The sequence below is a fragment of the Marinobacter sp. PE14 genome (assembly GCF_053566155.1).
In genome coordinates this window covers 55,998-111,232 of record NZ_JBQXNY010000008.1, presented here as the reverse complement: position 1 = coordinate 111,232, position 55,235 = coordinate 55,998, and the positions used below count along the sequence as shown (strand labels likewise).

Sequence of the window (55,235 nt, the reverse complement as noted above, 5' to 3'; positions counted from 1 at the left end):
ATGGGGGTTGCCATAAAGCGGTCTACCAGCAGGGCGCCCATGTCTTTGTCCAGTTCATACTTCACCGGGGAGCTGTTGGCCGGGATTTCGATAGCAACGTAGATGTCTTCAGGCGGGTTCTTGCCTGCGGGGATGTTGTCGAATTGCATGTGCGATCCTTCCTGGTACGTTAAAGGTACGTTTAACTGCGGTTAAAAAGTGGGCGCAATTATACGGGAGTATCCTGCAGTTCGAAACTAAACCTTGGTCGTTACATTGGGTGCAGCGGCTACAGTTTTATCTGCTTGGCAATGAGCTCCTTCATGATCTCGGTGGTGCCGCCGCCGATGGAGAGAATCTTGGCGTCACGATAGAGGCGCTCGACGACGGTTTCCCGCATGTACCCCATGCCACCGAACAGCTGCACCGCTTCCCGGGTGACTTTTTCGCAGACATCCACCGAGAAATTCTTGGCCATGGCCACTTCCTTGATGGGGTTCTTGCCGGCCTGCATCAGGGCGGCGCATCGGTAGGTGTATTCCCGGGCTACGTCGATCTGGGTCGCCATATCTACAAGCTTGTGGCGGGTCACCTGGAAGCCCGCAATGTTGCGTCCGAACGCCTTGCGTTGTTGGGTGTATTCCAGCGCCGCTTCGTAGGCCAGTTGAGCGGTCATATAAGCCATGATAGCCAGGCTAAGGCGCTCAAACAGGAAGTTGCTCATGATGGCGATGAAACCGGCGTTTTCGGCGCCGATCAGGCGGTCGGCCGGAACGCGGCAGTCCTCGAAAAACAGTTCTGCGGTATCGCTGGCCCACCAGCCCATTTTTCGCAGTTTCCTGCCGGTGGAGAACCCGGGCATATCGCGGTCGATCAACAACAGACTGATGCCGCCGTGGCCGTCGCCACCGGTGCGCACCGCGACGGTGTAGTGGTCGGCCCGCATACCGCTGGTGATGAAGGTTTTGCTGCCGTTGACGATGTAATGGTCGCCGTCCCGGACTGCCCGGGTTTTGAGGTTGGCGACATCGGAACCTCCGCCGGGTTCGGTCACTGCCAGGGCGGCAATTTTTTCGCCTAGCAGCACCGGCGGCACGATTTGTTCGCGGATGTCCTTTTTTGCCCATCTGGCGACTGGCGGCAGCCCGATATCCAGAGACCCGAGGCCAGCGACGAGGCCGCCTGATGTGGAGCGCATAAGCTCTTCAGAAACGGCTACTTTCAGGAAAATGTCGCCTTCTCCGATGCCCCCCAGTGCTTCCGGAAAACCAATGCCCAACAAACCAGCATCCCCGGCTTTTTTGTAGAGATCCCGGGGAAATTCACCCGCTTCTTCCCAGTCGTCGATGTGCGGTAATACGTGGGTTTCGATGAACTTGCGGGCGGTCGCACGGACCTGGTGATGGGTTTCGTTGAAGTATTCGGACACGGTCTGGCTCCCCCTGATCGGAATCAATGGGAAGCAGTGTCGCCTAAATATTATTACCAAGCAAGCGCTTGGTTGTTCGTCCTTCCAGGCAATAAAAAAGCTGGCCCGAAAGGCCAGCTTCGACATCGAGGAGCGACAGGAACCGGTCAGGCGCCTTTGCCGGAGATGCTTTTCACGCCGTCTTTGGTGCCCAGCAGCAGGAGATCAGCGCGGCGGCGGGCGAACAGGCCGTTGGTGACCACACCGACGATGTTGTTGAGCTTCTCTTCCACCCGGATCGGTTGGGAAATATCCATGTTGTGGACGTCGATGATAATGTTGCCGTTGTCGGTCACGACGCCTTCCCGGTAGACCGGGTCACCGCCCAGTTTCACGATTTCCCGGCCAACATGGCTCCGGGCCATGGGAATGACTTCCACCGGAAGCGGGAATTTGCCCAGTATGCCGACCATCTTGGAGTCATCGGCAATGCAGATGAAGGTCTTGGCAACCGCGGCCACGATTTTTTCCCGGGTCAGCGCGGCGCCGCCGCCTTTGATCAGTTCCAGGCGGTCGTTGGTTTCGTCAGCGCCATCCACGTAGAACTCCAGTTCTCCGGCGCTGTTGAGGTCGTAAACCGGGATGCCGTGGCTTTTCAGACGCTCGGCAGTGGCCTCCGAGCTGGCAACGGCGCCGTCGAACTCGGTCTTGAGTTCCGCGAGCATGTCGATGAAGAAATTGGCCGTGCTACCTGTGCCCACACCGATCACGCTCTCGCTATCAAGGCGAGGAGCAATGTAATCAATGGCGGCTTTGGCGACGGCTTTTTTCAGTTCGTCCTGGTTCATCATTGGCTCCGGCTGCAAATCAGGTTGGCTTTGCCATCATTATAGCGCTTAAGAGACCTCTGCTTATAGACGGCTGCCGTGCAAACTTTCTACACTGTGGGTTTTTCTCAGCCAGTCATCACTCACACATCGACCAAAAGCCGGAACTGCTATGCCGCAACGCTACATCAAGAAGATTCTCGATGCGCGCGTCTATGACGTGGCCATCGAAACACCCCTGACTGAAGCCCGCAGTCTGTCCAAGCGCTTTGGCAACAATATTCTGCTCAAGCGTGAAGATCTTCAGCCGGTGTTCTCCTTCAAGATTCGTGGTGCCTATAACCGGATTGCGCAGCTTTCCGAGGAGCAGAAGGCCAAGGGGGTCATCTGTGCCTCCGCCGGTAATCATGCCCAGGGTGTTGCGCTGGCTGCCAAGAACCTGGGGATCAAGGCGGTGATTGTGATGCCGCAAACGACACCCGAGATCAAGGTGCGTTCGGTGCGGGACCACGGCGCGAAGGTGGTTCTTAAAGGCGATGCCTTCGACGAGGCGGCCGCCCACGCTCAGGAGTTGATCGCAAAGCACGGCTACACCTACATTCCGCCGTACGATGATCCCGATGTGATCGCCGGCCAGGGCACGGTGGCCATGGAAATCATGTGGCAGTTCAGCAAGCCGATCCACGCCATCTTCATCTGTGTTGGTGGCGGCGGGCTGATTGCCGGCATGGCCGCCTACATCAAGTATCTGCGCCCCGAAATCAAGGTGATTGGCGTCGAACCGGAGGACTCCAACTGCCTCCAGGCTGCCATGAAGGCGGGCAAGCGTGTGGTGCTGGATGAAGTGGGCATCTTTGCTGACGGGGTGGCAGTCAAGCAGATTGGTAAGTACCCCTGGGAGATCTGCAAAGATCACGTGGACGAGGTGATCACCGTATCCACCGACGAAATCTGCGCGGCCATCAAGGATGTGTTCGAGGATACCCGCTCCATTGCCGAGCCGGCCGGTGCCCTGGGTGTGGCGGGCATCAAGAAATACATCGAGCGTGAGAAAGTCGAGGGCGAGAACCTGATTGCCACCCTGAGCGGTGCCAACATGAACTTCGACCGCCTGCGCTACATCTCCGAACGCACGGAAGTGGGCGAGAAACGCGAGGCGATCCTGGCAGTGACCATTCCGGAGAAACCGGGCGCCTTCAAGACCTTCATCAACGCCCTGCACAAGCGCAGCATCACCGAGTTCAATTACCGCTACGCCGATGCCACCAATGCCACTATTTTCGTTGGCATACAGATTGCCGCGGGTGGTCACGGCCGCGAGGATCTGGTTCAGGATCTTCGGGAGAGTGGATACTCGGTGGTCGATTTAACAGACAGCGATCTGGCCAAGCAGCACATTCGTCACATGGTGGGCGGTCACGCGCCGACCATCACCAACGAGAAGGTGTTCCAGTTCGAGTTCCCGGAGCGCCCGGGGGCGTTGCTGAAGTTCCTGATGTCTCTTGGTACCCGCTGGAATATCTCCATGTTCCACTACCGCAACCACGGTGCAGCATACAGCCGTGTGTTGCTGGGCGCCCAGGTGGACGACGACGAGGTGCAGGATTTCGAGAAAATGCTGGATAAGGTTGGTTTCCGCTATGAAAACATGACGGATAATGAGGCTTATCAGCTGTTTCTTGGGCAGGGTAACGCCCGGTCCTCCTAGTAGCTCGTGAATTCAGTGCGGGAACCGGTTGGGGACACCCTTTCAGAAACATGCTCCTGGCGGCACATCTCTGTGTCGCCTGGGCTCCGCCATCCATGGCTCCGCACAGTTTCAGAAAGGGTGTCCCCAACCGTTTCGTAAGCTCTGAGAAAGCTTACGGAAGTTTAATCTGTGAAAAATTGTAAAACCGAAGATAGGTGTTAGTCTTTCTTCTGATTCTTGAAGTCAAGAATAGCTTACTGATTTCCCGACATTTTCAAAACTGCATTTTGAGGAACTGAAACCATGGGCGGCAAGCCTGACATCATCAAAGCCATTGTGCTGATTTTTGCCATCGGCCTTGTGATCACTGGTTTCACATCCATCCACGCTTCTGAAGACAGAGACGCGCGAGCGTCCAACCTTGTTGGTTCTGTCCAGGTGATGAGTCAGCCACTGAAACGGTAACGCTGCTTGTCGGTCACCACGCTGTGCAGGGGCACGTCCCAGGGCTCTACCGGCAGTTTTTTCACCTTCTGAAAGTCGTGGGCCAGGCCAATCATTTTCGGCGCCAGTCTTGGCCGTATCCGGCTGAAGGCAAACGTTCTGTCGTAGAAGCCTCCCCCCATCCCCAGTCTTCCCCCCTGTTCGTCAAAACCCACTAACGGAAAAAGTACCGCATCCAGTGCCCAGGCCGGGCGTCGCAGGCCTTTGCTGAAGGCGGGCTCGGGAATACCGAAACGGTTGGCGGTGAGTTCCACGCCGTCGAGATACGGGCTGAAAACCAGCCTGCCTTGATGAATCGGGTGCAGTACCGGCAGGTAAAAGTGGATGCCCTTGCGCCGAGCGATGTCCAGGTAAACATGGGGATCAATTTCGCCGTCGTTGGGCAGATAGATTGCGATGTGCCGGGCCCGGTGCAGGTCTGGATTCTTCAGCAGATTGAGGGCCAGGTGCTCGGCGGCCTGCTGCTGTTTTTCAACGCTCAGGTCGCGACGGTACTGCCGTAGGCGTTTGCGAAGTTCACTGCGTGACAGGGTGTCAGGATGGGACTGGAACGGTTGAGGCTCGATAAACTGGCTCAAAATAAAGCTTCCCGGGCTGCCGTTATCGGATGTTGCCCTTGAACCCAAAGTTCAAGGTCGGTGGCCGCTGTGACATATTAGGCTTTCCCCTGTCGGGGACGTGCTCACAATGCCCTGAAGTAGCCACCTGGGTAATGCGCATCGGCTCGAGGACGTATCCGACTATCCCGAACAGCCCAGGAAGTTGTTCTCATTATACGGGCAGTGTCGGGGCCGATTGCAAGACTTGTCTGAGATTCTCTGGGGATTTAACGACCCGAGCCATCACCCAGCGCGCCGTCCAGTTTGTTGTCCATGGCTCGCAGCAAGGTGCTGGTGGCATCAGACATGGTGTCGCGCTCGAGCAGTTCGTGAGTAATGTTCAGAGCTGCCATTACAGCAATGCGCTCGGTACCAAAAACCTTGCCGCCAGCGCGGATTTCCCGCATTTTGCTGTCCAGATGCCGGGCGGCACGCAGCAGTGCCTCCTGTTCTTCCTCGGGGCAGGCGACCAGATATTCCTTGTCGAGGATTTTCACCTCAACCGTGGTGGATTGCTGTGCCATCAGTGATGCTCCAGGGCCCTAAGGCGGCTGATCATGGCTTCGATCTTGTGCTTCGCGTGATCGTTTTTCTGCACCAGCTGGGCCCGTTCCCGGTTCCAGTCGTCCTGCAGCTCCCGCAATGTGGCGTTGTCTCGCTCAAGTTTCTGACAGCGTTCAATCAGCCTGTCCAGCTTGTCCGCTAATGCCTGTACTTCGGACTGTTCCATGACGTGCCCAGCAGTGGTTTTATGATATTAAGCTCAACTATAAGTGTGGACGCTAAGTCGGTCAATTTACAGGCTTGTCATTGCGTTCCCTGCGTGATGCCCATCACTGATCCGCGGCCTCGCCAAAGCCCAGCCGGCGGCTCTGGCGCCATGTGTTGAAGGCCGGGATCAGCGCCACGGTGAAGGCGGCAACCGGAACCAGGGCCAGTAACGTCCATTCCTCGGGCGTCAATGGGCGAAGTTCGATCTGCAGGCCATAGTTGGCCAGTAACCATGGGCTTGCCAGTGCAAGGCTCGCCATGCCAAGTGCCAGGGCCAGCACGCAGGCTGCCAGGGCAAGAGCCACGCACTCCAGGATGTAGAGTGAGGCTATCAATGCCGGAGAGGCACCAGTTGCCCGCAGTACGGCGATTTCGTGGGCCCTCTGGGCCTGTAATGTGAGAAGAACGGCAATTAGTCCGATCAGGCTGGTTACCACGACAAAACCGGTTATGCCCAGCAGCGCTCGCTCAAACTGGCCCATCAGTCGCCAGAGTTCACTGAGGGCGACTCCCGGGAGTATGGCCGAGAGCGGCTCGTCGGCAAACTGGTTGATTTCCCGCTGTATGCGGAAGGTCAGGATCTGCCGGTCAATGCCAACGAATGCGGCGGTAATGGCATCGGGTGTGAAATCTCGGCCCTTTGCCTGCTCCGGTGTGATTGTCCGTCCGGGGATGGCGACCCCGGATTCCCAGCCCACGTGCATGGCCTCCATGCCATCAAGGCCAATATACACGGCCTGGTCCACCGGCGTTCCGGTGGGCTCCAGTATGCCGGTGACGGTAAACGGCGTGTCTTCGTGGTTGGAGAAGCTGGTGCGTCCACCGCCATGGGATAGCACAATCTTCTCGCCCACCTGATGCGCCAGCGACCGGGCAACGCCGGCGCCCAACACCACATCAAAGACCTCTTCAAACCACTGGCCGTCAGCCAGTTCGAGGGGCAGGTCGCGGCCGTAACGGAAGTGCTTGAAAAAGTTCTCATCTGTGGCGACCACACGATTACCCCGGTAGCTGTCTCCGAGCGAAATCGGAATCAGCCAGGCCAGGCGGTTATCGTCTTTCAGGCTCTGGTAGGTCGACCAGCGAATGTTGTTGGTGGCATCGCCAATATGAAACACGGTGTACAACAGCAGGTTCAGCTGGCCACTGCGGGCTCCAATGATCAGGTCGGTACCGCTGATGGTACTGGTGAAAGACTGTTTGACCTCCGTGCGCAGGTACTGGATGCCCAGCAACAGGGAAACGCTGAGCGTCAGGGTCAGACACACCAGGGCCAGTACTTTTTTCCGGTGCCAGAGGCTGGCCAGGGCGAGTGTCAGGGCAAGGCGTGCTTTCATGTCCGGTCACCCTGCAGTTCCAGCTGATTATCGAAATGGCGGGCCAGGGACTGGTCGTGACTGACGAACAGCACCGAGGTGTTGTGCCGGTGCGCAAGATTCAGAAGCAGTTCCAGGAACCGGTCCCGGTTGTCGGCATCCAGGGCTGACGTAGGTTCGTCCGCGAGAATCAGGCCGGGCGCGCCAATCAGCGCCCGGGCGGCTGCGATACGTTGCTGCTGGCCAATACTCAGCCTGGTGACTTTCCTCTGCCAGTGATCCTCGGGGATCGACAGGGCGGCAAGCAATCTCTCCGCCTCGGCTGCGACGGTCGGTTCGGTGCGCTCTTTGCGCAGTTCAGAAAGTCCGCAGGGCAGGGTGACGTTGGCTCGTGTGCTCAGGTAGGGCACCAGATTGAATTGCTGGAAGATAACGCCCATGTGGTCAGCCCGGAACTGGTCCCGTGCGCCGGCACCCAGCCGGTGGATATCGGTTCCGAGCACCCGAACAGTGCCAGAGGCCGGGCGAAGCATGCCTGCCAACAAGCTGAGCAGCGTGCTTTTGCCGCTGCCGCTTGGGCCGTGCAGGAAAAGGTGCTCGCCGCGTTTCAGTATGATATCCGGAAAGCTGAGGCGGGGCTGTACAGGGTCCCAGGAAAAGCCGAGCCCGCTGACTTCCATCGCAGTTTCTGTGTTTCGGGAACTGTTGCTGGCTGAGTCTGTCTTGCTGGTCATGTTGGCTGCCGTTGGCCCGGTGTATGATGGCGGTTTCCGAATAGTATTTTCAGGAGTCTTTGGTCCAATGATGTCTGCCCCGACACGTTCGCGCTTTGCGCTGCTTTTTTTCATCGCGCTTACCCTGGTGTGTGTACTTCCATCAACAGGCCGGACTGAAACCCGGGAGATCGACTGGCTTGAACTGATGCCCGCCGAGGATCTGGCGCTGCTGGAGAATATGCCAGAGATTGAGCACGAGGGCGATGGCCCGCCGCTGCTGCCGGATGAGATCATGACCGGTCGGGTTGTGCCGGAAATGGGCAATGTTGAAGGGCGCATTCCCGGCTTCGTGGTGCCCCTCAAGACAACCGAGGACATGCGTATCCTGGAGTTCTTCCTGGTGCCCTACTACGGTGCTTGTATTCATGTGCCGCCGCCGCCCCCCAATCAGATCATTCACGTCAAGTACAAGGAAGGTTTCACGCTTGAGGCCCTGTACGATCCAGTGTGGATCGAAGGCAAGCTGGTAATTGACCGCACCGAAAACGACATCGGCACGTCTTCCTATTCTATGGTCGCAACCGGGGTTGAGCCCTACGAGGACTGAATGCTGTCATCGGGCGCGGAGTTCAAATGTGCTTTCTCCGTGGCCCAGCCGGGCTGAGCCCTGACCTTCTGGCCACGCCCACTGAACGCCGAGATGCTCTATCCCGGAAAAACGGGTTGTAATGGGTGTTGCAAGCGCCTGGGATGAGCTCAGGCCTGGACAGCCCAGGGTCTGGATGACTTCGAAATCCGAGTGGGATGATTCGTCCGGATGATCATGGTCATGCCCATGACTGTGTCCGTAATCATCACCACCTGCCTGATGATGCACTACCGCATTCATGACGGTGCAGCCCCCCTCGCTGGTGTCCGCAAGGGGTGTCTGTCCAAGCCAGTTGGTTACCTCGTTAACCAGAGCTTTCTGGTCGTCCGAACGGGCACGATGTTCGAACCCCAGCAGGTTGTAGGCCGGCGATGTGAACAGGAGATCAATCTGCTCTCCCTCGATGGCCAGTTGTAGTTCGGCATGACCGTGCTGATGAGCACCCGGATTGTCGTTGGCAAACATAGGGCCAGCGCTGGCAATAGCGGCACCAGCCAGGAAGAAGCAGGTTGTGGCTCGTAAGGACATGGCTTTATCTCTCGGTAGAAATGATACGTTATAACATATTGTTCGCTCGCCGGATAAAAATCAACAGGCAGTGCCTTGGCACCGCCTGAATGCTAGGATAGACCTCTAATCCATTAACACAGGATCCGCCTGTTTCATGTCAGAAACCGACACTTCCGGTGCTGCCCGCGCCGCAGAATTCGAGCGCTGGGCCAACGTTTTTACAGCTCACAAGGCATTCAGCCACCCATCCGAATTGCACGGCGCGCTCTGTGGTCGCCTGGCGGCCGGATCGCGTATTGAAGAGCCGGAATGGCTGGCAATGGTGTGTGAACACATGGGGCTGGCCGAGAACGCGGCCGAGGAGTCCGATGATCTCGCTCCGTTCATGAACAAAGCCTATGAACAGACCCTGGAGCTCTTGAAATCAGCAGACATGAGTTTCCATCCTTTACTGCCTGATGACGACTATGCCATTGAGCAGCGGCTGGAAGCTCTGGTTTCCTGGGTGCGGGGATTTCTCGAGGGTATGGCACTGTCGGCTGGCGAGTCGCTCGGCCAGGCGCCCGATGAGATCCGGGAGCTGATCGAGGATATGGTGGCCATCAGCCAGCTGTCCGAAGAGGAAGAAGCGGACGACGAGAGCGAGCAGCAGTTGCTGGAAATTACCGAATACATCCGGCTGGGGGCGCTCGCCGTGTTCACTGAATTCAACGCCCCTGAACCACCGAAGTCTGATTCGCCGACCCTGCACTGAGCCGGGTCCTGATTGCAGGAGAGACTATGAACTCCATGATTCCCGTAAAGGAGTTTGCCGAGCGCCGTCGCAAGCTGATGGAACGTATGGCGCCAGACAGTATTGCGATCATCCCGGCCGCTCCGGAGCGTGTCCGTAATCGCGATGTGCTGCATCCGTTCCGCCAGGACAGTGATTTTCATTACCTGTCCGGTTTTGGTGAGCCGGAGGCCGTACTGGCGCTGATTCCGGGCCGTGAACACGGGGAATCGGTACTGTTCTGCAAGGAGCGCAATCCGCAGAAGGAGCTCTGGGACGGTTTCCTGGTTGGCCCGGAAGGCGCCATCGAACGCTACGGCCTGGACGATGCGTTTCCGATTGCAGACATCGACGACATCCTGCCGGGCATGATCGAGGGTCGAAGCCGGGTCTATTATCCTCTCGGCAAGGACGATCATTTCGATGCTCGGGTCATGGACTGGGTGAAGATGATTCGCAGCAAGGTTCGCAGCGGCGCCCATCCGCCGGGCGAATTCGTGGCCCTGGAGCATCTGCTTCATGACCTGCGGCTGTACAAGAGCGCAAATGAGATCAAGATCATGGCCAAGGCCGGCCAGATCAGCGCCGAGGCACACTGTCGGGCCATGAAGCGGGCCCGCAAGGGCGGCTTCGAGTACAACCTTGAGGCCGAACTGATCCACACCTTCATGGATCATGGCGCCCGGTCAACGGCTTATCCTTCGATTGTGGGCGGGGGCGCCAATGGCTGCATCCTGCATTACATCGAGAACAGTGCACCGCTGAAAGACGGGGATCTGGTTCTGATCGATGCCGGCTGTGAATACCAGTGCTACGCCTCTGACATTACCCGCACCTTCCCGGTCAGCGGAAAGTTCAGCAACGAGCAGCGGGCCCTGTATGAGGTGGTGCTGGCGGCGCAGTACCAGGCCATTGAGGCTGTGTCGCCGGAAAATCACTGGAACCGACCCCATGAGGCGGCGCTGGAAGTGCTGACCCAGGGCCTGATTGATCTGGGGCTGTTGTCCGGCACCCTGGAAGACGCCATCGCCAACGAAGCCTACAAACCCTTTTTCATGCACCGCACCGGGCACTGGCTGGGGCTGGATGTGCACGATGTGGGCGATTACAAGGTCGGTGACGCCTGGCGCCAGCTGGAACCCGGCATGGCCCTGACCGTCGAGCCAGGCCTGTACATTGCGCCGGATAACACCGACGTGGATGAGAAATGGCGTGGCATCGGCATACGCATCGAAGACGATGTGGTGGTGACCAAAGACGGCTGCCGGGTCCTGACCGAAGCGGTCCCGAAAACCATTGCCGAAATCGAAGCCCTGATGGCGGACTGACACCCTGTGACCAAGACAGATACTGATCTGATCATTGCCGGTGGTGGCCTTGCCGGAGCAACCCTGGCCCTGGCGTTGGCACGGATGGTGCCGTCGCTCCGTGTGACGGTGGTTGAGGCGTTTCCACTCTCTCCCGATGCCCTGCCGGACAGCTATCAGCCCAGCTACGACGCACGCTCCACTGCGCTGGCCTGGGGCTCCAGGCTGATCTTTGAAGAGCTGGGGCTCTGGCACCGGCTCGCCGAGCATGCCACTCCCATTGAACATATCCATGTTTCTGATCGGGGGCATTTCGGCGCTACCCGGCTGCATGCCGCCGAGCATGGTCAGGAGGCGCTTGGTTACGTAGCGGACAATCGCTGGATGGGTTTGTGCTTGATGCGTGAGCTTCTGGATACCAATGTCCAGTGGCGGGCGCCGGCAGAAGTGACAGATATGACGCCTATCCCCGGCGGCGTCCGGGTCCGGCTGTCGGAGGATGGCGAGGATGCCCCGGAGCTGACGGCTCGCTGTCTGGTGGTCGCAGATGGCGGTCGCTCAGGATTGCGCGAGAAACTTGGCTTCAGGGCCGATCGTCACAGCTATGGCCAGAACGCCCTGATCGCCAATGTCTCCACCAGTGACAGCCACGGGTTCACCGCCTTTGAGCGGTTCACCGATGCCGGTCCCATGGCTCTCTTGCCCCATGGTTCTCCCACGCGTGCCGGGCACCAGTCGGCACTGGTCTGGACGTTATCCGATGAGGTCTTGCAGCAGGTTCTGGAGCTGCCCGACGACGAGAAATGCCGTTGGCTTCAGGACCGGTTTGGCTGGCGTCTGGGCAGGTTTACCCGCATCGGTGCCTGTCACGATTACCCGCTGACCCTGACGACGGTAGACGAGCCGGTGCGCCCCGGGGTTGCCCTGGTGGGCAATGCGGCTCATGCCCTGCATCCGGTCGCCGGGCAGGGCTTCAATCTCGCGCTGAGAGGGCTCATGACGCTGGTCGAACAGTTCCGTCTGGCTGAAGAGCAGGGCAGGTCGATTGGCGATCTCGAGGTCCTGAAGCGCTACCAGGCACTGCATCGGGAGGACTGGCAGCAGACGGTGCGCTTCTCCGATTCGCTTGTGCGTTTGTTCGGGAATTCCATGCTGCCGGTTGCGGCGGCCCGCGATGCCGGCCTGGTAGGTCTTGATCTGTTGCCGGGGGCAAAACGCTGGTTTGCCCGCAAGGCCATGGGCCTGGGTGGTCGCCGGGCCGTGATTGACCGGCCCGGAAACCTGAACCGGGAGGCACCAGGTCATGAGTGAAGCGCAAACGTTCGATATTCTTGTGGCCGGCGGTGGCATGATCGGCTCCGCCCTGGCTCTCGGGCTGTCACGACAGGGTTGGCATGTGGGGCTGGTGGAAGGCTCCGGTCATGAGTCTCTGGTTGAGGCGCCGGACTCGGCCACCACCGTTGCCGATTTCGAACCACGGGTCAGTGCCATTTCGGTGGCGAGCCAGCAATTGCTGGAGCAACTCGGAGTCTGGTCCGAGGTGACCGCCGGTCGTCACTGTCCTTACCAGACCATGACGGTCTGGGATGGCGACGGCACGGGGCGAATACAGTTTGAGGCAGCCGAGCTGCAGGCGAGAGCCCTCGGAACGATTGTCGAGAACCGCAGCATCGTGCGGGCACTGTTCAGGTCCCTGGAACAAAGTCCGGTCGAACTGATTGATGGCGCAAGGATTACTGGCTGTAAACGGTTGTCTGGAACTTACACGGTTGAGCTGGAGGACGGTCGATCCTTGTCGGCGGGGCTACTGGTGGGTTGTGACGGTGCCAATTCCCGTCTGCGCCATTGGGTCGGCCTGCCAACCCGTGAGTGGGACTACGACCAGCAGGCAATCGTGTGCACGGTGAAAACCACCCAGAGCCACCGTTTCACCGCGTGGCAGCGATTTTCGACGACCGGGCCGCTGGCGTTTTTGCCCTTGCTGCCAGAGTCCGGAGATGAGCATTTCTGTTCCATTGTCTGGTCCCAGGATACCGGGGAAGCGCGGCGTCTGATGGCTTTGGACGACACTGACTTTGCCGCTGAACTTGAGCGTGCTATTGAGCGCGAGCTGGGATCGGTAGAGTCCATTTCCGGCCGCTTCGCCTTCCCGCTTCGACAGCGCCACGCGAAGGACTACATTGCCCCCGGTTTTGCCCTCGTCGGCGATGCGGCCCATACCATCCATCCGCTGGCGGGACAGGGTGCCAACCTTGGCTACGGTGATGTACGGGCTCTGCTCGATGAACTTTCGCGAGCGAAAAAGGCGGGCCTGAATCCAGCCAGTGAGCTGGTGCTGGCGCGCTACCAGCGCCGCCGGAAAGGCGAGAATCTCGCCATGATGGCCGCCATGGAGGGCTTCAAACAGTTGTTCGGCCGTGATGAGCTGCCGGTCCGCTGGCTGCGAAATACCGGCCTGCGCTGGCTCAACCAGATGGGGCCGGTGAAAAATCGTATCGCTGCCGAGGCCATGGGTCTTAACGGCTGAATAAAAAAAGGAATTGTCCAATGGCAGGAAGCAGCCTTCTGGTTCTGATCGATGACATCGCCACCGTGCTGGACGATGTTGCCCTGATGACAAAAGCCGCCACCAAGAAAACTGCGGGTGTTCTGGGGGATGATCTGGCGCTCAACGCTCAGCAGGTGACCGGTGTAAAGCCTGCCCGGGAACTGCCAGTGGTCCTCGCGGTTGCCCGCGGCTCCATGATCAACAAGGCCATCCTGGTGCCGGCGGCCCTTGCGATCAGTTTTTTCATGCCTTGGCTGGTCACTCCGTTGCTGATGCTCGGCGGTGCCTTCCTGTGTTTCGAGGGTTTCGAGAAACTGGTGCACAAGGTTTTGCATCGGGAGGAAGATCAGAAGCGCAAAGGGGAACTGCATGAGGCCCTCAAGAATCCGAAGGCCGATTTGCGAGCGATCGAGAAGGACAAGATCAAGGGCGCCATCCGCACCGATTTCATTTTGTCTGCCGAGATTATTGCCATCACTCTGGGAACGGTGACGACCCAGACCATCGGCATGCAGTTCATGGTGTTGGCGGTGGTTGCCATCCTGATCACGGTGTGTGTCTACGGCCTGGTGGCGGGGATCGTGAAACTGGACGATGGCGGCCTTTACCTCAGTCAGCAAGACAGCCCGGTGCTCCAGAAACTAGGCTCAGGCATTCTCTGGCTGGCTCCCTATCTGATGAAAACGCTCTCCATTCTTGGCACCCTGGCGATGTTTCTGGTGGGCGGTGGCATTCTTACTCACGGATTGACTCCGGTATACGACGCCATTCATCACTTTGCCGAGGGGTTCAGTGGTGTGGCCGGTTTGCTCGTACCAACGGTGGCCAATGGGCTGTTCGGTGTACTGGCAGGCGCGCTACTGGTGGCCATTATCACGCCACTGACGCGATGGTGGCAGGCAAGGAACGCCTGAGAAGACCGAGGTTCTAGAGACAGGCGTCGAACAGCCGGCTCACCAGCACCGGTACCGCGGTTTCGACCCGCAGAATACGGGGGCCGAGATGCACGCTCTGGCAACCGGCTTCTTCCAGTTTTCCCACTTCGTAAGCCGTGAAGCCACCTTCCGGGCCAATGCAGAGCACCGTCGGCCGGTTCAGGTGTACCGGGCAGGGGGTGCTGGTGCCGGGATGCGCTACCAGGGCTCGCTTATCTGCCAACAGGGTCGGCAACTCGTCTTCCACAAAGGGTTTGAACAGTTTGCGGATCTGCACTCGTGGCATCAGGGTGTCTTTTGCCTGTTCCAGCCCGAGCGTAAGGTTCTCCCGAAGCTGTTCGTCTGAGAGCCACGGTGTCTGCCAAAAGCTTTTCTCCACCTTGTAGCTATTAATCAGCCAGAGGTCCTTCACGCCGAGTGCAGCGCAGGTTTGCAGGATGCGACGGAACATCTTGGGTCGAGGCATGGCGAGTATCAGAGTGAGCGGCAAAGGCGGCGGCGGAGCCTGATCCAGCGTCACCCGCAGTTCCGCCTCGTTATCGGTAAGTCGGATAACTTCTCCGGTTCCCAACTGGCCATCCGCGCGGCCCACCGGCACGGTATCGCCAGCAACGACTTTGATCACGGACTGCAGGTGTGCCAGGCGCCGACCGCGCAGAACGGCGCGGTCAGTCGCCACGAAATCCTCGTCAAACAGTAACGCCAGATTCATTCGCCGGCGGGCTCATCGCTTTCCGGGTCTGCGACTTCCCGTTTTGCCAGCCGCCCGAACAGGATGCCGACCTCGAACAGGATCCACATGGGAACCGCGAGAAGGGTTTGGGAAATAATATCAGGCGGGGTCAGCATCATGCCGATGATAAAACAGCCCACGACCACATAGGGGCGTTTGGCCGCCAGATCCGCCGGTGTAGTGGCGCCGGTAAGGATCAACAGCACGGTGGCGATCGGAATCTCAAAGGCCACGCCGAAGGCGAAGAACATCTTGAGTACGAAATTGAGGTAGCTGGTGATGTCTGGCAATTCGACGATGCCTTCCGGCCCTATCGCGGTAAAGAAGCCGAACACCAGCGGGAAAACCACGTAATACGCAAACGCCGCGCCCGCGTAGAACAGGATGACCGAGGTAAACAGCAGCGGAAAGGCCAGGCGTTTTTCGTGGGCGTAGAGGCCCGGCGCAATAAAGCTCCAGAGCTGGTAGAGAATGATCGGAATGGCAGCGAACACAGCCAGAACCAGGGCCAGCTTCAGCGGTGCGAAGAAGGGCGAGGTAACGTCGGTCGCGATCATGGTCTGGCCAACGGGCAACAGGGAGCGTATGGGCTCCGACAGCCACAGGTAAAGCTCGTTGGCAAACGGATAAATGGCAGCGAAGCAGACCAGCACCGCAAGAACCATTTTCAGAAGGCGATTACGCAGTTCGAGCAGGTGCTCGATCAGTGGCATTTCCTGCTGTTCCGGAGGCAGCTGGTTGCCGTCGGGTTTTGCATTCATGAACGATTATCCGGCGGACTTTGCGGGGTTTCGCGTTTGGGTTGTTCGTTTCCGTCAGAGCCGGAATCTGGCGTCTGTGAGGAGTCACTGGTGTCCGGCTGATCATGCGCTGGAGTCTCGGAGGCCTTTGGCTGGCCGGAAACCCGTCGTGTCGCAGGTGCTGGCCTTGGCTTCTGGGTCTCGTTCTCGGGCAGGATCATGTGCTCATACTTCTTGGCCTCGTCCAGAGCGCCGCGCACGGTTTTCTGCACATCGTCGAGGCCAACATCTCCTGCCTTGCGAAGCTCGTCCCGGAGTTCGCCGGCTTTCAGTTCCCGGTCCAGCTCTGAGGTGAACTGGCCGACCATACGCCGTGCACCAGCGACCCAGCGCCCGGCCGCACGGGCGGCCGCAGGCAGGCGCTCGGGACCGAGCACCAACAGCGCTATGACGCCGCAGATCAGCAGCTCAAGAAAGCCGATATCGAACATTCAGCCTAATCTCAGCTGTGGGACTTGTCCCGGGGCTTGTCTTCGGCCGCAGCCTGTTGCTGTGGCTGCTCCTCTTCCTTGCCTTCCAGGGATTCCTGGTTCTCGGCCTTGGAGTCCTCATCGCTCATGGACTTCTTGAAGCCGCGAATGGCACCACCAAGGTCGCTGCCGATGTTGCGCAGTTTCTTGGTTCCGAACAACAGAATGACAATGCCGAGTACGATAAGTAATTGCCAGATGCTGATACCCATTACGGGGTCCTCATTTTAATGTTTCTGTTCAATGACATTGTACGTTACCAGAACGGTTACGCGGAAACCCCTTTAGAGGTATTACCGCTCACTTGTTCCTCGACGCTTTTTCTTCCAGGCCTGACAGGTCGAATCGGCTGGCCAGTTCGTCCAGGATGTCCTTCGGGCCAAGGCCCAGTCTCGACAGCATGACCATGCTGTGGAACCAGAGGTCGGCGGTCTCATAAACCACGTCCCGGGTTTCCCCGGAATGCTCTGCGTCCTTGGCGGCCAGCAGGGTTTCCGTGCACTCTTCCCCCACCTTTTCCAGTATCTTGTTCAGGCCCTTGGAGTGGAGGCTGGCTACATAGGAGGTTTCCGGGTCTGCGTCTTTCCTGGCCTCCAGAACCCGCGCCAGGTTTTCCAGTACATCGCTCACTGTCCGTGCTCCTTAGTTGCTGCCGTAAATAGTGCCGGGGTCCTTGATCACCGGGTCAACACTGACCCACTGACCGTCTTTCAGAGTCCGGTAGAAGCAGCTGCGTCTGCCAGTATGGCAGGCGATGCCGCCTTTTTGTTCCACTTTCAGCAGGATGACGTCTTCGTCGCAGTCCAGTCTGATGTCCCGGATGACCTGCTGGTGTCCTGAGGTTTCCCCCTTGCGCCAGAGCTTACCCCGAGAACGGGACCAGTACACGGCCTGGCCTTCTTCGGCGGTCAGCCTGAGAGACTCGGGGTTCATCCAGGCCATCATCAGGATTTCGCCGGTTTCGGCATCCTGGGCGATGGCCGGCACCAGGCCGTCCTCTGTCCATCGAATGGCATCCAGCCAGTCAGGGGTCTCGACGTTATCCGAGCTATTTTGCATTTTCGTGAATCCTGAAATCTTTATCGGTTATCGGCTGCCCCGGAGCATCAGTCCGCCGGCAATGGCAAACAGTGCCCAGCTCCAGGTAGGTACGCTTTCAATCCACTGCTGGCCCTCAGGCTGGGTGCCTAAAACGCCCCCGATAATCAGCAGTACCGCGAGTGTACCCCGTCGCCAGCGCCGCTCGGTGCGGATCTGCTGCTCGCGGAGCAACTCCAGTGTCGCCCGGTTCTGGGGCTCGGTGGGCCCGGCTTGTCGCAGCTGGAGGAGGGCATCGTGCACCAGTTGAGGCATTTCCGGCGACTGTTCCAGCCAGGATGGGAGATGGGATTGCAGAGACTTGATCAGCCCGGATGGGCCAATGCGCTTCCGCATCCAGGTCTCAAGGAAGGGTTGCGCTGTGCTCCAAAGATCCAGATCCGGATACAGCTGGCGACCCAGGCCTTCCACATTCAGCAGGGTTTTCTGCAGCAGAACAAGCTGGGGCTGCACTTCCATGTTGAATCGCCTTGCGGTCTGAAAAAGGCGCAACAGGAAATGGCCGAAAGAGATGTCCTTCAAGGGTTTCTCGAAAATGGGCTCGCAGACAGTACGGATGGCCGCCTCAAACTGGTTTACCGGCGTATCGGGTGGTACCCAGCCGGACTGAATGTGCAGCTGTGCAACCTGCCGGTAATCGCGGCGGAAAAAGGCCAGAAGGTTGCGGGCAAGGTAGCTCTGGTCGTCCGGTGCCAGGGTGCCGACAATTCCGAAATCGATCGCGATATACCGGGGATCCGCAGGGTTCGAGGTGTCCACGAAGATGTTGCCCGGATGCATATCGGCGTGGAAGAAGCTGTCCCGGAATACCTGGGTAAAGAAAATCTCCACGCCTTTCTCGGCCAGTATCTTCATGTTGACGTCGGCGGCTTTTAGAGAGGCGGTATCGGCAATGGGAATGCCGTGAATGCGCTCCATCACCAGCACCGATTTGCGGGTGTAGTCCCAGTCGATAAACGGAATATAGATCAGCGAGGAATTCTCGAAATTCCGGCGCAGCTGACTGGCATTGGCTGCTTCTCGCTGAAGGTCCAGCTCGTCGTGAATGGTGGAGTCGTAGTCGGCAACCACTTCCACCGGATGCAGGCGCTTGCCCTCGGACCAGTACTTTTCCAGCAGGCCCGCCATCATGTACATCAGGGCCAGGTCCTGGCGGATCACCCTCTCGATGCCGGGGCGCAGTACTTTTACCACCACCTTCTGGCCGTTGAGCAGGGTGGCAGCATGCACCTGGGCAACCGACGCGGAAGCCAGCGGGTCCGGGCTGAATTCGGCGAACAGTTCAGAGACCGGGGCACCGAGGGAGGTTTCGATAATGCCCCGGGCTTCATCGCTCGGAAACGGCGGTACCCGGTCCTGAAGGTTTTTCAGGGATTCGGCCATGTCATCCGGCAGGAGGTCCCGTCGGGTGGAGAGTATCTGGCCGAACTTTACGAACACGGGTCCCAGTTCCTCCAGCGCCAGCCGCAGGCGGTCGCCCCGATCGAGCTTCGGTTGCGGGAACAGGTGCCAGGGCGCCAGCAGGAAAAACACCTTCAGGGGCGCGGGCAGTTCTGCGATTGGCAGGAACGTGTCCAGCCGGTAACGGCAGAATACCCAGGCAATTCGGAACAGGCGTTGCAGGCGGGTCACAGGTTCTCCGATTCGTCAGTCTTGCCGCGGTTTTCAATCAGATTAAGCCGCGCTTCCAGTCTTTCCGTGCGCAGGTTCAGTTCGTCGATATCCTCGAACGTAGCTTCCAGCTCCCGCCGTCCGGGCAGGGCGCGACTTTCCTCGTGCACATACTCCTCGATGTTGGCATTCAGGGACTGAAAGGCCTGTCGACTCCATCGGATAGCGCCGCGAACCCGTTGGCCCAGAAAGTGCGCGGGTACATCGCCGATGTGCCGGGCCATGGCGGCCTCCCAATCCGGCTCAAGCTGATTCAGGGCGCGTTGCAGCTGATGGGCCAGGGCCGTGTCGCCGGTCACGTCAAGACGGCCGTCGGCAAAGACCCGGTCATCGCCGGTGGCCAGCGCTGCAAAGGCGATGGGCTTGCCGGTGATCTCCAAAGCAGGCTGGTCGACCGGCTGGCTGCCAACCCGTGCGCGGTTTCCAGCGCGGTCCAGGGTGTAGGTCAGGGGGAAAGGATCGGTGATATTGAACTGCACCGGGCCCGCTAGTGCTTCCATCAAGGCATGATGCCCCGTCGGATCCAGTTCCAGCGCCCGGTTGAGGGCGCTTTCCAGGATCGCGGAGACAGCGGAAAGCAGGGTGGGGCCGGGAAACATCAGGGCTTGATTCCCACATGCAGGGCGACAATGCCGCCGGTCATGTTGTAGTACTTGCAGTTCACCAGGCCGGCATTTTCCATCATGCCCTTGAGGGTATCCTGGTCCGGATGCATGCGGATGGATTCGGCCAGATACTTGTAGCTTTCGCTGTCGCCGGCGAAAAGCTGGCCCATCAGTGGCAGAGCGGAAAACGAGTAGGTGTCGTAGGCCTTGCTCAACAAAGGATTGGTCGGCTTGGAGAATTCCAGGATCATCAGTTTGCCACCGGGTTTGAGAACCCGGGTCATGTCGCGCAGGGCCTGGTCTTTATCGGTGACATTGCGCAGACCGAAGGCGATGGAAACCGCGTTGAAATTGTTGTCCGGGAACGGAAGGTGCTCGGCATCCGCCTGCACGTACTCAATATTGCCGGCATAACCGCGATCCGTCAGTCGGCTGCGGCCCACCTGCAGCATTGAGGCATTGATGTCGGCCAGCACCACCTTCCCGGACGGACCCACAAGGTCTGAAAACTTCATGGTGAGGTCTCCGGTGCCGCCGGCAATGTCCAGCACCTGGTGGCCGGGACGCACGCCCGAAAGCTCAATGGTGAAACGTTTCCAGAGCCGGTGAATTCCCATGGACATCAGGTCATTCATGAGGTCGTACTTGCCCGCCACACTGTGGAACACTTCGGCCACCTGGCTCGCTTTCTGGCTCTTGGGCACATTGCGGAAACCAAAATGGGTTACGTCGTCCTGGCCATTGTTGTTTGCGGCCTGGTTGGCTGGCGTTTGCTGCTCGCTCATGGGGCATGTCCTGTCAGAATCTGATCCCCGTATTCTAACCGCTGACGGGGTTGCTACAAGGGTGGCGGTGAGTTAAATAGCGCCCTAAACTGTAAATCTATCCAAATCTGAGAGAAAACCGTTTCATGTCTGTAATTGATGTACATCGCCCGCACACCCTGGATAAAGAACACGCAAGGCAGGCTGCAGAATCCCTTGCCAAAGATCTGTCCAGTCAGTTTGACGTGCATTATGAGTGGGAAGGCGACCACCTGAAGTTCAAGCGCAGCGGCGTCAAGGGGCACCTGAACATCACCCCGACAGATCTGCACATTCACCTGGAGCTGGGCATGATGCTGCGGCCCTTCAAATCCCGGATCGAGCAGGAAATCCACTCCCAGCTGGACCAGATCATCAAGGCCTGAGCCAGCGGCCTATCCTCGGCTCAGAGGTTTTCCGGCAGGCTGAACGGGTCCGGGTGATGGTCGAGGATATTGCGCATCACCCGCTGCTCCCGGGAAACCAACCGGTCAATCAGTAACTCCACATCGTCCATCTTCCGGAAGGCGGAATAACCCCGATGCAGGAAACTGTGCAGATCGGTCAGGTCGGCCATCTCTGCCGGCCCCCGGGTCATCGATAGCAGCCACCCAAGGGTGCGGTTGCGGACATAGCGATCCAGTTGCTGGCCAACGTCTGCCACCAGGGTAATCTGTTTCTCTCTCTGCGCCAGCCGTCGGCTTTCCCGGTAGGCGGCACAATAGTCATCGGTGGTGATTGACCGGGCGGACGCGCCCTGCTGGTGGAACAGTTCGGCAAGCTCCAGGTCCAGCTGCTGGGTGATCAGGTTGAGTTCCACGAGGCCGGCGAAGGTGTCCAGCAGATTATCTGGCAACCACTTCACCATTTTGGGAAACACGCGATCAATATTGTCGTCCCGTCGGGTCATGCCGGCTGGGGCGTAAAGGTCGGTCAGCAGAAATTCGAGGCCGTGGTGATATCCGGGATGGCGATAAAGATCCTCGTGGGTCGACTTCAGCCGCTCCGCCTGCCAGTCCGCCACGCAAGTGGCGTGTTCCATCAACGGATGCTCTGCTTTCAGGCGCCGGAAATCATGATAGTCCAGAAGCAGTTGCTGCAGCCGGCGAGCGCTTTCAGAGCGGGCTTCGGTAGCGACGAGGCGCTCACGGTACATGGGCGATGGCTCCACTAAACCTGGGGAAAAGAGCGTAGTTTAGCGGAGCTGCAGTGGTCTTGCAGCAGGGTACAAACCGGGCGTCAGCCCTGCGCGGCTGCCGGGAGTGTTTCGAAGCCCGGAACCCATTCCTTGCTGTCCAGCGTAATGAAGTGGCTCGGCGCCTCGGTTTCCACGATGCGCATGGTGGTCGGGCTCTGGCGGGCGCTGGCCAGCATGGATGAACGATCCAGAATGCGATCCACGGCAGGAACCAGGAAGGTGCCGTGGCGCACATGGCTGTAGACACTGCTGTCCGTCCGCGCCATCCAGTCCATGATGTTCTCGATGTTACGAACAATCGTCAGGTGATCCTTGGTGGCGGAAAACAGCTTGCTCAACAGCTGCTTCTTGCGCGGGTTCATCTTGCCGAAGAAGGTCTGGCCATAGGCTGACGACGGAGCGCTGTTGATCAGCCGGATCAGCCAGGGCCACATGCCGTGACTGACCGGTTCCAGAATGGTGGTTACCAGGGCTGAGAGCTTGCCGTTGGGGAGTACCGGTGCCTCCAGAACCACTTCCACGTCATCATAGAGCTCGGGCCACCGCTTGACGGCCTCTAGAATCACCGCGCCGCCGCGGGAGTGCCCATGAATCCGGATGTTCTGAGTAGTCGGTAGGCTGGAGAGTGCCTGGTTGAGAATGCAGGCGTCGTACTCGATCGTGCCTTCCAGCTCCTTGATTGGCACTTCCCATTCCGGCGTCTCCGGCGTAACGCCGTTTACCGGGATGTGGTAGTTGCTGCAGGTGAGCAGGATCAGTTCAGTGGTAGGCGCTTCATAGGCCTGGGTGAAGTAGCAGTGATTTTCCAGAAAGCCGTGCACGCCAATAACGGTCTGCTCCGCTTTGCCGCTGTGGTTGCGAACGGAAACAGCGCCCTTGCCGACGCGATACACGTGCCCGGAAAACATTTCCGAGTAGGCGCTTTCAATCGGTTTGATCAGCTTGCGAACATGGCTCGCTTTCATAACTGTTCTCCCACCCAGCACGGCAATGGCCTGTTGTTGGAATCTGGTTGTGCTGGTAAGCCTTTTGTACCCCGATCATCTCGTTATGTTACTGGCTCTGAGTACGAATTTTTTGATGTCTCAGGGCCAATCAATCACGGATCGGCAGCGTTTAATAACCATTGCACCAAGCCTTATAACCAGTATAGGACTGAACAGTTACTCACGTGTAATTTTTTGTAACAGCGTGCGCTGGTGCCGCATATGGAGCCAGCGCGGCTTGTCTGGCACAATGCGGAGTTCGGTTTTTACTTAGGGCGCCTCCTGCTTGGCATTGAATCCAGGGCCCCTTTCTTCATTACTTCTCCAGGGACGTTCGGGTTTGAGTCACGAGCAATCGCATCTCCTGCTACCTGCTGATTCGGCCTGGCTGGCCCTGGAGCGCCCGGAAAACCCCATGACCATCACCGTGATGCTGCGGGTTGATGGGCTCACTGCGCCCCGTTTCAGGGAGTTTCTGCGGGTGTACTGGATGGCCTGGGAGCGTTTCCGGTACATGCCCGTCAAACGCTCACCTGCCTGGTGGTGGGAGCAGGATCCGACGTTTGATGTCCGCCACCACCTTGATGTGGTTGTGGACCGTTTTACGCCTGACGGCCTTCAGGAATGGGTGTCCGCGCGGCTGAACCAGCCTCTGCCCATGTATCGTCCGCGCTGGAAATTCTGGCTTGCGCCCAATGCCGAGGGTGGGGCGGTGCTGCTGCTGCGCATTCACCACTGTTACGCCGACGGTCTGTCTCTGCTGGGCATCTTTGACCGACTGTGCCCATCTTCTCCCCAGCAGCATCCCGCCATTTATGGCGCCCCCGAAATCGCGGAGCTGTCACGCTGGACGGCTGCGGCACAGGCCTGGTTCGGGCAACTGATGGCATCCGAAAGGTCCTCTGAAGAATCCCACGGTGCTGGCAATGCAGACCGGTCCGCCGGTAATCAATGGCAGGACGCTGGTCGCTTGCTGGAGCGGGTCGCCCAGAAGAGCCTGAAGCTGGTCAATGAATTTTCGGAGTTCCTGGTGGAACCGGAAGACACGGCAACGGATCTCAGACAGCCGCTGCTGGGGAGACGGCATTGTCGCTGGTCCGAGCCTGTGCCCCTTGATCGCTTCAGAAACATTGCTCGAGCTACCAACGTGACCATCAACGATGTGTTGCTGAGCTGTGTGGCGGCGGCCGTGCGCACACGCCTGGGCATTGAGGGCGAGGACCTGGATGAAGCCGTGCTGCATGCCGCCGTGCCGGTGGATATTCGCAGTCGCCTGCCGGAGGAGCTCAAGCCGGCACCCGGCGCGCTGGGCAACTACTTTGGCACCGTGTTCGTGCCCCTGCCGGTGGATGGCGAAAGTCCCCTCGAGCGACTTTTCCGCGTCAAGCACGAAACCCGACGCCTGAAGAGGAGCTGGCAGCCGGGTATTGCCTGGGGGCTCGCGGCCAGTGCCACGATTGTGCCAGAGCCCTGGCGAGAACCTCTGGCGGATGTGTTCTATCGCAAGGCCAGTGCCGTGGTGTCCAACGTGCCCGGCACCCCGGAGGCTCGCTACATTGCCGGTTGCCGGATTACCGAGCAGATGTTCTGGGTACCCCAGGCCGGCGATATCGGTCTTGGGATCAGCATTGTCAGCTACGCCGGCCAGGTGCAGTTTGGCGTGGTTGCCGATGAGGCCGTAATGGCCGATCCCGAAGACTTCCTCAACGACTGCCTGCAGGAACTTGCCCAGTTTCCGGGTGATTGACCCGCCGGGTCGTACTCCCAAAGTTTCAATTCAAGTGCCTCCCAAATGAGCAGAAAACCTGCTCCCTGGAAGCATTTTCCCCCTCCCTCGCATCACCGACCATGGAATTCAGGCGACAGACCGCGCCTGGGGCGTCCGGATGATCCGGGCCTCCGATCCCAGATTTCCAAAAACAACCGGGGGAACTATGAAAAACAATAACGTCAGAAAGTCAGGGTTAGCGATTGCCATGGCAGCGGCCATGGGTGCCAGCGCAGGGGCCAACGCCGCTGTCGAGCTGTATAACCAGAACGGCACCAGCTTTTCCGTGGATGGCTACTTCAACGCATTCTACGTAAACCGTGACGACAAGCAGAACGACGTTCGGGATTCCCGCATCAAGATGGGCTTCCTGCCTAATACCATCGGCTTCAATTTCAGCAAGGAGATGGGTGATCTGACCCTGGGCGGGCGGTCCTCGTTCTGGACCACCATCAATGACAGCCTTGATTCACCCACAGACACCGCCATCGACGTGCGTCAGTTCTATGCCACGGTAGATGGTGATTTTGGTCAGGTGCTGATTGGTAAGGACTTCGGCCTTTACGCACGCTCCAACATTTTCCTCGACGAAATCCTGATGGGATTCGGTTCCCCGGGCGTTGCGGGTGGCGTTTCCTTCGGCAATATCCGCGCAGGCTATCCGTACCCGACACCCTCCGCTCAGATTACCTATCGCTCGCCGGATATGAGCGGCCTCAAAGTCGCCGCTGGCGTGCTTGATCCCGCCGATACGGTGACCGGCGCCAACGATGAAAACGCCGCACCCCGCTTCGAGTCCGAGATCACCTACAACGCCAATCTGAACGACGTGGCCCTGACGGGTTGGGTGAACGGCCGCTACCAGTCTGCCGAGAACGGCACGACAACCGTCGACAGCACGGGCCTCGGGTACGGTATCAAGGCGTCGGTCGCTGGACTGACCCTGGCAGCTTCTGGTTTTACTTCCAAGGGTGACAATCCGGTTCTGATCGGTAACGGCGCGGTGACTGAGGACGATGCAGACGGCTTCCTGGTTCAGGGCTCCTATGCCTTCGGTGCCAATCGCGTTGTGCTCTCCTACGGCGAGACGGATGCTGAAATCCTGAATCTGGAAACCGAGAGCACAACGCTCGGGTTCTTCCACGATGTAAACAGCAACTTCAAGCTGGTTGCCGAGTACAACATGTACGAAGACAACAACCGCACCACCGGTGCAACCACCACTGAGGCGGACACCATCGCCCTGGGCGCCATCGTGATGTTCTGAGCACGGCCCGGCGCTGCGGGTGGCAGGAGACCCCTCGCAGCACTGGTTTTTCTAAGACTAAAGTGCCGGTTTGCCTTGAGGGAAACCGGCAGCGCCACCAGGCATTGATTCAGGAGGCAGTTTAATCAATGGCTTACGATCATTTTGGCGCGCCTATTAAAAGCACTGAAGTCGCATTGGCTGCGTTTACGGATGCCGTAGAATCGGTGAAAAGTCATCCGTTTTCGGGAACCGCGTTTATGAAGCCAGCGACGACCCTGCCTGCGGTCCGGGTAGCGAGCTCCAGCGTTCGCGATCCTATGTTGGCCGCCACCAATCTCGCCAGCCAACTCAGCCACGAGCATCTTGGCTGTGTGCTTTTTTTCTGTTCTGCGGAATACGACCTGGGTCGACTTGGTAGTGCCCTTGAGCACAGTTTTCAGGGTGTGCGTGTCTGCGGCTGCACTTCGGCCGGGGAGATCACACCGGACGGCTACGGACGTGGATGCATCACCGCCATCGGCTTTGACAGCCGCTATTTTGCCATCGATTGCGCCCTGATCCGGGAGCTGGACCGATTCACCCTGCAGGATGCCCAGGGGGTGATCGACGGCCTGCTTTCGACCTGTCGGGACGCCAGACTGGCGCCGGTCAAAGGCAATACCTTTGCCATCACGCTTCTGGACGGCCTGTCCAGCCGTGAAGAGCTGGTGCTGGCAACGCTCAACTCGGCCCTTGGCACCATTCCCCAGTTTGGCGGTTCTGCCGGCGACGATGAGCGGCTGGCCAATACCCATGTGTTCTACGATGGCCAGTTCCATACCGGAGCCGCCACGGTCTTGCTGGTAAACACACCGCTGGATTTCCGGGTGTTTTCCACGCACCACATGGTCGAACGCAGTGAAAAGCTGGTGGTGACGGACGCCTGCGCGGAAAGCCGCACGGTGTTCGAGCTTAATGCAGAGCCGGCGGCCGATGCCTATGCCCGAGCCGTTGGCGTGGATGTCGAAGCCCTGGATCGCAAGGTCTTCGCGCTGCGGCCCATGGGGGTGAAGATCGGCGGCCACTATTTTGTCCGCTCGGTGCAGCGGGTGAACCCGGACAAGAGTCTGACCTTCTACTGTGCCGTGGAAACCGGAATCGTAATGACGGCCATGGAACCGGAATCCCTGCTGGACAGCGTTCGTACCCAGATAGAAGCCGCAGAACGGGTTGTGGGGCCGCCTCTGGTGACCATCGGCTGCGATTGTTTTCTGCGGCGGCTGGAGGCTGAACTGACCGGGGAGGTGGAAGCGGTCTCGCAGTTCCTCCGCCACCACAATGTGATTGGCTTCAACACTTACGGCGAGCAGTTCGACGGTATGCACATCAACCAGACGTTTACGGGGGTGGTCATTGGCCAGCCTGATGTCCGTTCCAGACAAGATTGAAGCACCCGTTGAAGACAGGCGGGATCTCCGGATTGCCGAACTTGAGGCGGAGAACGAGCGCCTGCGGCGTATTCGCGATGCCCTTATTGTACGGGTGGAGTCTGGCTCTGCCCACAAGCCGGAGCCCTACGCGGCCTTCGAGCACTCGGTGGTGCTTGCCGAGCAGGTTCGGGAGCGGACCGAGGCGCTGAACCAGGCCATGGAGCAGCTCAAGGGCAGCAACAAGGCCCTGAACCGGGCCCGGGAAGAAGCAGAGACAACCCGCCAGAGATTGAGCGATGCCATCGAGAGCATTGCCGACGGCTTTGTGCTGTTTGATAACCAGCATTGCCTGATCCAGAGCAACAGCCGGTTCCGGAGCTATTGGCGCCATGCCGGTGTTGATGCGCCGGGCCAGGGTACCCGGATCTCAGACGTAAAGCGGCACGCGGTGGCCTGCGGTCTGGTTCTTGAGGAACACAGCCATCCGGATTCGGAAGGCGTGGTGTTTCTGCTGGCCAACGGTCGCTGGGTTCAGGTCACCGAGAGACCGACCCGGGAAGGCGGGTTGGTCGTGCTCTACTCCGACATCACCGATATAAAGAACAGCGAAATGGCTCGCCGGATCAAGGCGCTCGAAGAGAGCGAGCGCTGGATACGTGTGGTGACCGACCATGTTCCCGCGCTGATTGCCTACATCGGGGCCGACATGACCATCCAGTTCTGCAACAAGGTCTACGAGTCATGGTACGGGCGCAAAGGCGAGTCGCCCCTGGGCAAACGTCTCAACGAGGTGCATTCGCCGGAGTTCTACCAGCGCCTGCTTCCCCAGATTCTCGATGTGATGGACGGCCACAACGTGACGTTCGAATTCGAGGAGACCGGTGAGCAGGGTGAGGTACGCCACATGCTGCGCTCCTACGTGCCCAATTTCGATGAGCAGGGCGATATCATCGGTTTCTTTGTGTTGATCCGCGACATCACCGACCGACGCAAGACTGCCCTGGCCCTGGAGCAGGCCTACGACAACCTGGAGCGACGGGTGAAGGAACGCACCGCGGCCCTGACCGGCCTGAACAACCAGCTGCGCCAGGAAATCACCGAGCGGGCGGCTGTGGAAGCCCGGCTGCGGGATGCCAAGCTGGATGCCGAACGGGCCAATCTCTCTAAAACCAAGTTCCTGGCGGCCGTCAGTCACGACTTGCTGCAACCTCTGAATGCCGCACGGTTATTCACCAGTGCACTGCTGGAACAGTCGTTCGGGCCCAAGGCTGAAGGCCTGGTTCGATCGGTGAGCACCTCTCTGGATGACGTCGAGAACCTGCTTGGCACACTGGTTGATATTTCCAAGCTCGATGCCGGCGTGATCAAACCGGATGTCACCGCCTTTGATCTGCGGGACCTGCTCAATAACATCGCCCGGGAATTTCGGCAGATGGCCATGGCCGAAGGGCTGCGACTGGACTTTATTGCCAGCTCCGCGATTGTGGAATCGGATTCCCAGTTGCTGGCCCGGATTCTCCGGAATTTCCTGACCAACGCCATCCGCTACACTGGCAACGGCCGGATCCTGCTTGGCGTTCGTCGACAAAACGATCATGTGCTGTTGCAGGTGTGGGATACCGGCCCGGGTATTCCCGAAGACAAACTCACCGAGATCTTCCAGGAATTCAAGCGTATTCGCCCGGCAGGCTCACAACCCGATAAGGGACTGGGTCTTGGGCTGGCCATCGTGGACAAGATATCCCGCATGCTCGGGCACGAGGTGACGGTGAATTCCATCGAGGGTAAGGGGTCTGTATTCAGCGTCAGGGTTCCCATTGGCAAGCTGAAGCCTAGGCAGCCGGCGGTCGACCAGAACCGAGCCATGTCTTTCGATAGCGGTCTTGGCGGGGCCCGAATCTGGGTGATCGACAACGACCAGTCTATTTGCCAGGGCATGCAAACTCTGCTCGAGGGTTGGGATTGTCAGGTGGTGACGGCGGTGTCCCTGGAGGACCTCGAACGCCAGCTGGATCCGGCCAGCAGTGCGGTGGACCTGATCCTGGCGGGCTACCATCTGGATAACGATGAAAACGGGGTGGATGTGGTAGCGGAGATCAATGGGCGCCGGAGATGTCCGGCACCAGTGGTGATGATTACCGCCAATTACACCAATGAGCTCAAGCAGCATATCCGCCAGCTTGGGCACCTGCTGATGAACAAGCCGGTGAAGCCCCTGAAGCTGCGCAGTGCGCTGAGTCATTTGCTTAGAAGCTGAGATTGACGATAGGTGTCGGATTACAGCTTCGCCTAATCCGACCTACGCGGGGTGAACTTGAGAGGTTGTCGGCCTGGAGAAGTAGGTCGGATTAGCCAACGGCGTAATCCGACAAACACGCTATTTTACCGCTTCAAATACTGACTGAAATCCACATCACTGGCGGACAGAATCGCCTGCACCCGGTTGTGTACCCCGAGCTTGCGAAGGATCGCAGATACATGGGCCTTCACTGTGGTCTCGGCGATATTCAGGTTATAGGCAATTTGCTTGTTGGATTCGCCCTTGGACATGCGCTCCAACACCAGCAGTTGGCGGCGGGTCAGTGAGTTGAGCAGCTCCGGTGAAATCGGATTGTCTTCATTGCGACTACGACGGGTATTGCTTTCCTTGCCGGTTCGGATGATGTCCGAAGGCAGGTAGACATTGCCGTTCAGGATCTGCTGGATGGCTTCGGTCATCTGGGCCCGGGGCGAGGACTTGGTAATGAATCCGCAGGCGCCGTAGGTAATAGCCTGCAGTACCACCTGTTTGTCTTCCTCGGCAGAGACAATCACCACGGGGATGGTCGGGGCTTCATTGCGCAGCGTGATCAGGCCGTTAAGACCATGCATGCCGGGCATGTTCAGGTCCAGCAGAATCAGGTCCAGGTCGTCGTTCTCGCGGGTAATTTCGAGAGCGCTGTCCAGATCGTCGGTTTCGATGATCTCGCTGCCCTCAAAGCCAGAGGCGATAACGCTGCTGATAGCCTCGCGGAACAGAGGATGGTCGTCGGCAATCAGAATCTTGTAAGCCGGCTCCATGGATGGGTCTACCTGTTTGTTTTCAGTGTCGGGAATGGCTTCCGAATCATGATAACGGTTTTCGGAAGAGAGTGCGGCATCGAGCTCGTTCAGCATGGCGGCCTCCTGTGCAGAGAATCACCGGGGTCGGCTCCGATCCTCTGTTTATTATTGTGATGGTTTCATTACACGCCATCCCGGTCTCGAGGTGAATGCGACCATCGCACCAAAAAACAGGCACCAAAGTACTATTCTTGCCGGGCTGTGGGCTTCGTATCGTGGAGCAATGAGCCTACAACCAATAATAACGCCTGTTTCCCAATGCTTTCTCGCCGATCTCTGGTTCAAAAAGGGAATGGCCGCCCTGTTATGTCTTCTCTGTAGTCTCGCAGGCAGTGTTCATGCCCGGGAAGGAGCGCCTGAGGTGCCCGTGCTGTCTGTCAGTGTGTTGCAGTTCGGCACTGCCCACTGGGAGCTTGACCATATCCTGCACCGGGGCTTGGATCGGGAGAATGACTATCGGCTGGACCTGAAACCCGTGGCCAACCTGCCGGCTTCCAGGCTCGCGGTCACCAGCGGTTCGGTGAATGGCGCAGTGGCCGATCTGCTGTGGGCGCAGTCCCGGTTCCAGGCAGGAGTGCCCTACCTCTATGTGCCGTTTTCATCCCAGATCGGTGATATCGTTGTCGCCGAGGCCTCCCCGATCCGCTCGGTGGCAGATCTGGCGGACAAACGCATCGGCGTTGCCGGCGGGCCGGACAGCAAAGGCTGGATACTGCTCCAGAAAGTCGCAGAGCGGCAGGGCATCAACCTGGAGGAATCCGCAGAGATCCAGTTCGCTGCTCCGCCGCTGCTCAGCCAGGCTCTCAAGCGGGGACAGGTCGACGTGATCGTCACCTACTGGCATTTCGCGGCCCGGCTCCGGGGTGAGGGCCGCTGGCGGTCGGCCTTCAGCATGGCTGACCTGCTCACGGAACTGAATCTGGATCGGAACCTGCCGGTGCTGGGTTATGTCTTCCCTGCGAAATGGGCGACCGATCATCGATCGTTGATAGATGGTTTCGCGGCCTCCCTTCAAGAGGCTAAAGCCGAGTTGGCGGACAGTGAATCACCCTGGCAACGCTTGCGTCCCCTGATGGGTAATCCTGAAGATGGCGTCTTCACGGCCTTGCGAGAGGGCTTTGTTGCCGGCACACCTGCTCCACAAACAGACAAGCGTATTGAAGATCTGCAGCGTTTGATGACCCTCACAGGTGCCGATCCGGACCGCCTGATGCCCGCCAATCTGTTTTACCGGAGCCAACCGTGAAAGGCCCTCCCGGCCGCCCGCCGCTCTGGAGCTATTGGATAGTTCTGCCCTCGTTTGTCGTGCTCTGGGCGCTGACGGCGTGGCTGCTTCAGTCGCCTCTGTTACCAACGCCGGTGAGCGTACTGGATGCCCTGGTTCGGGAATCGGCGTCCGGCGAGCTCTGGCATCACCTGGGGGCGACCCTGGCCCGTGTGGTGGTCGCATTTGTTCTGGCAATGGCCATTGGCACGGCCGTCGGCATTGTGATGGGACGTTCACAAACCACCAATGCCCTGTTCGATCCCTTGCTGGTGCTGTTGCTGAACTTGCCGGCCCTAGTCACCATCATCCTCATGTATGTCTGGTTCGGCCTGGTGGAAGTAGCCGCCGTGATGGCGGTAGTGATCAACAAAGTGCCCAACGTCGCGGTGACGGTGCGCGAAGGCGCCCGCAGCCTCGACTACCGCCTCGAGGAAATGGCCACCGTCTACGAGTTCACCCGATGGCAACGGTTGCGGGAAGTCTGGGTGCCCCAGCTATTTCCCTATCTCATGGCGGCCACCCGGGGTGGTCTCGCCCTGATCTGGAAGATCGTCCTTGTGGTGGAACTGCTGGGCCGCTCAAGCGGCGTCGGCTTCCAACTGCATATGGCGTTTCAGGTGTTCGACGTGGCCGCCATTCTGGCTTACAGCCTGGCGTTTATTGCCGTCGTCCAGCTGATCGAGCTGGCCATCCTGCAGCCCCTCGAGCGTCGATCCAGCCGCTGGCGTCAGCCGGAGGCCGCCCATGCTTGAGCTCAGAATCGCGGGCCGCGAATTCGGTCAGCCAGTCCTGGGAGAGATTTCCGCAACCATAGAACGAGGCGATCGCATCTGCCTGCTGGGCCCCTCGGGTATCGGCAAGACCACCCTGCTGAATGCGATTTCCGGTCTCGATAAATCGGTGCCAGACGAGGCGGTTATTGGTCGCGGCAAACTCCGGGTGGGTTATCTGTTTCAGGAACATCGCCTGCTGCCATGGCGAACGTTGAACGCGAATCTATGCCTCGTTGGTGCCAGTGATGAGGAAGCCGAGAAACTGTTGGTGCAGGTTGGGCTGTCTGGCTACGGACACTACTTCCCCGATCAACTCTCCCTCGGTATGGCCAGAAGGGCGGCACTGGCCCGCTGCCTGGCGGTGAAGCCGGACTTGCTGCTGCTGGACGAGCCGTTTGCGTCACTGGACCCTGTGATGGCGGGTGAGCTCAAAGCACTGATTGCCGAGATTCTGGATTCGCATCCGAATATGGCGATGATCTGCGTTACCCATGATGGTGGGGATGCAGAAATACTGGCAAACCGTCTGTGGTACCTGGATGGAAAGCCCGCCCGATTGCAGTGGGATGATCCGATTGGTGCACCCGGAGTGGTTGATGGGTTGCTTGGAAGGCTTCGCGGTTTGGATTTGACGGGCTGTTAGGTTGATCGAGGGGGCCCGCAGTCTGTCGGATTACGCTTTGCTAATCCGACCTACGAGGTCTGCACGGTGTCTGCCTTCCTCCGGATCAGGCAGGCTTGGAGGTCCCAAGTATCTTGGTCCTCTGAGGCCGGAAGCCGGCTGTGGCAAACAATGCCAGAACCACGGTGACACCTGCAGTAATTCCGTATGCCATCGGATTCCACTCCAGGTACAGCGAAAACCGGATTGCCTCCACCGCATGGGTGAACGGATTGAACTGGCAGATCCAGTACAGCCAAGGACTGGCCTCGTTCATGCGCCAGAGCGGATAGAGCGCCGAGGACATGAAGAACATCGGGAAGATGACAAAGTTCATCACCCCGGCGAAGTTCTCCAGCTGTTTGATCCAGGTGGCGATTAATAGCCCCAACGCGCCGAGCATCAGGCTGGTGAGAATCAACGCTGGCAGCACGGCCAGGTAGCCCCACAGTGGTGGCTCCACGTCCACCAGCAGTGCGAGCAGCAGGAATACATACACCTGACCGATAGACACCACGCCCATCGCCAGTAGTTTGGTTACCAGAAGGAAGGGACGGGGCAGGGGACTCATCAGTAGCACCCGCATGCTGCCCAGCTCCCGGTCGTACACCATGGACAGGGCGCCCTGCATGCTGTTGAACAGGATGATCATGCCGCACAAGCCCGGAGCGATGTAGGTCTCGTAGCTGATATAGGTCTCGTAAGGCGGGATGATGGAAATGCCCAGCACTGCCCGGAACCCGGCGGCGAACACCACCAGCCAGAGTAGTGGCCGCACCAGGGCGCTGGCAAAGCGGGTGCGCTGCTGCCAGAACCGCAGCCACTCCCGGGTCTGGATGCCCACAAAACAGTGCCAGTAGTGTGCTGCGTTCACATCAGCCGGCTCCGGTCAGAGAATGGAAAGTTTCGGCCAGATCCCGGGTGCCTTCGGCCTCGCAGATGGTCTGGCCGTTGCCGTCGGCCAGTAACTGGCCCTGGTGAAGGATCAGCACCCGGTCGTCTGTACGGACTTCTTCGATCAGGTGAGTAGCCCAGAGTACGGTCAGGCCGTCTTCTTCGCACAGGGTACGCACGTGCTCGTTGAGCCCTTTGCGGCTTGTTACGTCCAGGCCCACGGTCGGCTCGTCCAGTAACAACAGGGAAGGGTTGTGAAGAAGCGCCCTTGCTATTTCCACGCGCCGGCGGTGACCGCCGTTGAGCTGGCGGACGGCATCGTTGGCCCGGTCCAGCAAGTTGAAGCGTTCCAGTTCCCGGTCACCGCGGGTACGGGCTTCTTTGCGGGACAAGCCGTGTAGCGCCGCGTGGTATTGCAGGTTCTGCCGCACCGTCAGGTCCAGATCCAGGGCATTCTGCTGGAACACCACGCCGATCCGGCGCATGGCCTCCGCCGGCTGTTTTTTCAGTGATTGGCCACCCAATAGAATATCGCCCTGCTGGAGGGCCAGCAGGCGGGTAAGCAAACCAAACAGGGTTGATTTGCCGGCGCCGTTGGGCCCGAGCAGGGCGTGAAAACGGCCAGAGGTCAGCGCAAAGCTGACCTCCCGGAGCACCGGCTTGTCGCCATAGCGAAAGCTGAGGTTACTGGCTTCGATGGTCATGATGTCGGATCAATGACCACACCCCAGGGGTAGCGGCCCACCTTGATGGATTTAATGACCTTCATGTCCTCCAGGTTGATCACGGACACGTCCCCAGAAACGCCGTTGGTGGTGTACAGATGCGTCTCGTCCTTGTCGAGATCCAGCTGCCAGACGCGCGCACCCACCAGCAGGTAATCCAGAACTTCATAGGTTTTTGCATCGACTACCGCCACATGATTTGAGGGGCCAAGTGCCACAAACGCGTACTTGCCGTCAGACGTCAGCTCAATACCTACCGGCTGGACCCGATCCTGATTCACACCGGGCACTTTGAAGGACATCTCGTGGATCTGTTCCAGGTTGTCGACATCGATGATGTGCACGGTGCCGCCAATTTCCGCGGAGGCCCAGGCGATCTTGCTGTCCTTGCTGAACTCCACGTGGCGCGGGCGCTGGCCGACCACAATGTTCTTCTCGATCTCGAAAGTCTCGGTGTTGATCCAGTGCAGCATGCTGGTGGTTTCGGAGGTGTTCACCGCCCACTTGCCGTCCGGACTCACAGCCATCCCCTCGGGCTCAATGCCGACATCGATCTGGGCCAGTACGTCCTTGGTATCCACATCCACCACGGTCACGATGGCGTCGTCCTCGTTGGCGATGTACAGGTGCTTGTTATTCGGATGCAGCGCGAATTGTTCCGGATCTTCACCGGAAGGCAGGGTGTCGACGATCTTGCGGGTAGCCAGATCCAGCACCTGAACCGTGTCATCGTCGCTGGCGCAGATGTAGAGCTTGGTGTAGTCCTTGGAGAGCAGGATGCCTCGGGGCCGCTGGCCGACGTCGATGGTTTCAATCACTTTCTGCGTTTCGGTATCGATCACCGACAGGGTGTTGTCCTTCTCGTTGGATACATAGGCCACGCTGGCCAGGGTCGGTGTCGACAGACCAATCATCGTGGCCAGGGCAGCGCGCTTGATCAGGGTTTTCATGGTGTAGCTCCTTTTTGTTGTAACCGGTAAGACGGTATCGGGTTAGCCGTTGATCCGGCACTCGCTTTCTGGCCGGTCGAAACCCAGGGTGTCCATCTGGCTATTGGGGTGGAGAAAGCCTTCAAAGGGCGCGCGTGCCACCAGTCCTCGGGGATGAACCAGCGGAATCGGTTGTCTCAGCTGGCCATTCCAGTCGCGGAAGGTGAGCTTACGGCCCTTGAACGCAGCCAGTTGGAACTTGTCACTGAACAGGTAATTCCGGATCTCGGCGGGATTGGCGGAGTTCAGGTCGGTTATGGCGGTACCGATGGAGCGAACGGCTGTCCAGGCGGCGTAGTCCTCGCTGTTCATGTCCCTGCCGGCCAGCTCGCGAAAACGATTCTGGAGCTGGGCGGCGCCCCAGCTCTCCACCACCCGATGCCAGGTAACGGGTGACATGCCCTGGGTACCCACCACCGGTCGCGGCAGCCAGGTGTTGAACGGCACATACTCGCCAAAATCGCCCCGCACATCGGCAACCACCACCGCGTCATAATCGCTGGCCTGGGTGAACAGCGGCAGCTCTTTAGAGGCGGTGCGGCGCAGGTCGGCGTCAAAGGTCCAGGGCTTGTCTTCGACAATCGCCAGCCCGAAGCGCTTGGCCGAACGGCGGAAGGCATCGGCCCAGCCCTTGTCGGCTTCGGTCGGCCCGGTAATCAGGAAAACCTCATCCCAGCGTCGCTGGTTCAGCCACTGGCCGAGGGCATCGGTGAGCATCGAATAACTGGGCATGGTGTGCAGCAGGTTCACGTGGCACTGGCCGGTGCGCAGGGCATCGTCCTTGGCGCCGGCATTGAAGATCAGCGTAGTGTCTCCGGCCTTCTCGGTGAGAGCTTTCAGCGTCGAGGCCGGCGCATTTACCACGAACAGCTCCAGGCCGTTCTCGCGCATTGAATCAAAGGCCGCGATGGTCGCTTCTTCGGTATTGGCAATGTTGCTTTGGAGTGAGTAGGTCTGGCCCAGAAACTTGCCGGTGGTGCTGTTGTCGTTGATGGCCAGTTCGGCTCCCCGAAGGCCGGCATCGTCCGGCTCGGGAATGACGTTGGACAGCACCGGTCCCTGGTCCGGAACCCACTGCAGGTAGCCAATCCGAACGTCCAGGGATTCCGCCTGCAGCGGGCATGCTACTGCCATGGTGATCAGTGAAGTGGCCGCTGTCCGGGACAGAAAAGACATGGGGTTCTCCGGTTTGTTGTTGTGCTTCCAGCTTATGGAAGGGGGAGAGGCCCGGAAATATTCAGAAAGTAGGAATCAGGCAGTACCAAAGGATGAGATTTCCTCTCGGAGACCAAAAATCTACTACCAAGGAACTAAACCAAAACCCCCAAAGTGGCATTCGGATTGGACAGCGGGATTCCTAGACTGGTGATCAGTAAGTTGGCAACTGACAAATCCAATAGCCAACCACGGGGAATCCAATAACAGAGGTAAGACCAATGGCAATGTCCTTTTCACTCAAAGCAATCGTGGCTTCGGCCATGTTTGGCCTGGCCGGCTTCGCTATCGCGCATGGCAATGTCACACCACAGGAAGTGGATACGGGCAATCTGCCGGAGCTGGGCGATGAGGTGCGCATCGAGAACCCCTTCCGCGAGGGCAATGAATTCGGCGAGTTCAACGCCCAGGCCGCGAAAATCGGCGAGAGTGCCTACGCTGGCAACTGCGCCGCGTGCCATGGCATTCGGGCGATGTCCGGCGGTCTCACGCCGGATCTTCGCGAACTGACCGAGTGGGATGACGAGTACTACATCGGACGCGTTATGAACGGTACCGATCGCGGAATGCCGTCCTGGAAAAAGAGCATGGACCAGAACGCCATGTGGGCAATCCGCACCTATGTGGAATCCCTGCCCAAGCCAGAGTGATGAGCGCGGCTACTGTCAAAACGAGCGCCTGAATTCGGGTCGGCCCTGTGCCGGCCCTTCGTCGTTGGGAGAAAAGGTGGGAGAAAACAATGAAAAGTCTACTTGGAATACTTGCCCTGTTGCTGTTCGCCCAGGTGGTCCTGGCCCAGGAGGTTAACGACGGGAACGAATTGCTCAACCGGCCTGCGGAGCGCACCTACGACATCATCCTGGATTCCGGCTACCTGAAGGTCGGTGTCTATGAGAATTTCCCGCCTTATTCCTACGAGGTTGATGGTGAGCCAATGGGTATCGACATCGAACTCGGGCGGCGGATTGCCGAGGAAATGGGCGTTGAGTTCAAGGTGCACTGGATCATCCCCGACGAGAATCTCGGAGACGACTTGCGTAACAACGTCTGGAAAGGGCACTACCTGGCCAAACAGCGGCTTGCTGATGTGATGCTTCGGGTGCCCTACGACAAGACCTACGCCTACATGCAGGATTCCACCGGCGAATACATCAACGAACAGGTCGTTCTGTTCGGCCCGTATCAGCAGGAAACCTGGCAGATTGCCTACAACCCCGAAAAGCTCGACAGCGTCGAGACCGTGGCGGTTTTTCAATACAACCGTATTGGCGTCGAGATAGATACCTTGCCTGATTTTTATCTGACTTCCGCGTTCGGGGGCCGCATGCGGGAGCAGGTTCGCCATTACACCAATGTGGCGGACGCGTTCGAGGCCATGCGCAAGGGTGAAGTAAGTGCCGTGATGGGTATGCGCTCGGAGATCGATCACGAACTGGCCAAATCCGAGAACGCCTTGTTCGAAACCGCTGGTAATGGGTTTCCGGGTATCGGCAAACAGGTATGGGATGTGGGTATGGCGATCAAACACACCCATCGCCAGCTGGGCTATGCACTTGAAGCCATCATCGACAGTCTGGTGAAGACCGGCGAGATGAACGAGCTGATGGCCAGCCAGAAACTCCGATACAGCGTGCCGGGTTATTACCGGGAATTCCTGGATGAGCAGGCTATCGCCAGGGCCGAAGGGGATCTCTGACGGTTTGCCCCGAACGCCGGGGCCGGAAGATCGGGTGTAGTCGTACTACCAAGTGATGAGAAAACCTGTTCCGGCGAGCAATTGTTGGTTTTTTCCACAAAGCGAAGAATCGTATCAGAGGCGGGAAAAGTTCCCGGTTCGGCCTGAAACGAACTCAAGAGAACTGAAAACAAGAGACTTGGAGAGCGCAACCATGAGAACCAACAAGTTCGGGATTCGCATTGCGGCCAGCGCCCTGGCCATGGCAGTTTCCTTCGGGGCCCATGCGGTAACCGACGAAGACATCATCAACGATCACAAGACCCCTGAAGACATTGTCAGCTATGGCATGGGTACCCAGGGACAGCGCTACAGCATTCTGGAAGATCTGAACACCAGCAACGTTCAGTATCTGCAGCCGGCCTGGGCTTTCTCCTTCGGCAGCGAAAAAATGCGTGGCCAGGAATCCCAGCCGCTGATCAAGGACGGCGTCATGTACGTCACCGCCTCCTACTCCCGCATCTATGCCATCGATGCCAGAACCGGCGAAGAAATCTGGCAGTACGATGCCCGCCTGCCCGATGGCATCATGCCCTGCTGTGACGTGGTTAACCGCGGTGCCGCCATATACGGCGACAAGGTGATCTTCGGTACCCTGGACGCCAAACTGGTTGCCCTGAACAAGGACACCGGTAAGCCGATGTGGATCAAGAAGGTGGCCGATTACCAGGCCGGTTATGCAATCACCGCCGCGCCCATGGTCATCAAGGGCAAGGTCATTACCGGCGTTTCCGGTGGTGAATTCGGTATTGTCGGCAAGGTGGAAGCCTACGATGCCAATACCGGTGATCTGGTATGGACCCGTCCGACGGTAGAAGGCCATATGGGCTATGTCTACAAGGATGGCAAAAAGATCGAAAACGGCATTTCCGGTGGCAAGGCAGGCGTGACCTGGCCCGGCGAAATGTGGAAGAACGGCGGCGCGGCTACCTGGCTGGGCGGCACCTACGATCCGGACACCGATTCCCTGTTCTTTGGTACCGGTAACCCGGCGCCCTGGAACTCGCACCTGCGCCCCGGCGACAACCTGTTCTCCTCAAGCCGACTGGCGATTGATCCGGACGACGGCAGCATCAAGTGGCACTTCCAGACCACCCCGAACGATGGCTGGGACTATGATGGTGTCAACGAACTGATCTCCTTCAACTACGAAGAGAACGGTAAAACCGTGAAAGCAGCGGCCACCGCCGACCGTAACGGGTTCTTCTACGTACTGAACCGCGAGAACGGCGACTTTATTCGTGGCTTCCCGTTCGTGGACAAGATCACCTGGGCAGAGGGCCTGGATCCGAAGACCGGCCGTCCGATTTACGCCGAAGGCGGGCGCCCGGGCAATCCTGCCGATATGGAAGGTGGCAAGGGTGAAATGGTTCTGGCTCAGCCAGCCTTCCTGGGCGGCAAGAACTGGATGCCCATGGCCTTCAGCCAGCAGACCGGTCTGTTCTATGTGCCCTCGAACGAGTGGTCCATGGATATCTGGAACGAGCCTGTTTCCTACAAGAAGGGCGCTGCGTTCCTGGGTGCAGGGTTCACCATCAAGCCGGCCAACGATGACTACATCGGCGTACTTCGGGCTATGGATCCGAAAACCGGTGAGGAAGTATGGCGCTACGAAAACACAGCTCCTCTGTGGGGTGGCGTGATGACAACGGCCGGTGGTCTGGTCTTCACCGGTACACCCGAGGGCCATCTGAAGGCGTTTGATGCCAAGACCGGAGAAGAGCTCTACCGCTTCAACACCGGTTCCGGTGTCGTGGGCACGCCCATCACCTGGACCATGGACGGCGAGCAGTACGTCTCTGTGGCGTCCGGCTGGGGCGGCGCGGTTCCGCTCTGGGGTGGCGAAGTGGCCAAGGTGGTGAAGGACTTCAACCAGGGCGGTATGGTCTGGACCTTCAAGCTGCCGAAGGATCGGGTTGCCAGCAACTGATCCAAGCGAAAGTGAAAAAAGGTCGCCCTGGGGCGACCTTTTTTATTGAGCTGTCCGTTAGATCAGGCGGCCTGATTACGGGCTGTCTCGCTGACCGACTGGTGAATGTCTTCGAACAGTTTTCGATCCGTTTGCCCGATCGGCAAGTCGTAGGTGATGGTGGCACCGAATGCCTGTGGGTCATGGGGATCGTTGCGCACCTTGTCGAACACCAGCAGTCGGGTGCCCAGGTAAAAACCTTCCTTCAGATCGTGGGTCACCATGAAGATGGTGGTACCGGTCTCCTGCCAGAGTTTCAGCAGCAGGTCATGCATGTCACCGCGAATACCGGGGTCCAATGCGCCGAAAGGCTCATCCAGCAGCAGAACCCGTGGCCGCATGATCAGCGACTGGGCTATCGCGAGCCGCTGCTGCATGCCGCCGGAGAGTTCGTGGGGCCATTTGTTGGCGGATGGGCTCAGGCCCACCGACTCCAGCATGGCGTCCACTTTTTCGAGGGCTACCTTGCGGGCGCCGCCGAACAGCTTGCCCAGCCAGGGTTTCTGTTCCAGTTCCAGACCCATCAGCACGTTCTGGCGCACCGTCAGGTGTGGGAACACCGAGTAGCGCTGGAATACGATACCCCGGTTTCGATCCGGCTCGCCGGGGAAGGCCTCGCCCTCCAGTAGCAGTTCGCCGCGGGTCTGGGTTTCCTGGCCCAAAAGCATTTTCAGGAAGGTGGACTTGCCACACCCGGAGGCGCCAACGAGGGTGCAGAATTCGCCCTGTTTCACGCTCAGGTTCAGGTTCTCCAGGATCACCTGATCGCCGTATTCCTTCCAGAGATTGTTGACAGTAATGAAGCTCATCAGTGGCCTCCTGCGTTGTACCAGGGGAACAGCCTGCGGTTTGCCAGACGCAGGCACTGGTCGATAACAATGGCGAGAATGGTGATCCAGATGACATAGGGCAGGATCACGTCCATGGCCAGGTAGCGCCGCACCAGGAAGATCCGGTAGCCGAGGCCTTCGGTGGAGGCAATCGCCTCGGCGGCAATCAGGAACAGCCAGGCGGGGCCAAGGCTCAGGCGCGCGGCGTCGATCAGGCGGGGCAGCACCTGGGGCAGGGCCATGCGGGTGATCACCTGCCAGGAATTTGCGCCCAGGGTCTGGATCTTGATCAGCTGCTCGCCCGGGAGCTCGCGAACCCGCTGGGCCACATCCCGCATCATGATGGGCGCGGTGCCGATCACGATCAGCATGACTTTGGAAAGCTCGCCCAGCCCGAACACAATGAAGAGAATCGGTAGTATGGCCAGTGGCGGCACCATGGAAAGGGCAGAAACCAGAGGAGCAAGGTTGGCCCTGACCAGTGGCAGCACCCCATTTAGAATACCGACCACCAGCGCCAGCGAGGCAGCGATACCGACGCCCATTCCAAGGCGCGCCAGACTGGCGGTCGTGTCCTGCCACATCAGGTAGTCGCCGCTGCGACGGTCCTCCTGAAAAGCCATGCGGTCCACGGCCGCGGTCATCTGCTCCAGACCTGGAAGGAGTTTGTCGTTGGGGTTGTCTGCCAGGCGCTCCTGAGAGGCCAGGCTGTAGATGAGCATGATCAACAGAAAGGGCAGCAGGCCCAAGAGGGTAGCGGAAACACGCCCGGGGTGATGGTTGATCATTCGCATGAATCGTCTCCTCTGGTTTCACAACACGGCAAGGTCATCGCGGGTAACAGCGTCCCTTGCGATTCAGTCTCCCGGGCTTTTGTCCCGCCGTGTAACCTCCCCAGAGGTCGGTGACTCTCGGACCAGCCATCCGGGAATCTTGACTGCCCGGACCGGAACCCTAGTCACCCATTTTGTCCGTCGCTCTGTCTGCGGTGTTGTGAACAGTGCTTTGAACGGATCGGGTTTTTGAAAACCGTCAGTCAGAAACAGTGCAGATGGCATGCCAGATCCGAAGAGCGGGCGAAAACGGGTCATCCCGGCAAAGGCATCGGCAAAAATATGCACCGGGTTGGTGCGGCATAGGTTCGGGTGCTCGATCATGACGCCTTTCCCGAGAGCAAAGCCCGGGCGGCCGCAAGGATGCGATTGTGGCTTGCAGCCTCCCGGCCCGCACCACCGGCAACGTGGCCCCAGTCCGATTCCAGCGATTCCACGGTTGCGCCGGGCATCCGGCGGCCATCCTCACTGGCGTCCTCCTCGGTAAAGTAGAGATCGGTGGTGCAGGGCATCATTCGGGCAGGCATGGCAATGGCAGAGAGCGCCGCTGCGTAATCCATGCCAAATACGGGGTTGTCGCTGATATCGCCGTTCTGCCAGGTGTTCAGTACGGTGAGCAGATCATTGGCGTCCTGGCCCAGATGATCCTGCTCCCAGAATCGAAGCAGCTCTTCAATGGAGCCAAAACCCTGTTCGCGCCAGAGCTCGTGACGAAAAAATGCCTGGGAATAAGCCCAGCCGGCATAAACCCGACCGAAGGCCTGGAGTCCGCGCTCAGGTGGTGTCTGGTAGTGGCCATCTTCAAAACTCTGGTCGCAGGTCAGGGCCGCTTTTACACCCTCCAGAAACACCCGGTTGTGGGGATAGCACCGTGCGGTGCAGCAGGTGGCCAGCACTGCGCGCACCTGCGTCGGAAACAAACAGCCCCACTGCAGCGCCTGCATCCCGCCCATGGACCAGCCCATCACCAGCGCGATCCGGGCGTCTCCGAAGATGTCCTCCACCAACCGCTTTTGTAGCATCACGTTGTCATACAGGGACACGGCAGGAAAGCCCGGGCCGCCCTGTGCTCCGGCGGTGTTCGAGGGTGAGGATGATTCGCCTGCGCCCAACAAAGCGGGAATAACGATGCAGTAACGCTCCGGATCGAGGGGGCTGTTGCCTCCAACCCACGGGTGATTACCCGCGGCTGCACCACCGTAGTACGTGGGCAGCATAATCAGGTTGTCTTTTGGTGCGTTCAGCTCGCCGATGCGGTGGTACCGCAATCTCGCGGAGCGCAACGTTTCGCCGGAAGTCAGAGGCAGGTCACCTGCTTCGTAATCTTCTACAAGCCATTGCTTCGACGCCATTTTCCCCTCTCTTTCAGACTGACTGTTTGCCTGAAGTCTCTCGCCTTCGCTCTTATATATACACGCTGGCATGTATGTTGAATGGCAAAAACAAAGAAAGAAACGTGCCAGAACCCAAACTGATTGCCCGCATGACGGGCCGGAGAAAAACAGGATGACGGAATTGACCAACACCCAGGCCCTGAAAGAGAAGCTCACAGAGGCAGGTGTGAAATACGCCATTGCCAGCTACGTGGACATCCACGGTGTGACCAAAGGCAAGTTCGTGCCCGTGGCTCACCTGGGGCAAATGATGGAAGGCTCGGAGCTTTACACAGGCGCCGCCCTGGATGGCGTGCCCCAGGATATCTCCGACGACGAGGTCGCCTCCATGCCGGATGCCGATGGGCTGGCCATCTGCCCCTGGAATCGACAGCTGGCCTGGTTCCCGGGCAATCTGTTCCTGAACGGCGCGCCTTTCGAAGCCTGTTCCCGGAATATTCTACGTCGTCAGCTGAGTGCGGCGGCCGATATGGGGTATCGCTTCAACCTCGGTATTGAAACCGAGTTCTTCCTGTTCCGGGATACCGAGGATGGCGGCTTTGCCCCGCTGAGTGATCGCGACAACCTGGGCAAGCCCTGTTACGACCCCCGCACGCTCATGGACAACCTGCCGATCATGGATGAGCTGGTAGACGCCATGAACGAGCTGGGCTGGGATGTGTACTCGTTTGATCACGAAGACGCCAACGGCCAGTTCGAAACCGACTTCAAATATGCCGACGCCCTGACCATGTCCGACCGCCTGGTGTTCTTCCGGATGATGGCCAACGAGATTGCCCGCAAACATGGCGCTTTCGCGAGCTTCATGCCCAAGCCCTTTGCCGACCGCACCGGCAGTGGCGCCCACTACAACATGTCGCTGGCGGATCTGAAAACCGGCGAAAACCTGTTCGAACCCAGGGGCGACGACCTGCACAACTGCGGCATCAGCAAGATTGCCTATCACTTCACCGCAGGTGTGCTGAAACACGGCGCGGCCATCAGTGCCGTGATTGCGCCGACGGTGAACAGCTACAAACGGCTCGTTCGCCAGGGCAGCATGTCCGGTTCCACCTGGGCACCGGTGTTCATGTGTTATGGCTCCAACAACCGCACCAACATGATCCGGATCCCCGGCATGGGCGGGCGCATCGAATGCCGTGCCGCAGACATTGCCTGCAATCCCTATCTTGGCGCCGCGCTGATTCTCGCTGCAGGGCTGGAAGGCATCCGTGAAGGTCTGGACGCAGGCGCACCCCACCACGAGAACATGTACAACTACAGCGATGCTGAAATCGCCGAGCAGGGCATCGAGTATCTGCCCCGGAACCTGGGCGAGGCCGTGGAGGCCTTTGAGGCCGATCCGCTGGCGAAAGAAGTCTTCGGTGAAGCCATGTTCAACAGCTTCATCGACTTCAAGAAAGGCGAGTGGGAGAGCTATCAGAACCACGTCTCTTCCTGGGAAGTGGATCGTTACCTGAAGATGTTCTGATAGCCCGTCCGGGGCTTATTCCGTGGCGGTTTCTGCGTCCTTGTAAAGCGACTTTACCGGCTGGGCAAAGACCTTGCGCACCATGGGTTCGAAGAACTCGAGGGGCAGGGTCTCGCCCTCGGGATCAAAGGCCGGGGAATCGTATTTGCTGACAAACTCGATGGTGCGCTCGAAGTGGGGGTGATCCCGATATTCGTTACGCATGTCCCGGTCCATGCCCAGGTAATGGAAGAAGTAGTAGCCCTGGAAGATGGCGTGATGCTTTACCATCCAGTGATTGGCTTCACTGACAAAGGGCTCCAGCAATACGGCTGCCACATCGGCGTGGTTGTAGGTGCCCAGGGTGTCGCCGATGTCGTGTAGCAGCGCACAGACCACGTATTCGTCATCCTTGCCATCCCGGTAGGCCAGGGTAGCCGTCTGCAGGCAATGGGACAGCCGGTCGATCGGAAAACCGCCAAAATCGCCCTCCAGCAGTTTCAGGTGCTCCAGGATCCTGTCCGGAAGCCCTTTGGCAAACTGTCCGAATGACTTTGCGATGGTCTGCCAGTCCTCCGCCGTGCCGTCTTTCATATGGGTGAACTGCGCCTGGGGCGCATTGACGTCACTCATGCTGTATTTCCTCCGAAATTAATCTCTGAAGCCGGGATCAATGCGATCCAGCTTTCGAAGCAGTCCCGGCCAGGCGAGGTTACCGCCCATACCCTTGGTGACCTGCTTGGCCTGTTCACGGATCGAACTGAGAATGCTGTCCGGAATCTGCACCAACGGCTGGCCCCCGGACATGGCCTGGATCTGGACTTCGCAGGCACGCTGGAGGATGTACATGCCCAGGAAGGCTTCGGCTACGCTGGGCCCGGTGGTCAGCAGGCCGTGGTTGCGCAGGATCATGAAACGGGCGTGGCCCAGATCCGCCTGCAGGCGCGCTTTTTCGTCTTCCCTCAGAGCCACGCCTTCGTAGTCGTGGTAGGCAAGACCCGAGAGCGGGAACAGGCTCTGCTGGGACAACGGCAGCAATCCTTCCTTCTGCGCTGAGACAGCCACACCGGCAGTGGTGTGGGTGTGCATTACGCAGGCGGCATCCTCACGAATCGCATGGATGGCACTGTGAATGGTGAACCCGGCCGGGTTGATGTCGAAATCGTCAGGGTTGACCTTGTTCCCTTCCTGGTCGATGCGTACCAGGCTGGAGGCCGTGATTTCCTCGAACATCATGCCGTAAGGATTGATCAGGAAATGGTGCTCGTCACCGGGGATCCGCAGGGAAATATGCGTGAAGATCAGATCGTCCCAGCCGTAGAGGGCAATCAGGCGGTAGGCGGCGGCAAGATCAACGCGCAGCTGCCATTCTTCAGCACTCACCTGTTCTTTCTTGGACGGAATCGATAAGGGTTCAGACATTCGGGTGACCTCTGGGGTGTCCGGTTGTTGTTGGAATGGAACAGCTCCGAGTCTAGGCCTATTTATGGTCAACAAACTGTCAAATGGTTTACATTTGGGGGCGTTGTCTTGCCAGTTTTCGGAGATTGTTGATGGCGGTGCCAGACGTTGAAGCGGTGATGCGTTCCTGCCCTTTATTGGCGGGCTTCCCGGATACGGCTTTTCGGGAAGTGGCGGCCATGGCCAGAACGCGACGGTTTGGCGCCGATGATCCCATTTATGATCGGGGATCGATGCAGTCAACACTCTGCGTGATTGCCAGCGGAACCGTGCGGATCACCTCGGTGAATGCAGCGGGCCGCGAGGCGACGCTGATCATCTTTGATGCCGGATCCTGGTTCGGGGATACGGTGTTCTCGCCGGGTATGCCCAGAGTATATGGAGCAACCGCCCACGAGGAAGCTGTCATCGTTGAGTTGCCTGGCGAAGGTTTCCGGCAACTCATGGCAAGCTACCCTGAGAGTTACCCGATTGCTCTGGACCTTGTCAGCCGGCGACTCTGGTCAGCCATGTCGATTATTGAGGACGACGCCCTGCGAGGCGTGACCGCGCGGATTGGCCGGCGCTTGCTGTTCCTGGCGGAAATCCAGGGCGTGCGCACGTCATCGGTGGAACCGGTCGCCCTGAAACTCACTCGCGAGCAACTGGCCAACATGATGGGCATGACCCGGCAAGGGGTGCATAGTCGTATCAAGGCCCTCGAAAGCCGGGGCTTGCTCGCCTTGGGCTACGGACAGATTACCCTTTCCAGTCCCCGGGCCTTGCAGGCGTATATCCAATCGCTTGATTAATGATATGTGATCACCGCAAGAAACGGATGGCAGCGCCGGCAGCAATCGCGCATCCTTTCAACGAATGGTCGGATGCAAATAAAGGAGTTGTCACATGGCCCGCAATGAACGCTCGGCGGTGGACCGCGAACCGGAGCTGTCTGCCAGTGCGCCAGATAGAATGGTCGAGCTGGCGCGGTTTATTGAAAGCCGGCCGGATGAGCGTCTGACACTCGAAGACATGGCGGGGTTCATAGGGCTCTCGGCATCCCACGTCCAAAGGGCGTTCAAGAAAACCTTCGGAGTTTCGCCAAAGGCCTATCAGGATGCATTGCGCCTGAAGACATTCAAACAGGCCCTCAAGCATGGTCAAACGGTGACCGACGCCATATACGATGCCGGCTTTGGGTCGGTCAGTCGCGTTTACGGAAAGGCGGACCGACAGGTCGGCATGTCGCCGTCCCGTTACGGCAAGGGTGGGGAAGGTGAAACCATCACCCATGCCTGCCGGCAGACCTCACTCGGCCTGTTGATGATGGCCGCCACCGATCAGGGTGTGTGTTTTGCCGAATTCGGGGATGACGAAGCGGCGCTTCAGGATCGATTGCAGAGAGAGTTTCCGAAGGCACGACTGGTTCCCTCTGAGGCAAAGGCATCGCCGGAGCTGGATGCCTGGATTGCCGCTCTGGACGAACACCTCAGCCAGAACACGCCTCGCCCGGATGTACCTCTGGATATCCGCGGCACCGCTTTCCAGACACGCGTCTGGAAACTCCTGCTGAGCGTCCGCGAAGGTGAGGTGGTGAGTTACACAGAGTTGGCAAAGCGACTGGGTGAGCCCAGAGCCGTTCGGGCGGTGGCCTCCGCTTGCGGGCGAAACCGCATCGCCGTGCTGATTCCCTGCCACCGTGTCTTGCGCAGTGACGGCTCCCTGGGCGGTTACCGCTGGGGGCTCGACCGAAAGCAGCAGTTGCTCGAACAGGAACGCTCAGCCTCGGCCGAGTAACACCCAGAACTGTCGCTGGAAAAACGCCGTCTCCTGTTTCAGCGAAAACAGCTTCGGTGCAAACAGCCAGGTCTGGGTAATCCCCATCAGATAGGTGTAACTCAGTAGCCCCAGATCCTCAGGATCTTCCTGCGTACTGATCAGACCCCGCTCAGCGGCCTGGCCCACCTGATCCCGGAACATCGTAATAATCGACTTGGTCAACGCCCGCTCCCGCTTCAGCGTCCGGCTCATGGCATCGGTGAGTTCGGTTTTGTTCAGCAGAATCTCAAACGACTGACGATATTTACGATCATTGGCCAACAGGCCCAGCCAGCGCTCAATAAAATGATCCATTGCCTCAATGGGCGTTTCCCGCATGCCCGCGCACTCCGCAACCAGGGCTTCCAGCGGTTCCTGGGAGTAGGCGAGTACGGCCTCGTAAAGATCATCCTTGTTCTCGAAATGCCAGTAGATCGGCCCCCGGCTGCAACCGGCTTCTTTGGCAATACGGCTCAAGGTCGTCAGTGAGTAACCGTCCCTGCTAAACAACTTGAGCGCGGCCTCAAGAACGGTCTGTCGGGTTTTCTCGGCATCTTCCTTGGTACGGCGCATATAAGGTGTTTCTCAGCGGTTAACTGTGGGCTCGGAAGATCGGCGTTGGGATGCCTTTCCAAAACTGTGCGGAGCCATGGATGGCGGAGCCCAAGCGCCACATGGATGTGCCGCAAGGAGCGTGTTTTGGAAAGGCATCCCAACGCTGATCCACCCCCAAAGTCTAAATAAAAAAAGGGCACGATTAATCGTGCCCGATCCTAGCAGAGTTTTAGAAGACGATCGCTCAGATCTCCCCGTCAGCCGCCATTTGCATATAACTGTCGTTAAACCGCAGCTTCACATTGCCAGAGTCACCCATGATCGAACCATCCGGAAACTCGATGCCAACAAAGTCCGGGCTCATAGCCCCCTGGCCAAGCAGACCCTTCTCGAAAGAGAACTGGCGAACACTGTCCATGGCGTCCAGAGCTTCATTGCTGTTAATGAAATCCACCGACATCTGCGGTTCCCAGAACATCTTCATGCCGGCGAGCTGTGCTTCGTAGCCGGCCTGATCGGTTCCGGACAGCTCGCCCAGAAACGCCCGCGCTTCCTGACCTTCTTCACTGTCGGAGGCGAGAATACTCATGGTTTCGTACCACGCACCGACAAGCGCCTTGCCCAGCTTCGGGTTGTCTTCCAGCGTCTCTGTGTTCACCAGAGTCAGATCCTTGATATGGCCAGGAATCTGGCTGGAATCGAACAGCTTGGTGGCACCCGGGTAGGCTTCCACTTCCGCCAGCAGCGGGTTCCAGGTAGCCACGTGGCGGACATCATCGGTCTGGAATGCCGAGACCAGATCCGCATCGGAAATGTTGACCACGCTGATGTCCCGCTCTTCCAGGCCAACCGTGTTCAGAGCCCGAACCAGCAGGTAGTGGGAAACTGATAGCTCAACAAGGTGCACGGTCTCGCCTTCCAGATCAGCGATGGATTCGGCGTCCTTGGACACCAGACCGTCGTTGGCGTTGGAGTAATCTCCGACGATCAATGCGGTGGTATCCACGCCGGATGCTGACGGGATCGACAGACCATCCATGCTGGTGGCGACGACGCCGTCAAACTGACCGGCGGTGTACTGGTTGATGGACTCGATGTAGTCGTTCACCTGCACGATATCCACTTCGATATCATACTTGTCCGCCCACTTTTTCATGATTCCGTAGTCTTCGGCATACTGCCAGGGCACCCAGCCGGCGTAGATGGTCCAGGCGATGCTGAAGGAGTCCTTTTCCTCGGCCATTGCACCCATGGACAGTGAGGCCGTGAACAGACCGGCCGCAAGACGTTTACTAAAGTTGCGTGTTTTCATGGTGTCTCTCCTCGGGCCTTGCCCGTGTTTGCAGGTTTGGTCTTTTTCAGTTTTTTTGGGTTGCTGGCATTACTCGGTAATCTCTTCCACGATCACGACCGGCGTTCCCGGCGAGACCGCCTGACCCGCTTCCCGACGCACGTCCACCACGCGTCCGGTTACGGGGCTCAGTAATTCGATTTCCATCTTCATGGATTCAATAACCGCCACTGGCCGCTGGGCATCGATGGTGTCGCCGGGCTTGACCAGGCATTCCCATAGATTGCCCGCCACATGGCTTTCCACTGCGTGCTGGCCCGCCGGCAGGTTGGCTATGTCGTTCTCGCCGGTCTCCTCAATCGGCGCCTCGGAGCTGAAGTTGATCTGGCCGGACTCGATCCAGCGTTGGAGTTCCGCGTCGAAGGCCTGTTTCCGTTTGGCCGTGAAGGTCTGGATTTCGCCGTCGTTGTTCGCCAGAAACTGCTCGTAGTCCTTCAGGTTGAAGCGGGTTTCTTCCACCTTTATCGGGTAGTCGCCATTTGGAAAGTCCCTGCGGATCTGTTGCAGTTCTTCGGCACTGACTTCGTAGAAACGCACCTGGTCAAAGAACCGGAGCAGCCAGGGCTTGCCAGCCTCGAACAGGTCGGTCGTGCGGTAGCGGTTCCACATCTGCAGGGTGCGACCAACAAACTGGTAGCCTCCCGGGCCTTCCATGCCGTAGATGCACAGGTAGGCGCCGCCGATGCCTACGGAATTTTCCGCGGTCCAGGTGCGGGCCGGGTTGTATTTGGTGGTCACCAGCCGGTGCCTTGGATCCAGCGGGGTCGCCACCGGCGCGCCGAGATAAACGTCGCCCAGGCCCATCACCAGGTAGCTCGCTTCAAAGAGCGTCTTTTTGACCTCGTCGATGCTGTCCAGCCCGTTAATGCGGCGAATGAACTCCAGGTTGCTGGGACACCAGGGCGCGTCCTTGCGCACCGACTGCATGTACTTGGCTATGGCGGTCTGGCAAGCCTCGTCGTCCCAGGAAAGGGGCAGGTGCACGATGCGTGCGGGCACGTCCCACTCGGGCTGCTTTTCGAGTTCCTTTTCGGCGCTGATCAGCAGATCCAGCAGCGTGCGCTGGTCCAGTTTCTGACTGTCGTAATGCACCTGGAGAGAACGGATGCCGGGGGTCAGCTCCAGAATGGCGTCGTGATTCTGATCGCGCAGCCACAGCATCAGGGCGTGGGCGCGGAAACGCAGGCGTATGTCCAGCTCCATGGGGCCGTATTCCACCAGCACGTAATTGTCGCCGGCGGCCCGATAGACCACGCCGGTCTCATGCTCATTGGCACTGAGTGAAGCCAGGATCGGAGTGGTTGGCTCGATGGGTGTGATGTGGGCAGTAGCCGAGGTCAGTGTTGCCACGGATTCGTCCAGTGCTTCCCGCAGGGCCACCGCCTGATCCTGGCTTACCGGCACAAACTTCACCTTGTCGCCAGCCTTGAGCTGTCCCAGTTTCCACAAGTCGGCGCTGATGACGGTCACCGGACAGACGAAACCGCCCAGGCTAGGTCCATCGGGGCCAAGAATCACTGGCATGTCGCCGGTGAAATCCACCGTGCCAACGGCGTAGGCGTTGTCGTGGATGTTGGAGGGGTGCATGCCCGCTTCGCCGCCGTCGCTGCGGGCCCATTCCGGCTTCGGGCCGATCAGGCGAACGCCGGTGCGGCTCGAGTTGTAATGGATCTCCCACTCACTGGCAAAGAAGGTGTCGATGTCTTCTTTGGTGAAGTAATCCGGGGCGCCATGAGGCCCATAGGTAACGTGCAGTTTCCAGGTCTTGCCGATGGTCGGCTTCAGGTCGGCGGGCAGGGTTGTCAGGCTGGTTGGTTCGGCATTCGCCATTGCCAGCACATCGCCGGCTCGCAAGGCACGGCCACCGTGGCCGCCAAACTGTCCAAGGGTAAAGGTGCTGCACGAGGTCAGGTACTCGGGGCAGTCCAGCCCACCGCGGAACAACACGTAGGCCCGGGCGCCGTCCGCCGTGGTGGCGCCCAGCTTGAGGGTGGCACCGGCTGGCACGTCAATGACTTGCCAGAAGTCCACCGGCTCGTCGTTCAGGGCTGCGTCCAGAGCGGCACCGGTGAGGACGATCTGGGTAGCCCGGTTGAACGTCAGCACCGGCCCCTTGAGAGTGATTTCCAGGCCCGGAGCCCCTTCCCGATTGCCCAGCAGGCGATTGCCAAGCCGGAACGAATAGCTGTCGAATGGGCCGGAGGGTGGTACGCCGATTTCCCAATAGCCGATGCGGCCGGGGTAGTCCTGGATGGTGGTCAGGGTGCCGCCACTGAGCACATCCACGGTGGCCGGCTGGTAATCGAATTCGTTAAGGGTTCGAGTAAACAGTCTACCCTCGGCAAAGCGCGGGTCGTCCAGTACCTGGCGCACGTACTTGAGGTTGGTTTCGATACCGTAGAGCTGGCTGTCGTCGAGTGCCTGAATCAACCGCTGACGGGCGGACTCGCGATCAGACTCATGCACAATGACCTTGGCGAGCATGGGGTCGTAGAGTGGCGATACTTCAGTGCCCGGCTGGATCCAGGTGTCGATTCGCAGGCTATCCTCTTCGGGCCAGGCCACGTTGGTGAGCAGGCCGGCGCCGGGCTGGAAATCCTTGTTGGGGTCCTCGGCATAGATCCGCGCCTGAATGGCGTGGCCGGAAGGGGTGAGGTTGCTGCCCAGCGCTGACAGGTCGGGCAGGGTGCCGGCGCCCAGTTCCACCATCCAGCGTACCAGGTCGACGCCGTAAACCTGCTCGGTGACGCCGTGCTCAACCTGTAAGCGGGTATTCACTTCCAGGAAATAGAACTCGGTGGTGTCCGGATCATAGATGAATTCGACGGTGCCGGCACTGCGGTAGCCGATGCTTTCACCGAGCTGACGGGCAGTGTCGTGCATGCGGGTGCGGACATCGTCGGTCAGCCCGGGAGCCGGGGCCTCCTCAATCACTTTCTGGTTACGGCGTTGGGCGGAACAGTCCCGTTCCCCCAGGGCCAGTACCTGCCCCTGACCATCGCCGAACAGCTGCACTTCGACATGACGGGCGTGCTCGACGAATTTCTCCAGGAACACGCCACTGTTGCTGAAATTGTTCTGGCTAAGTCGCTGGACGGATTCGAAGCTCTTGCTCAGGTCATCAGGACCGTAGCAGCGGGACATGCCAATGCCGCCACCGCCGGCGGTGCTTTTCAGCATCACCGGGTAGCCGATGGTGTCAGCCGCTGTCAGTGCTTCCTCCAGATCGGTCAGCAAGCCGGTGCCCGGGAGCAGTGGCACACCGGCGCTTTCAGCCAGTGACCGGGCCGTATGCTTGAGACCGAATTGCTCCATCTGCTCGGGTGTCGGGCCCAGGAAGACCACGCCCTCGGCGTCACAGCGCCGGGCAAAATCGGCGTTTTCGCTCAGGAAGCCGTAGCCGGGGTGGATGGCGCCGGCACCGCTCTTGCGGATCACCTCGAACAGCTTGTCCTGGTCCAGGTAGGTCGCCGCCGCTGTGCCTTCACCGAGGGAGTATGCTTCATCTGCCTGCCGTACGTGCAGGGAATCCGCATCCGCCTCGGCGTAGACCGCAACCGAGGTGCAGCCCATGTCACGCAGGGTTCGAATCACCCGGCAGGCGATGGCCCCCCGGTTGGCGATCAGGACCTTGTTGGGTTTGTTGAGGGCGCTGTTCAGCTCCATACCAGCACCTCGATCGGTGTCGGATTCCAGCCGTTGCAGGGGTTATTCAGCTGCGGGCAGTTGGAAATCATGACCAGCACGTCCATCGCTGCTTTCAGCTCCACGTATTTGCCGGCATCGGAAATGCCGTCAGCGAAGGTCAGGCCACCCTCGGCGGTCACCGGCACATTCATGAAGAAGTTGATGTTGTGGGTAATGTCGCGCTTGGTCATACCCAGCTCTTCATGTTCGGTGACAGCCACCAGCCAGCTGTCCCGGCAGGCGTGCATGCACTTTTTCTCGAGCGCATAGCGGGTGGTGTTGCTTTCGGCGGCACAGGCGCCGCCCAGGGTGTCGTGACGGCCGCAGGTATCTGCGGTGATCTCGAGCATGACGTTGTTTTCAGAGGACATCAGTTTCGAACCGGCAGTCAGATAGACATTGCCCTGTTCCCGGACGGTGTCCATCGCGCTGTAGCGTTCGGTCGGATTGTGGGCGTTGTAGAACAGGGTGTCGGCGGCCTGGTTGCCTTCCAGGTCCAGAATCCGGACCGTCTCGCCGGCTTTCACCACCTTCAGGAAATATTCGCCTGCCGGTACGGTTTCACGGAAGGCTGCGTCTTCAGGCTTCAATGCGCTTTGCTTGATCATCTCCGGCCTCCGTTACTGGAACAAGTGGTACAGGGCGTTATTGGCGAAGGCCCGGGTGGCCTCCGGCGACGACGTCTTGCAGGGATCGGCATCGGTTACCGGCGCCGCCTTGAAAAGCTGGTAACGCACTGGATGGCTGGGGTACTCGGTAGCAGGATTCATCGGGTGCGGGCAGGTGTGCAGCACCACGATGGTGTCCATTTCAAAGCGCAGGTCCACGGTGGCGCCGGCTTGGGAATGGCCTTCTGCAAAGGCCATGTTGCCGTCGTCATCGGTCTTCACCTTGCTGAACCAGTTCAGGTTGGCGGTCAGGTCTTTCTTGCCCATGCCGTACTTGGCCAGTTCGTTCAGGAAGCTGGTGTAGCCATTACGGTGGTAATGATTGTGGGCTTCCTGATAGGCCTTTTTGCCCCAGCGCTGTTCCACCAGGTCGGCGTTGCAGGTGCCGGCAACGGTGTCATGCCAGCCCAGGTCGTCCCGGATGATGGAGGCAAACACCCGGCCCATGTCAGACAGCAGAACATGGCCTTTGGTGAGCAGGAAGGTGTGCTGGTTTTTCAGGGTGTCCGGCATGTTGTACCGCTCGAGCGGGTTCTCGGGGTTGTACATCAACATGCC

Annotated in this window: 57 protein-coding genes, 1 other RNA gene and 1 riboswitch (2 of these 59 cut by a window edge); of the genes, 22 read left to right on the top strand and 36 right to left on the bottom strand. The window is 59.0% G+C overall.

Features of this window, described 5'->3' with window-relative positions:
• The 3 genes from ppa to rpiA all read right to left on the bottom strand — a co-directional run.
• A protein-coding gene (gene ppa, locus ACWJ62_RS19755) for an inorganic diphosphatase (protein WP_014578423.1) crosses the window boundary here: on the bottom strand, window positions 1-149 show its 5' portion. Its footprint begins 379 nt before the window's first position; 149 of the gene's 528 nt are visible here — the first part of the coding sequence; the start codon lies at window positions 147-149; the stop codon falls past the left edge of the window.
• A gap of 119 nt (window positions 150-268) precedes the next feature.
• A complete protein-coding gene (locus ACWJ62_RS19750; RefSeq protein ID WP_449287691.1) occupies window positions 269-1,408 on the bottom strand; it encodes an acyl-CoA dehydrogenase family protein in 1,140 nt (379 codons plus the stop codon).
• 146 nt (window positions 1,409-1,554) lie between these two features.
• Window positions 1,555-2,235 (bottom strand): ribose-5-phosphate isomerase RpiA, encoded by a 681-nt coding sequence (gene rpiA, locus ACWJ62_RS19745; RefSeq protein WP_430415707.1) that lies wholly within the window; start codon window positions 2,233-2,235, stop codon window positions 1,555-1,557.
• 151 nt (window positions 2,236-2,386) lie between these two features.
• On the opposite strand from rpiA, the gene ilvA reads away from it, so the two are divergent.
• Window positions 2,387-3,922 (top strand): threonine ammonia-lyase, biosynthetic, encoded by a 1,536-nt coding sequence (gene ilvA, locus ACWJ62_RS19740; protein ID WP_006169768.1) that lies wholly within the window; start codon window positions 2,387-2,389, stop codon window positions 3,920-3,922.
• A 285-nt stretch (window positions 3,923-4,207) separates the two neighbouring features.
• Entirely contained in the window at window positions 4,208-4,369 is a 162-nt protein-coding gene (locus tag ACWJ62_RS19735) for a hypothetical protein (RefSeq protein ID WP_449287690.1), read from the top strand.
• Here ACWJ62_RS19735 and ACWJ62_RS19730 read toward each other — a convergent pair.
• From ACWJ62_RS19730 to ACWJ62_RS19705, 6 genes are all read right to left on the bottom strand, one after another.
• Window positions 4,351-4,986, bottom strand: coding sequence for a 5-formyltetrahydrofolate cyclo-ligase (locus tag ACWJ62_RS19730; protein WP_449287689.1), 636 nt, complete (start codon window positions 4,984-4,986; stop codon window positions 4,351-4,353). The two genes, ACWJ62_RS19735 and ACWJ62_RS19730, sit on opposite strands and share 19 nt — an antisense overlap.
• A 4-nt stretch (window positions 4,987-4,990) precedes the next feature.
• Window positions 4,991-5,172, bottom strand: a non-coding RNA gene (ssrS, locus tag ACWJ62_RS19725) — 6S RNA.
• Between the two features lie 62 nt (window positions 5,173-5,234).
• On the bottom strand, window positions 5,235-5,531 hold the full coding sequence (locus ACWJ62_RS19720) for a cell division protein ZapA (RefSeq protein WP_014578418.1): 297 nt from the start codon (window positions 5,529-5,531) through the stop codon (window positions 5,235-5,237).
• On the bottom strand, window positions 5,531-5,737 hold the full coding sequence (locus ACWJ62_RS19715; RefSeq protein ID WP_008170964.1) for a TIGR02449 family protein: 207 nt from the start codon (window positions 5,735-5,737) through the stop codon (window positions 5,531-5,533). Before ACWJ62_RS19715 ends, ACWJ62_RS19720 begins: the two co-directional genes overlap by 1 nt.
• 103 nt (window positions 5,738-5,840) lie before the next feature.
• Window positions 5,841-7,115, bottom strand: a complete 1,275-nt coding sequence (locus ACWJ62_RS19710; RefSeq protein WP_449287688.1) for an ABC transporter permease — start codon at window positions 7,113-7,115, stop codon at window positions 5,841-5,843.
• On the bottom strand, window positions 7,112-7,828 hold the full coding sequence (locus ACWJ62_RS19705; protein ID WP_449287687.1) for an ATP-binding cassette domain-containing protein: 717 nt from the start codon (window positions 7,826-7,828) through the stop codon (window positions 7,112-7,114). The genes ACWJ62_RS19710 and ACWJ62_RS19705 overlap by 4 nt, the downstream gene beginning before the upstream one ends.
• 67 nt (window positions 7,829-7,895) lie before the next feature.
• On the opposite strand from ACWJ62_RS19705, the gene ACWJ62_RS19700 reads away from it, so the two are divergent.
• A complete protein-coding gene (locus ACWJ62_RS19700; RefSeq protein ID WP_449287686.1) occupies window positions 7,896-8,417 on the top strand; it encodes a DUF3299 domain-containing protein in 522 nt (173 codons plus the stop codon).
• Between the two features lie 6 nt (window positions 8,418-8,423).
• On the opposite strand, the gene ACWJ62_RS19695 is transcribed toward ACWJ62_RS19700, so the two are convergent.
• A complete protein-coding gene (locus ACWJ62_RS19695) occupies window positions 8,424-8,987 on the bottom strand; it encodes a ZrgA family zinc uptake protein (RefSeq protein ID WP_449287685.1) in 564 nt (187 codons plus the stop codon).
• 136 nt (window positions 8,988-9,123) lie between these two features.
• On the opposite strand from ACWJ62_RS19695, the gene ACWJ62_RS19690 reads away from it, so the two are divergent.
• The 5 genes from ACWJ62_RS19690 to ACWJ62_RS19670 are packed head-to-tail and all read left to right on the top strand — an operon-like array spanning window position 9,124 to window position 14,510.
• Window positions 9,124-9,723: a UPF0149 family protein gene (locus ACWJ62_RS19690; RefSeq protein ID WP_014578413.1), complete on the top strand. Its 600-nt coding sequence runs from the start codon at window positions 9,124-9,126 to the stop codon at window positions 9,721-9,723.
• Between the two features lie 26 nt (window positions 9,724-9,749).
• Window positions 9,750-11,069, top strand: coding sequence for a Xaa-Pro aminopeptidase (gene pepP / locus ACWJ62_RS19685; protein ID WP_449287684.1), 1,320 nt, complete (start codon window positions 9,750-9,752; stop codon window positions 11,067-11,069).
• A gap of 6 nt (window positions 11,070-11,075) precedes the next feature.
• Window positions 11,076-12,359, top strand: a complete 1,284-nt coding sequence (gene ubiH, locus ACWJ62_RS19680; RefSeq protein ID WP_449287683.1) for a 2-octaprenyl-6-methoxyphenyl hydroxylase — start codon at window positions 11,076-11,078, stop codon at window positions 12,357-12,359.
• A complete protein-coding gene (locus ACWJ62_RS19675; protein WP_449287682.1) occupies window positions 12,352-13,575 on the top strand; it encodes an FAD-dependent monooxygenase in 1,224 nt (407 codons plus the stop codon). Before ubiH ends, ACWJ62_RS19675 begins: the two co-directional genes overlap by 8 nt.
• A gap of 20 nt (window positions 13,576-13,595) precedes the next feature.
• Window positions 13,596-14,510 (top strand): DUF808 domain-containing protein, encoded by a 915-nt coding sequence (locus ACWJ62_RS19670; RefSeq protein ID WP_449287681.1) that lies wholly within the window; start codon window positions 13,596-13,598, stop codon window positions 14,508-14,510.
• A gap of 13 nt (window positions 14,511-14,523) precedes the next feature.
• Here ACWJ62_RS19670 and ACWJ62_RS19665 read toward each other — a convergent pair whose 3' ends face one another.
• The 9 genes from ACWJ62_RS19665 to ubiE form a co-directional block, all read right to left on the bottom strand.
• Window positions 14,524-15,243: a 16S rRNA (uracil(1498)-N(3))-methyltransferase gene (locus ACWJ62_RS19665; RefSeq protein ID WP_449287680.1), complete on the bottom strand. Its 720-nt coding sequence runs from the start codon at window positions 15,241-15,243 to the stop codon at window positions 14,524-14,526.
• Window positions 15,240-16,025 (bottom strand): twin-arginine translocase subunit TatC, encoded by a 786-nt coding sequence (tatC, locus tag ACWJ62_RS19660; protein WP_104321843.1) that lies wholly within the window; start codon window positions 16,023-16,025, stop codon window positions 15,240-15,242. Before tatC ends, ACWJ62_RS19665 begins: the two co-directional genes overlap by 4 nt.
• Complete coding sequence (gene tatB, locus ACWJ62_RS19655) at window positions 16,022-16,495, bottom strand: Sec-independent protein translocase protein TatB (RefSeq protein WP_449287679.1); 474 nt, start codon at window positions 16,493-16,495, stop codon at window positions 16,022-16,024. The genes tatC and tatB overlap by 4 nt, the downstream gene beginning before the upstream one ends.
• Window positions 16,496-16,506: 11 nt before the next feature.
• A complete protein-coding gene (tatA, locus tag ACWJ62_RS19650; RefSeq protein ID WP_148608823.1) occupies window positions 16,507-16,746 on the bottom strand; it encodes a Sec-independent protein translocase subunit TatA in 240 nt (79 codons plus the stop codon).
• Between the two features lie 88 nt (window positions 16,747-16,834).
• Window positions 16,835-17,164 carry a phosphoribosyl-ATP diphosphatase gene (locus ACWJ62_RS19645; protein WP_449287678.1) on the bottom strand — a complete coding sequence of 110 codons (330 nt, stop codon included), beginning with the start codon at window positions 17,162-17,164 and terminating at the stop codon, window positions 16,835-16,837.
• A 12-nt stretch (window positions 17,165-17,176) separates the two neighbouring features.
• Complete coding sequence (gene hisI, locus ACWJ62_RS19640) at window positions 17,177-17,593, bottom strand: phosphoribosyl-AMP cyclohydrolase (protein WP_148608824.1); 417 nt, start codon at window positions 17,591-17,593, stop codon at window positions 17,177-17,179.
• A gap of 27 nt (window positions 17,594-17,620) precedes the next feature.
• A complete protein-coding gene (gene ubiB / locus ACWJ62_RS19635) occupies window positions 17,621-19,264 on the bottom strand; it encodes a ubiquinone biosynthesis regulatory protein kinase UbiB (protein ID WP_449287677.1) in 1,644 nt (547 codons plus the stop codon).
• On the bottom strand, window positions 19,261-19,902 hold the full coding sequence (locus tag ACWJ62_RS19630) for a ubiquinone biosynthesis accessory factor UbiJ (RefSeq protein WP_449287676.1): 642 nt from the start codon (window positions 19,900-19,902) through the stop codon (window positions 19,261-19,263). Before ACWJ62_RS19630 ends, ubiB begins: the two co-directional genes overlap by 4 nt.
• On the bottom strand, window positions 19,902-20,693 hold the full coding sequence (ubiE, locus tag ACWJ62_RS19625; protein ID WP_449287675.1) for a bifunctional demethylmenaquinone methyltransferase/2-methoxy-6-polyprenyl-1,4-benzoquinol methylase UbiE: 792 nt from the start codon (window positions 20,691-20,693) through the stop codon (window positions 19,902-19,904). Before ubiE ends, ACWJ62_RS19630 begins: the two co-directional genes overlap by 1 nt.
• A gap of 125 nt (window positions 20,694-20,818) precedes the next feature.
• On the opposite strand from ubiE, the gene ACWJ62_RS19620 reads away from it, so the two are divergent.
• A complete protein-coding gene (locus tag ACWJ62_RS19620; protein WP_449287674.1) occupies window positions 20,819-21,097 on the top strand; it encodes a polyhydroxyalkanoic acid system family protein in 279 nt (92 codons plus the stop codon).
• A gap of 20 nt (window positions 21,098-21,117) precedes the next feature.
• Here ACWJ62_RS19620 and ACWJ62_RS19615 read toward each other — a convergent pair whose 3' ends face one another.
• Together ACWJ62_RS19615 and ACWJ62_RS19610 are read right to left on the bottom strand one after the other, a co-directional pair.
• On the bottom strand, window positions 21,118-21,867 hold the full coding sequence (locus ACWJ62_RS19615) for an FFLEELY motif protein (protein ID WP_449287673.1): 750 nt from the start codon (window positions 21,865-21,867) through the stop codon (window positions 21,118-21,120).
• Window positions 21,868-21,950: 83 nt separating this feature from the next.
• Complete coding sequence (locus ACWJ62_RS19610) at window positions 21,951-22,874, bottom strand: alpha/beta hydrolase (protein WP_449287672.1); 924 nt, start codon at window positions 22,872-22,874, stop codon at window positions 21,951-21,953.
• Window positions 22,875-23,235: 361 nt separating this feature from the next.
• On the opposite strand from ACWJ62_RS19610, the gene ACWJ62_RS19605 reads away from it, so the two are divergent.
• The 4 genes from ACWJ62_RS19605 (at window position 23,236) to ACWJ62_RS19590 (ending at window position 29,578) form a co-directional block, all read left to right on the top strand.
• A complete protein-coding gene (locus ACWJ62_RS19605) occupies window positions 23,236-24,642 on the top strand; it encodes a WS/DGAT domain-containing protein (RefSeq protein ID WP_449287671.1) in 1,407 nt (468 codons plus the stop codon).
• A gap of 187 nt (window positions 24,643-24,829) precedes the next feature.
• Window positions 24,830-25,930, top strand: a complete 1,101-nt coding sequence (locus ACWJ62_RS19600; protein ID WP_449287670.1) for a porin — start codon at window positions 24,830-24,832, stop codon at window positions 25,928-25,930.
• A gap of 239 nt (window positions 25,931-26,169) precedes the next feature.
• Window positions 26,170-27,339 carry a nitric oxide-sensing protein NosP gene (gene nosP, locus ACWJ62_RS19595; RefSeq protein ID WP_449287700.1) on the top strand — a complete coding sequence of 390 codons (1,170 nt, stop codon included), beginning with the start codon at window positions 26,170-26,172 and terminating at the stop codon, window positions 27,337-27,339.
• Window positions 27,317-29,578 carry a NahK/ErcS family hybrid sensor histidine kinase/response regulator gene (locus tag ACWJ62_RS19590; RefSeq protein ID WP_449287669.1) on the top strand — a complete coding sequence of 754 codons (2,262 nt, stop codon included), beginning with the start codon at window positions 27,317-27,319 and terminating at the stop codon, window positions 29,576-29,578. Before nosP ends, ACWJ62_RS19590 begins: the two co-directional genes overlap by 23 nt.
• A gap of 125 nt (window positions 29,579-29,703) precedes the next feature.
• On the opposite strand, the gene ACWJ62_RS19585 is transcribed toward ACWJ62_RS19590, so the two are convergent.
• Window positions 29,704-30,381, bottom strand: a complete 678-nt coding sequence (locus tag ACWJ62_RS19585) for a response regulator (protein WP_449287699.1) — start codon at window positions 30,379-30,381, stop codon at window positions 29,704-29,706.
• 403 nt (window positions 30,382-30,784) lie between these two features.
• Between ACWJ62_RS19585 and ACWJ62_RS19580 the strand changes: the two genes are divergently transcribed.
• From ACWJ62_RS19580 to ACWJ62_RS19570, 3 genes are read left to right on the top strand one after another with little or no spacing between them, the layout of a single operon-like run.
• Complete coding sequence (locus tag ACWJ62_RS19580; RefSeq protein ID WP_449287668.1) at window positions 30,785-31,669, top strand: ABC transporter substrate-binding protein; 885 nt, start codon at window positions 30,785-30,787, stop codon at window positions 31,667-31,669.
• Complete coding sequence (locus ACWJ62_RS19575; RefSeq protein WP_449287667.1) at window positions 31,666-32,442, top strand: ABC transporter permease; 777 nt, start codon at window positions 31,666-31,668, stop codon at window positions 32,440-32,442. Before ACWJ62_RS19580 ends, ACWJ62_RS19575 begins: the two co-directional genes overlap by 4 nt.
• Window positions 32,435-33,106 carry an ABC transporter ATP-binding protein gene (locus tag ACWJ62_RS19570; RefSeq protein ID WP_449287666.1) on the top strand — a complete coding sequence of 224 codons (672 nt, stop codon included), beginning with the start codon at window positions 32,435-32,437 and terminating at the stop codon, window positions 33,104-33,106. The genes ACWJ62_RS19575 and ACWJ62_RS19570 overlap by 8 nt, the downstream gene beginning before the upstream one ends.
• Before the next feature lie 85 nt (window positions 33,107-33,191).
• Here the strand turns inward: ACWJ62_RS19570 and ACWJ62_RS19565 are convergent, their stop codons facing one another.
• Genes ACWJ62_RS19565 through ACWJ62_RS19550 form a run of 4 tightly spaced genes read right to left on the bottom strand, consistent with a single transcriptional unit; the run spans window position 33,192 to window position 36,908 of the window.
• Window positions 33,192-33,998, bottom strand: coding sequence for an ABC transporter permease (locus ACWJ62_RS19565; protein WP_449287665.1), 807 nt, complete (start codon window positions 33,996-33,998; stop codon window positions 33,192-33,194).
• Between the two features lies 1 nt (window position 33,999).
• The gene (locus ACWJ62_RS19560; protein ID WP_449287664.1) at window positions 34,000-34,722 is read right to left on the bottom strand and encodes an ABC transporter ATP-binding protein; all 723 of its coding nucleotides are present in this window, start codon (window positions 34,720-34,722) and stop codon (window positions 34,000-34,002) included.
• On the bottom strand, window positions 34,719-35,693 hold the full coding sequence (locus tag ACWJ62_RS19555) for a YVTN family beta-propeller repeat protein (protein ID WP_449287663.1): 975 nt from the start codon (window positions 35,691-35,693) through the stop codon (window positions 34,719-34,721). The genes ACWJ62_RS19560 and ACWJ62_RS19555 overlap by 4 nt, the downstream gene beginning before the upstream one ends.
• A gap of 42 nt (window positions 35,694-35,735) precedes the next feature.
• Window positions 35,736-36,908: an ABC transporter substrate-binding protein gene (locus tag ACWJ62_RS19550; RefSeq protein WP_449287662.1), complete on the bottom strand. Its 1,173-nt coding sequence runs from the start codon at window positions 36,906-36,908 to the stop codon at window positions 35,736-35,738.
• Between the two features lie 260 nt (window positions 36,909-37,168).
• Between ACWJ62_RS19550 and pedF the strand changes: the two genes are divergently transcribed.
• The 3 genes from pedF to ACWJ62_RS19535 all read left to right on the top strand — a co-directional run bounded on the left by pedF (window position 37,169) and on the right by ACWJ62_RS19535 (window position 40,612).
• A complete protein-coding gene (gene pedF, locus ACWJ62_RS19545) occupies window positions 37,169-37,597 on the top strand; it encodes a cytochrome c-550 PedF (protein WP_053113110.1) in 429 nt (142 codons plus the stop codon).
• Between the two features lie 89 nt (window positions 37,598-37,686).
• On the top strand, window positions 37,687-38,643 hold the full coding sequence (locus ACWJ62_RS19540; protein ID WP_449287661.1) for a substrate-binding periplasmic protein: 957 nt from the start codon (window positions 37,687-37,689) through the stop codon (window positions 38,641-38,643).
• A gap of 193 nt (window positions 38,644-38,836) precedes the next feature.
• A complete protein-coding gene (locus ACWJ62_RS19535; RefSeq protein WP_449287660.1) occupies window positions 38,837-40,612 on the top strand; it encodes a PQQ-dependent methanol/ethanol family dehydrogenase in 1,776 nt (591 codons plus the stop codon).
• A 62-nt stretch (window positions 40,613-40,674) separates the two neighbouring features.
• On the opposite strand, the gene ACWJ62_RS19530 is transcribed toward ACWJ62_RS19535, so the two are convergent.
• The 3 genes from ACWJ62_RS19530 to ACWJ62_RS19520 all read right to left on the bottom strand — a co-directional run bounded on the left by ACWJ62_RS19530 (window position 40,675) and on the right by ACWJ62_RS19520 (window position 43,666).
• Entirely contained in the window at window positions 40,675-41,460 is a 786-nt protein-coding gene (locus ACWJ62_RS19530) for an ABC transporter ATP-binding protein (protein WP_014578369.1), read from the bottom strand.
• A complete protein-coding gene (locus ACWJ62_RS19525) occupies window positions 41,460-42,275 on the bottom strand; it encodes an ABC transporter permease (RefSeq protein ID WP_449287659.1) in 816 nt (271 codons plus the stop codon). Before ACWJ62_RS19525 ends, ACWJ62_RS19530 begins: the two co-directional genes overlap by 1 nt.
• Window positions 42,276-42,341: 66 nt before the next feature.
• Window positions 42,342-42,450: riboswitch (guanidine-I (ykkC/yxkD leader) on the bottom strand.
• 184 nt (window positions 42,451-42,634) lie between these two features.
• The gene (locus ACWJ62_RS19520; protein ID WP_449287658.1) at window positions 42,635-43,666 is read right to left on the bottom strand and encodes an alpha/beta fold hydrolase; all 1,032 of its coding nucleotides are present in this window, start codon (window positions 43,664-43,666) and stop codon (window positions 42,635-42,637) included.
• 154 nt (window positions 43,667-43,820) lie between these two features.
• Here ACWJ62_RS19520 and glnT point away from each other — a divergent pair, with 154 nt between their 5' ends.
• Complete coding sequence (glnT, locus tag ACWJ62_RS19515; protein ID WP_449287657.1) at window positions 43,821-45,179, top strand: type III glutamate--ammonia ligase; 1,359 nt, start codon at window positions 43,821-43,823, stop codon at window positions 45,177-45,179.
• 15 nt (window positions 45,180-45,194) lie between these two features.
• On the opposite strand, the gene ACWJ62_RS19510 is transcribed toward glnT, so the two are convergent.
• Both ACWJ62_RS19510 and ACWJ62_RS19505 read right to left on the bottom strand, forming a co-directional pair.
• Window positions 45,195-45,791, bottom strand: coding sequence for an HD domain-containing protein (locus tag ACWJ62_RS19510; protein ID WP_062786260.1), 597 nt, complete (start codon window positions 45,789-45,791; stop codon window positions 45,195-45,197).
• Window positions 45,792-45,809: 18 nt separating this feature from the next.
• Complete coding sequence (locus ACWJ62_RS19505) at window positions 45,810-46,580, bottom strand: class II aldolase/adducin family protein (protein WP_082814060.1); 771 nt, start codon at window positions 46,578-46,580, stop codon at window positions 45,810-45,812.
• Between the two features lie 131 nt (window positions 46,581-46,711).
• On the opposite strand from ACWJ62_RS19505, the gene ACWJ62_RS19500 reads away from it, so the two are divergent.
• Window positions 46,712-47,410, top strand: coding sequence for a Crp/Fnr family transcriptional regulator (locus ACWJ62_RS19500; protein ID WP_108018518.1), 699 nt, complete (start codon window positions 46,712-46,714; stop codon window positions 47,408-47,410).
• Window positions 47,411-47,504: 94 nt separating this feature from the next.
• Window positions 47,505-48,395, top strand: a complete 891-nt coding sequence (locus tag ACWJ62_RS19495) for a bifunctional transcriptional activator/DNA repair enzyme AdaA (RefSeq protein ID WP_449287656.1) — start codon at window positions 47,505-47,507, stop codon at window positions 48,393-48,395.
• On the opposite strand, the gene ACWJ62_RS19490 is transcribed toward ACWJ62_RS19495, so the two are convergent.
• The 5 genes from ACWJ62_RS19490 to ACWJ62_RS19470 all read right to left on the bottom strand — a co-directional run.
• The gene (locus tag ACWJ62_RS19490) at window positions 48,378-48,989 is read right to left on the bottom strand and encodes a TetR family transcriptional regulator (RefSeq protein ID WP_449287655.1); all 612 of its coding nucleotides are present in this window, start codon (window positions 48,987-48,989) and stop codon (window positions 48,378-48,380) included. The genes ACWJ62_RS19495 and ACWJ62_RS19490 overlap by 18 nt on opposite strands.
• Window positions 48,990-49,215: 226 nt before the next feature.
• Window positions 49,216-50,283, bottom strand: coding sequence for a putative urea ABC transporter substrate-binding protein (locus ACWJ62_RS19485; protein WP_449287654.1), 1,068 nt, complete (start codon window positions 50,281-50,283; stop codon window positions 49,216-49,218).
• A gap of 69 nt (window positions 50,284-50,352) precedes the next feature.
• Window positions 50,353-53,988 carry an urea carboxylase gene (gene uca, locus ACWJ62_RS19480; RefSeq protein ID WP_449287653.1) on the bottom strand — a complete coding sequence of 1,212 codons (3,636 nt, stop codon included), beginning with the start codon at window positions 53,986-53,988 and terminating at the stop codon, window positions 50,353-50,355.
• Entirely contained in the window at window positions 53,979-54,617 is a 639-nt protein-coding gene (locus ACWJ62_RS19475; RefSeq protein ID WP_449287652.1) for an urea amidolyase associated protein UAAP2, read from the bottom strand. Before ACWJ62_RS19475 ends, uca begins: the two co-directional genes overlap by 10 nt.
• Window positions 54,618-54,629: 12 nt before the next feature.
• Window positions 54,630-55,235: the 3' portion of an urea amidolyase associated protein UAAP1 gene (locus tag ACWJ62_RS19470; protein ID WP_449287651.1), read on the bottom strand. Its footprint extends 120 nt past the window's final position; only the last 606 of its 726 coding nucleotides appear in the window; its start codon lies off the right edge, out of view; the stop codon is at window positions 54,630-54,632.

Bases quoted from the DNA above. Each gene is read 5' to 3' on its own strand.
- uca (WP_449287653.1), bottom strand. From the start codon at position 53,988: ATGGAGCTGAACAGCGCCCTCAACAAACCCAACAAGGTCCTGATCGCC.
- ACWJ62_RS19585 (WP_449287699.1), bottom strand. From the start codon at position 30,381: ATGGAGCCGGCTTACAAGATTCTGATTGCCGACGACCATCCTCTGTTC.
- hisI (WP_148608824.1), bottom strand. From the start codon at position 17,593: ATGCAAAATAGCTCGGATAACGTCGAGACCCCTGACTGGCTGGATGCC.
- nosP (WP_449287700.1), top strand. From the start codon at position 26,170: ATGAAGCCAGCGACGACCCTGCCTGCGGTCCGGGTAGCGAGCTCCAGC.
- ACWJ62_RS19550 (WP_449287662.1), bottom strand. From the start codon at position 36,908: ATGTCTTTTCTGTCCCGGACAGCGGCCACTTCACTGATCACCATGGCA.
- ubiE (WP_449287675.1), bottom strand. From the start codon at position 20,693: ATGAGCGAGCAGCAAACGCCAGCCAACCAGGCCGCAAACAACAATGGC.
- ACWJ62_RS19610 (WP_449287672.1), bottom strand. From the start codon at position 22,874: ATGAAAGCGAGCCATGTTCGCAAGCTGATCAAACCGATTGAAAGCGCC.
- ACWJ62_RS19505 (WP_082814060.1), bottom strand. From the start codon at position 46,580: ATGTCTGAACCCTTATCGATTCCGTCCAAGAAAGAACAGGTGAGTGCT.
- rpiA (WP_430415707.1), bottom strand. From the start codon at position 2,235: ATGAACCAGGACGAACTGAAAAAAGCCGTCGCCAAAGCCGCCATTGAT.
- ACWJ62_RS19720 (WP_014578418.1), bottom strand. From the start codon at position 5,531: ATGGCACAGCAATCCACCACGGTTGAGGTGAAAATCCTCGACAAGGAA.
- ACWJ62_RS19600 (WP_449287670.1), top strand. From the start codon at position 24,830: ATGAAAAACAATAACGTCAGAAAGTCAGGGTTAGCGATTGCCATGGCA.
- ACWJ62_RS19665 (WP_449287680.1), bottom strand. From the start codon at position 15,243: ATGAATCTGGCGTTACTGTTTGACGAGGATTTCGTGGCGACTGACCGC.
- ACWJ62_RS19670 (WP_449287681.1), top strand. From the start codon at position 13,596: ATGGCAGGAAGCAGCCTTCTGGTTCTGATCGATGACATCGCCACCGTG.
- pepP (WP_449287684.1), top strand. From the start codon at position 9,750: ATGAACTCCATGATTCCCGTAAAGGAGTTTGCCGAGCGCCGTCGCAAG.
- ACWJ62_RS19555 (WP_449287663.1), bottom strand. From the start codon at position 35,693: ATGAAAACCCTGATCAAGCGCGCTGCCCTGGCCACGATGATTGGTCTG.
- ACWJ62_RS19485 (WP_449287654.1), bottom strand. From the start codon at position 50,283: ATGAAAACACGCAACTTTAGTAAACGTCTTGCGGCCGGTCTGTTCACG.
- ACWJ62_RS19535 (WP_449287660.1), top strand. From the start codon at position 38,837: ATGAGAACCAACAAGTTCGGGATTCGCATTGCGGCCAGCGCCCTGGCC.
- ACWJ62_RS19540 (WP_449287661.1), top strand. From the start codon at position 37,687: ATGAAAAGTCTACTTGGAATACTTGCCCTGTTGCTGTTCGCCCAGGTG.
- ACWJ62_RS19690 (WP_014578413.1), top strand. From the start codon at position 9,124: ATGTCAGAAACCGACACTTCCGGTGCTGCCCGCGCCGCAGAATTCGAG.
- ACWJ62_RS19735 (WP_449287690.1), top strand. From the start codon at position 4,208: ATGGGCGGCAAGCCTGACATCATCAAAGCCATTGTGCTGATTTTTGCC.
- ACWJ62_RS19590 (WP_449287669.1), top strand. From the start codon at position 27,317: ATGTCCGTTCCAGACAAGATTGAAGCACCCGTTGAAGACAGGCGGGAT.
- ACWJ62_RS19490 (WP_449287655.1), bottom strand. From the start codon at position 48,989: ATGCGCCGTACCAAGGAAGATGCCGAGAAAACCCGACAGACCGTTCTT.
- ACWJ62_RS19475 (WP_449287652.1), bottom strand. From the start codon at position 54,617: ATGATCAAGCAAAGCGCATTGAAGCCTGAAGACGCAGCCTTCCGTGAA.
- ACWJ62_RS19495 (WP_449287656.1), top strand. From the start codon at position 47,505: ATGGCCCGCAATGAACGCTCGGCGGTGGACCGCGAACCGGAGCTGTCT.
- ACWJ62_RS19710 (WP_449287688.1), bottom strand. From the start codon at position 7,115: ATGAAAGCACGCCTTGCCCTGACACTCGCCCTGGCCAGCCTCTGGCAC.
- ACWJ62_RS19630 (WP_449287676.1), bottom strand. From the start codon at position 19,902: ATGTTTCCCGGCCCCACCCTGCTTTCCGCTGTCTCCGCGATCCTGGAA.
- ACWJ62_RS19570 (WP_449287666.1), top strand. From the start codon at position 32,435: ATGCTTGAGCTCAGAATCGCGGGCCGCGAATTCGGTCAGCCAGTCCTG.
- tatB (WP_449287679.1), bottom strand. From the start codon at position 16,495: ATGTTCGATATCGGCTTTCTTGAGCTGCTGATCTGCGGCGTCATAGCG.
- ACWJ62_RS19715 (WP_008170964.1), bottom strand. From the start codon at position 5,737: ATGGAACAGTCCGAAGTACAGGCATTAGCGGACAAGCTGGACAGGCTG.
- ACWJ62_RS19510 (WP_062786260.1), bottom strand. From the start codon at position 45,791: ATGAGTGACGTCAATGCGCCCCAGGCGCAGTTCACCCATATGAAAGAC.
- ACWJ62_RS19500 (WP_108018518.1), top strand. From the start codon at position 46,712: ATGGCGGTGCCAGACGTTGAAGCGGTGATGCGTTCCTGCCCTTTATTG.
- tatA (WP_148608823.1), bottom strand. From the start codon at position 16,746: ATGGGTATCAGCATCTGGCAATTACTTATCGTACTCGGCATTGTCATT.
- ACWJ62_RS19620 (WP_449287674.1), top strand. From the start codon at position 20,819: ATGTCTGTAATTGATGTACATCGCCCGCACACCCTGGATAAAGAACAC.
- ilvA (WP_006169768.1), top strand. From the start codon at position 2,387: ATGCCGCAACGCTACATCAAGAAGATTCTCGATGCGCGCGTCTATGAC.
- ACWJ62_RS19525 (WP_449287659.1), bottom strand. From the start codon at position 42,275: ATGCGAATGATCAACCATCACCCCGGGCGTGTTTCCGCTACCCTCTTG.
- ACWJ62_RS19520 (WP_449287658.1), bottom strand. From the start codon at position 43,666: ATGGCGTCGAAGCAATGGCTTGTAGAAGATTACGAAGCAGGTGACCTG.
- ACWJ62_RS19530 (WP_014578369.1), bottom strand. From the start codon at position 41,460: ATGAGCTTCATTACTGTCAACAATCTCTGGAAGGAATACGGCGATCAG.
- glnT (WP_449287657.1), top strand. From the start codon at position 43,821: ATGACGGAATTGACCAACACCCAGGCCCTGAAAGAGAAGCTCACAGAG.
- ACWJ62_RS19675 (WP_449287682.1), top strand. From the start codon at position 12,352: ATGAGTGAAGCGCAAACGTTCGATATTCTTGTGGCCGGCGGTGGCATG.
- ACWJ62_RS19615 (WP_449287673.1), bottom strand. From the start codon at position 21,867: ATGTACCGTGAGCGCCTCGTCGCTACCGAAGCCCGCTCTGAAAGCGCT.
- ACWJ62_RS19700 (WP_449287686.1), top strand. From the start codon at position 7,896: ATGATGTCTGCCCCGACACGTTCGCGCTTTGCGCTGCTTTTTTTCATC.
- ACWJ62_RS19705 (WP_449287687.1), bottom strand. From the start codon at position 7,828: ATGACCAGCAAGACAGACTCAGCCAGCAACAGTTCCCGAAACACAGAA.
- tatC (WP_104321843.1), bottom strand. From the start codon at position 16,025: ATGAATGCAAAACCCGACGGCAACCAGCTGCCTCCGGAACAGCAGGAA.
- ACWJ62_RS19560 (WP_449287664.1), bottom strand. From the start codon at position 34,722: ATGACCATCGAAGCCAGTAACCTCAGCTTTCGCTATGGCGACAAGCCG.
- ACWJ62_RS19695 (WP_449287685.1), bottom strand. From the start codon at position 8,987: ATGTCCTTACGAGCCACAACCTGCTTCTTCCTGGCTGGTGCCGCTATT.
- pedF (WP_053113110.1), top strand. From the start codon at position 37,169: ATGGCAATGTCCTTTTCACTCAAAGCAATCGTGGCTTCGGCCATGTTT.